The following is a 54,865-nucleotide window of genomic DNA, read 5'->3' on the forward strand; positions in this document are numbered from 1 at the left end:
GATTCTCCCTGAAATTTCAATGTTCAGAGTAGCATTATATTTCGTGCTTGACAACGCGCATGCCAGCGCCTACGTTGTTCGGAGTAGGCGCACTTATTATTCACCATTCAGATTGGGCTTCAATACATGGCTGCAAAACACCGACCACCGGAGGCTCACAATTTTGTGGTGATCCCTAGCTCAGCGCGCGCGCGGCAATTGCGACACCGAACGGTATGCAATCGACCGGGGTTGGCGCTCAACCGCAAGCAAGGACGGAGTTGCGAATCTCTAACTGCGAAAGTCAGATCGCGCGACTGTGCGACCAACGCGATAGCGGTCTCCTGCGCTGGGGATGACGCCGCGCCAGGGGCAGTTTTTCAAACCGGAAACCGCTAGGGGAAGAGATAAATATGAAACCGACTGCGTTTGCCGATGAACTGCCTAAAGGAATCCAGCGGAGCCGATCTTTGCCCGATCCCGCGCTAGGTGCGCTCTGGGATTCGATCGTGCTTGACGAGCGTATTAAAAAGCAACTGCTGTCGCAGGCTGTACTAAATTTTACAATGCGACCGAAGGTCGATCGCAGCGTTATTCCCCTCCATGGCGTCATTTTGCTGGTCGGTCCGCCGGGTACCGGTAAAACCTCACTCGCGCGGGGCCTCGCCCACCGAACGGCTCAAGCTTTTCCTAGAAGTGGCTTCCGGCTACTGGAAGTGGAGCCGCATACGCTGACAAGCTCCGCGATGGGCAAAACGCAGCGCGCTGTTTCGGAGCTGTTTTCGCAGTCAATAGCGGAGGCGGCAGCGCTGGGTCCAACCGTCGTTTTGCTCGACGAGGTCGAAACGTTGGCCGCTGACCGCTCCAAGATGAGCTTAGAGGCTAACCCTGTAGATATACACCGCGCTACTGACGCTGTGCTCGTCCAGCTCGACCTTCTGGCAGAGCGTTTTTCCAACCTTCTCTTCCTGGCAACGAGCAATTTTCCGGAAGCTGTCGATAGTGCATTTACGTCGCGCTGTGACTTAGTCCTTCAAGTGCCACTTCCGGATCGCGAAGCGTGTCGCCGTATCCTGAGCGATTGCCTGACCGGTCTTGCGAAAACTTATCCCGCTATCGGGCGGTTGGTAGATGGGTCGACGATCGCTCGCGCCGCAGAAGAATGCGTTGGCCTTGATGGCCGCGCTATCAGAAAAACAGTCGCCAATGCCCTGGCTGTAGACCCAGAAACGGCGATGGACCCATCTCGACTGTCGCTCGAAGCCATCGTCTTTTCGGCGCGCGCCGCAAAGACGAGCCGAGTTGGAGGGCTGAGCCGCAAATGACAACCGTCGTTCGCCGTACCGTAATCAGCACCCCTCAACGCGACGCTCTGGCGACGTGGCGCTTCATCGTCAACTTGTTGACCAGCGGAAAGCAGAGCGACAATCGGACGACGCTGTTGTCCATCGAAGGGATCGCGGCCAGCGTCATCGCTGATCAGGTACCGCAGTCAGCAGCGATCGTAGTGACCTGCGACGGTCCGCGCACTCGGATTTATTGCCTTTATGATGACGACGCGATTGATGGTGCTGACGCAAATGAAAGCTTGCTCGGCTTCGACCCGTTGAACGGCGACTGGCATATTTCGTTGCCCTGTTCTTCTGACGACCTGACATGGGTTCAGTCCGCGCTGAAGAGCAAGACCAGCCGCGTTAGTGCCCGCGACCTTGCCGAGGCTATCACGCCTGAAGGTGATGCTAAGGCCGGAGCAGCGCCTGTTCTCATTCTCGATACCAAGGGGTTTCTCGGCTCATGACCAGTGTAGCGGTAAATACCTACACCCATTCGGTAACCTACGTGGCCGATAACATCCTCAAGAGCATCAAGGATATTATCCGGCTAAGTGGGCTCGATCCCTCCAATCTGGTGAGCAGTTGGGACAGCAAAATGCGCGCTCTGAAGGCGTGGCTAGGGAGCGGTGACCTTGAGACGGTTGTGCTAGAAATATTCAACCCCAACACTGGCGCGCTTATCACGCGTTGGGATGTCGATATAGTTTATAACTGGTCTTCCGGTGACGGTAGCTTTTGGACCGATACCGAACAGCTCAAGTACCATATCCGAAAGGCGGGCATCACACCGGCTGACGCCCGCTACGAAATCCTGCTTCAAACAAAGCCCAATAGGCCTGACGTCGCTGGATGGTCAAAAGGGAAATGCCGCTCGACCGACGGCATGGTTCGACAGACCTTAGGGTCCACAATCGAGCACAGCGGTCTTGGTGGCAGCGCGGCCTATTGGAGGAAAAGTTGATGCTCACGATCGATGAGGCTTTCCGCAAGTTCAAGAGCCGTTTGGAGTTGAATGACAAGGAGCAAAAAAACGCGTCCGCCCGGCAGACGGAAGTCCGCGAATTCATCAATACGAAATTTGGAGTGCAGGACAGCTTTCTGACTGGGTCGTATAAGCGGCACACAAAAACGAAGCCTCTGAGGGACATCGATATTTTTTTCGTGTTGAAGGATATTGAACGGCCTTATCGTGATAAGGCGCCTTCGGTGATGATAGACGATTTATATACAGCGTTAGCAAGCAATTACGGCGATAAAGCAGTTCGCAAGCAAAGCCGGTCTGTTAACGTCGATTTTGGTGTTGTCGTAGATGCTGACGATAATACTGACTATCGCATATTGAGTGTCGATGTCGTTCCAGCCTTCGCAACCGGTGACGACTACGAAATCCCCGATACTGACACCGGCAAGTGGATAAAGACCAATCCTAAGATACATGCAGAGAAGGCGACAGCGGCCCACCAAGCCTTTTCCAACGAATGGAAAGGATTGGTCCGAATGGTGAAGTATTGGAACAACAAATCTAGTCATGGCGAAAAGCCGGTTAAACCCTCTTTTCTGATCGAAGTCATGGCCTTGGAGTGTCTCTACGGCGGCTGGCAAGGTCGCTTCGACTATGAACTCCAGAGTTTTTTCACAACTCTTGCTGATCGCATTTTTGATGAGTGGCCCGATCCAGCAGGTTTGGGCCCTGCAATAAGCGACGGCATGGATGATGCGCGCAAACAGCGGGCGCGGCAGATGCTCATAGATGCAGGTCGCCAAGCGTCGCTGGCGATCAATCACGCTCGCAGCGGTAGAAACGGCGAGGCTTTGAAAGCTTGGCGGGCTCTATTCGGGCCCAAGTTCCCATTGTCCTAACGCCTTCGGGCAGAAAGCCAATGCAAATGTCCGACTTCTCTCTTTCTCAACTTCTCGCATCCCTGCACGAAGATATTCAGGAGCGTTTGGGGCGCGTACGTAAGACTATCGGTCATCCTGGCTCTAAGGGGACTGCCAGCGAAAACGTCTGGATAGACCTGCTGAACCGATACCTTCCTAAGCGGTACCAAGTTGCCAATGCTCATGTTGTGGATAGTCTAGGGAATTTCAGCGACCAGATTGATATTGTTGTGTTTGACCGTCAGTATTCGCCATTCATTTTCACTTACGAGAGCCAAACGATTATACCAGCAGAAAGCGTTTATGCGGTGTTCGAGGCCAAGCAAACCGCAGATGCATCTCTTATCGCTTACGCGCAGGACAAGATTCAAAGCGTCCGGAAGTTACATCGAACGAGCCTGCCAATCCCCCATGCAGGCGGTGTATATCCGGCAAAGCCGCTCATCCCGATCCTCGGCGGCATCCTAACCTTTGAAAGTGAATGGAAACCTGCCATGGGTGCCCCACTTGCTTCGGCTCTCGCCAGAGGGAACGACGACCGCCGACTTGATCTTGGCTGTATCGCCTCCCACGGACATTTTTTCCTCGACGCGGCAGCTCACGACTACAGCTTTGTGAGCGAAAGCAAGCCCGCTACCGCGTTCTTGTTCCAGCTAATTGCCCGACTGCAGTTCAGCGGAACTGTGCCGATGATCGATATCGATGCCTATGCCGAGTGGTTGACGAAATAGCGAACGGCTCTCTTCAAGTTCAAATTCTGTAGCAGGTCAGAAACGACGATTTGTGGGCGTTGCTGTCAAAAGTAGCGTTGCGCCGCCCTTGCATACTTCTAACACATCAGCTTTGCTGTTCTGCGCTGGCCATCTCCCGTCAGCGGTATGAGCAAGGTTCGCTATGAGGGCCTTTACTCTAGGGCAGTGGAGGCTGATCCGTGTCCGACGATGATGCCGCCGCAGAGCCGCGCCGGAGCACATCTGAGTCTCGCTTCCTGCGTGGACACCTGGAGGCGCAAGAACGTGCGGCGCAAGCCGCCCGTGAACAGTTGGAGGCTGACGAGCGCCGCCGCACCGAAATCGAACAGGCTAACCGTGAGTTTGAGATACAGCGGCTGGCGGGAGAGCTTGAGCCTGTCTCTCGGGAAAAGGCCGATGAAGGGCTCAAGCAGCAATATGAGCGCAGGCGCGAGGACATTCGAAATGAGATGGCGGACGGCTACCACAAGGAAGTCGAATTGACGCTTGGCGATATCAAGGCCGACCGTGCGGCGACTGCGGTGTATATGGACCAGATCAAGCTAGAGATCGCTGAGAAATGGGCGCGAGAGGAAGCAAGGCGGCTTGAGGAACTTGAGCGTCAGGAAATCGAGCGCAGAGCAAAAGAGCGGCGGATATACGATCAGGATCGCTGACCGGCTCACGGTGGGGTGGGGGTGGCATTTAGAGGGCGTTAAGCTGTCCGTGAAAGGGTCTAGAGGTAGGCTGATAACCGGGGAAACCCCGCTAAATCTCTTACACAAAAATATACACATAAATTCTAACAACGCAAAATATGCTAATAAAAACAATATATTGTCTGTTAGTGCGTTAGACTCAAAATCCGCCGGCCGCAAGGCCTTGCCGGTTCGATTCCGGCCGCCCGTACCACTCTTGGTTTCCGCAGCCCATCCGGGCTGCGATATTCCGCGAAAAGTCGCGGGCGCGCGGTTGCGCTCTTCGGACGGCGGAACGCCGTCCGCAAGCCCGAACGGGCGTCCGAGCTCATGCTAGGAGCGACGCACGGATGTGCGGAGCATCACTAAAAATCCTATGCGCGTTCGCGCTTTGCGGCCTGCAAGGCCAAAGGCCGCCCGCGACTTTTCGCGGAACATCGCAACGCGGAGGCGTTGCGCATCAAGAAAAGCTGGGTCTCCCGTCGGTGCGGGAGACCCCGGTTGTGTAGCCGGTTGCGCCATTTCTCCAGCTTCACCACTGACCTCTCCTCCGGGGTCCCCCGCCCCGACGGGGGAACCAGATTGCTTTTTCACTGCCTTCCGTCGTCATTCCGGCCGGAGCGAAGCGCAGAGCCGGAACCCAGCCTTTCCAAATACTGGGTTCCAGATAAGCGCTGACGCGCTTTCTGGAATGACGAAGAGAGGGATGTGAACAGCGAGCGCCGGGACCTCTTCGACGCCTCGCGCCTTGCCCCTGCCCGGCGCAGCCCTGTATGGGTGAGCGCGATGGCAATGGAGTAGCACCCGCTCATGATTGAACTGGTCACAGAGGCCCTTGATGGCGTGAAGCTGGTGCGCAGCCGCCGGTTCGAGGATGAGCGCGGCTATTTCACAGAGAGCTGGAATGCGCGCGCCTTCGCCGCCATCGGCATTGATACGCGCTTCGTACAGGACAATCATTCCCGCTCGGTGAAGGCCGGGACGGTGAGGGGGCTGCACTATCAGGCCCCGCCCTTTGCGCAGGCCAAGCTGGTGCGGGTCTCTCAGGGGCGGGTGGTGGATGTGGCGGTGGATGCGCGCCGTGGCTCGCCCACTTTCGGCCAGCATTTCAAGGCGGAGCTGAGCGCGGAAAATGGCCTCCAGCTCTTTGTGCCCGCTGGCTTCCTGCACGGCTTCATGACGCTGGAGGACGACTGCCACGTCCAGTACAAGGTCGATGCCCATTACGACAAGGCCAGCGATGGCACGGTGCGTTTTGACGATCCTGATCTCGCTATCGACTGGGGCATGCTGGCGGCGCGTGCGGTCCTGTCGGAAAAGGACGCCGCCGCCCCGCTCTGGCGCGATTTCACCTCGCCCTTCGTGTGGCAGGGCGGGTAAAGGCGGTGGCCCGCCTTCTCATCCTTGGCCGTACGGGCCAGCTTGCCACAGAGCTCATCGCCCAGGCGCCCGCTGAGGGCTGGGAGGTGACTGCGCTGGGCCGCGACCTGGCGGATTTTGCTGACCCTCTGGCCTGCGCCGCAGCGCTGGGCGAGCACCTGCCTGCTCATGCGGTCATCAATGCCGCGGCCTACACTGGCGTTGACCGCGCTGAGAGCGAGGAGGCGCTCGCTCATACCATCAATGCTGAAACGCCGGGCAGGCTGGCCGCCTTGTGCGCCGGGCGAGGCGTGCCTTTCATCCATGTCTCCACCGACTATGTGTTCGATGGGCGTAAATCCGGCCCTTACGTGGAAAGCGACCCTGCCGCTCCGCAAACTGCCTATGGCCGCTCCAAGCTGGCAGGCGAGCATGCCGTACTTGATGGCGGTGGCCGCAGCCTGATCGCGCGTACCGCATGGGTATATTCCGCGTACGGCCAGAACTTCGTGAAGACCATGCTGCGCCTCGGTGCCGAGCGCGGCGAGCTGCGCGTGGTGGACGATCAGCACGGATGCCCGACCGCCGCGCCTGAGCTGGCCCGCTGCCTGCTGGTGGCGGCGCGGGTGATGGCAGAGGGGCGCAGCGCTGGCGGTGTCTATCACCTCGCGGGGGCGGGGGAGACCAGCTGGGCCGGGTTTGCTGATGCAATCTTTGACCATGCCGCTCAGCACTGGGGCCATCGTCCAGCAGTGATACCGATCACCAGTGCCGAATATCCCACGCCTGCGCTGCGCCCGGCCAATTCCCGGCTGGATTCCAGACGGTTCGAGACCGGGTTCGGCACGCGCCCCGCTGGCTGGGAGGCGTGTCTCGGTGAAATAGTGCAAAAAATTCTCATATCAGAGAAATAGCGCGAATACGCGCGAATACCCTTGTGCCACCAGCGTGCTTCGCGTTTGCAGCATGCCCTTCGCACCTGCGGTGCATGTAGACAAACCCGCCGCGTGCCGCTAACCCGCCCCCCGACGCATGCAAATGCGCGAAAACCCTTATGGTACAAGGCGAAAAGGTACGGACAAAGTTCATGTCAAACGGCCAGTCACGCTTCCATGTGCCCGCCCCGCCCTTCCGGCCCGGCGACGCGCCCGACTTCTCCCATCTCGACCTGCAAAAGGCGGGCGAGGCCAAACGCCCCGACCCGTTGACGGCTCCGGCGAAGATGACCGATCTGGCTTTCGGCCTGATCGGTGTGCTCGATCACAACCATCAGGCGGTGGGCGAGTGGGATCCGCGCCTCTCTCCCGAAATCCTGCGCGAGGGCCTGTCCCACATGGTGCTGACGCGCATCTATGACGCGCGCATGCTGAAACTCCAGCGCCAGGGCAAGATGAGCTTCTACATGAAGTCGCTGGGCGAAGAGGCGGTGGCGGTGGCCGGCGCGATGGCGCTGAACTTCTCCGACATGGTGTTCCCGTCATACCGCCAGCAGGGCATTCTGTTCGCGCGCGGCCGCAATATCGTGGACATGATGTGCCATTGCATCTCCAACAGCCGCGATAATCTCAAAGGCCGCCAGCTGCCCGTTCACTACACCTGGGCGGAAGGAAATTTCTTCTCCATCTCGGGCAATCTCGGCACGCAATTCCCGCAGGCCGTCGGCTATGCGATGGCGTGCGCCTACAAGGGCGAGGACTCGATTGCCGCCAGCTGGATCGGTGATGGTACGACCGCCGCGCCGGATTTCCACGCGGCGATGACGCTGGCCTCCACCTATCGCGCGCCAGTGATCCTGAACGTGGTCAATAATCAGTGGGCCATCTCCACCTATGAGGGCATCGCCAAGGGCGATGCGGCTACCTTTGCCTCCAAGGGGCTGGGCTATGGCCTGGCTTCGCTGCGTGTGGATGGCAATGATTTCCTGGCCGTCTATGCCGCCACGAAATGGGCTGCTGACCGAGCGCGCAAGGGCGGCGGGGCGACCTTCATCGAGCTTTTCACCTACCGCGCCGACGCACACTCCACCTCGGACGATCCGGCCCGCTACCGGCCGAAGAACGAATTCGAGAAATGGCCGCTGGGCGATCCGATTGAACGGCTGAAAAACCATCTCATCGGCCTTGGCGAGTGGGATGAGGACCGTCACGCGAAGCTGGAAGAGCAGATGACGGCTCTGGTGGTGAAATCCTACAAGGAAGCGGAAAGCCACGGCACGCTGCATGACGGCCCGCTCTCTCCGACCCACACCATCTTTGAAGATGTCTACGCGACCGAAGACTGGCGCCTGCGCCGTCAACGCCAGGATCTGGGGGTCTAACGATGCCAGCGATGAACATGCTGCAGGCCCTCAATTCGGCCATGGACGTGCTGCTCGACAAGCACCCGGAGACGGTGATTTTCGGCGAGGATTCCGGTTATTTCGGCGGCGTTTTCGGCGCCACGCAAGGGCTGCAGAAGAAGTATGGCCTCGACCGCGTTTTTGACGCGCCGATCAATGAGGCGGCGATTGCGGCCATGGCCATCGGTATGGCCGCCAAGGGCCTTAAACCCATCGCGGAGATACAGTTCGCGGACTACATCTTCCCGGCCTTTGACCAGATCGTCTCGGAGATGAGCCGCCTGCGTTATCGCTCTGCCGGCCAGTTCGTGTCGCCGGTCGTGGTGCGCTCGCCCTGGGGCGGCGGTATCCGGGGCGGCCAGACCCACTCGATGAGCCCTGAAGCCTTCTTCACCCACGTGCCGGGTGTGAAAGTGGTGGTGCCGTCCAATCCCTATGATGCCAAGGGCATGCTGATCGCGGCCAGCGAAGGCGATGACCCGGTCATCTTCTTTGAGCCCAAGCGCATTTATAACGGCCCGTTTGATGGCGTGCCGGACGCCCCGCTTTCCAGCTGGGCCAGACACCCCAAGGGCGAAGTGCCCGAAGGCCATTACCGTGTGGAGCTCGGCAAGGCTGAAGTGGTGCGAGAAGGCGAGGCCTGCACCGTCCTCACCTATGGCACGCTGGTCCATGTCGCGGTCAATGCGGCTGAAAAGGCGGGCATTGACGCGGAAATCATCGATCTGAAAACCCTCGCCCCCTATGATATCGAGACGATTGTCGCCTCGGTGAACAAGACGGGCCGGGTGGTGGTCGCCCATGAAGCGCCGCGCACATCGGGCTTCGGGGCGGAGCTGGCAGCGCAGATTCAGGAAGAATGCTTCTATGCGCTCGAAGCGCCGATCTTCCGCCTGACGGGCTGGGACACGCCCTATCCCCACGCCCATGAATGGGCCTATTTCCCCGGTCAGGCGCGCTTCATCCGCGCGCTGCAGACGGTCACGGAGGCACGCTGAGCATGAGCGAATACAAGTACAAGCTCCCCGATGTCGGCGAAGGCGTGGTCGAGGCCGAGATCGTCGAATGGCACATCAAGGAAGGTGACAGCGTCACGGAAGACCAGCACATCCTCGATGTGATGACCGACAAGGCGACGGTGGAAATTCCCTGCGCGGTCAATGGCGTGGTGAAGAAGATTGTCGGGAGCCCTGGCGACGTTATTCCCGTCGGAACCGAAATCCTCGTCATCGAGATCGATGGCTCGCCTCCCACCGAGGAAGAAGCGCCCGCGCCGGAAGTGAAGGAAGAGGGCAGGCCTGCTGCCGACCCGGAAAAGGGCAAGGCGCTGGCCGAAGGGCCGGACCGCACCGCGCAAAAGAGCGAAGACCCAGCAGGCGGCAAGCAGGCGGTGCCTCCGGCAAAGCCCGCTGCTCCGGCACCCAAAAGCTCTGCCCCCGCCCGCGCGTCCGGCGAGCGGCCCATGGCCAGCCCCGCCGTGCGTCAGCGCGCTCTGGAGGCTGATATTGATCTTTCTGCCGTGCCGGGCACCGGCCCGGCCGGGCGCATCACCCATGCCGATCTCGATGACTTCATCGCCTCTGGCGGGCGTCTGGCGTCGAAGGCTGGCGGTTCGGCCTCTGGCCCGTCACGCGCGCCCCGCACGGGCGTAAAGGAAGAGAAAGTCATCGGCCTGCGCCGGAAAATCGCGCAGAACATGGCCGCCGCCAAACGCACCATCCCCCACATCACCTATGTGGACGAGATTGATCTGACGGCGCTGGAAGACTTGCGCGCGCACCTCAATGCGAACCGCAAGGACGGCCAGCCCAAGCTGACCCTCATCCCCTTCCTCGTCGCCGCGATGACGCGCGCCCTGCCGCAATTCCCGCAGGCGAACGCCCATTTCGACACCGAAGAATCCGTGCTGACCAAGTATGAGGGCGTCCATTGCGGCATCGCGACGGCCACGCCCAATGGCCTGATGGTGCCGGTGATCCGCCATGCCGAAGCGCTCGATCTCTGGCAGATTGCCGACGAGGTGAAGCGCCTGGCCGATGCCTGCCGCGATGGCAAGGCCACCAAGGAGGAGCTTTCCGGCTCCACCATCACCATCACCTCGCTGGGCGCGATTGGCGGGCTGGTCTCCACGCCGGTCATCAATCTGCCGGAGACGGCGATTATCGGCGTCAACAAGATGCAGGTCCTGCCGCGCTATGACGAGGCGGGCCGCGTGGTGCCGCGCAAGATCATGAACCTCTCCTCCAGCTTCGATCACCGCATCGTTGATGGCTATGAGGCAGCATTGCTGGTGCAGGCGATCAAGGGCTATCTGGAAAACCCGGCAACGCTGTTCATGTGAGGTGAACTTTCCGGGGCCCCGTTCGGGGGCGGGGACCCCGGTGATTTCTGCCCAGACCTATCAACCGGGTTCCCCGGCTTGACCGGGGATCCAGAAAAAGACCGGGCACCGGCTAATGCCGGTGAAACGCGATATTGGGTTTACTTGAAGTTCGAAAGCCCTCCTCTCGACCTGTCATCCTCCGGCCGAGCGGCAGCGAGGTCCGGGGGACCCACGCCTCTTGGCCAGACATGGCGGAAAAGTCTCAGGCATGGGTGGCCCGGATAAACCGGGCCATGACAATGGAGAGGGAACGGGTTGCCAGCCGCCCAAGGAACCACCCCTTACGCCCGCCCGTTACCTCTCCTGATTTAACAAGGGAGCTGGCATCATGCGGGCATTCTGGATTTTCGTTGTGGGTACGGTCTTCGCGCTCGGCGCGCTGGGATACGCTGCGCATCTGCTAGGCGTGCAGACCCAGTGGATCGTCATCGGCCTGGTGCTGATCGGCGGCATCGCCATTGCCAGCGGGGCGGGCCTCGCCCGCCGCCGCCGGCAGACCAATGTCGCCGTCAGCGCGGACAGCGCGAGGGGTGGCGAGTAAGGCTTACAGCCCCAATTCCCCCCACATCGCGTCTACCTTGTCGATAATCTCCTGCTCCATGAAGAGCTTCTCGCCCCATTCGCGGTTGGTTTCGCCTTCCCATTTATTGGTGGCGTCGAGCCCGATCTTGGAGCCGAGGCCGGAGACGGGCGAGGCGAAGTCGAGATAATCAATCGGCGTATGCTCGATGATGGTGCAATCGCGCGCCGGGTCCATGCGCGTGGACATGGCCCACATCACATCCTTCCAGTCGCGCGCATTGATGTCGTCATCCACCACGATCACCCATTTGGTGTACATGAACTGGCGAAGATATGACCACGCGCCCAGCATCACGCGCTTGGCGTGGCCGGGATAGGCCTTCTTCATCGAGATGACGGCGATGCGGTAGCTGCACCCTTCCGGCGGCAGCCAGAAATCGATGATCTCTGGGAATTGCTGGCGGATGAGGGGGATGAACACCTCATTGAGCGCCTCGCCCAGCACGCTCGGCTCGTCGGGCGGACGGCCCGTGAAGGTGGTGAGGTAGATGGGGTCCGAGCGCATGGTGATGGCGCTGACCTGAAAGACCGGGAAACGCTCCACCGAGTTGTAATAGCCGGTGTGGTCGCCATAGGGGCCTTCCGGCCCGTCCTCATCCAGCAGGACATGGCCCTCGATGACGATCTCGGCCTCGGCAGGCACTTTCAGCGGCACGGTCTTGCACTCCACCAGCTCCGCCTTGCGGCCGCGTAGCAGCCCTGCGAACTGGTATTCGGAGAGCGTGTCGGGTACCGGCGTGACGGCGGCCAGGATGGTCCCCGGATCAGCGCCGATCACGGCAGCAGCAGGCAGGGGATCGGGCCGTGCACCCTTCCAGCGCTGATAATGCTGCGCGCCGCCGCGATGTTTCAGCCAGCGCATCAGCGTGCGGTTCTTGGAGAGCTTCTGCATCCGGTAGATGCCGAGATTATAATCGTCCTGCTTGTCCTCTGACGGGCCCTTGGTGACGACGAGAGGCCAGGTGATCAGCGGCGCCGGCTCACCCGGCCAGCAGCCCTGAATGGGCAGGCGATCAAGATCGATATCATCGCCGGTCAGCACCACTTCCTGACAGGGCGCCTTCTTCACCGTGCCGGGGCGCATCGCCATCACGGTCTTGGCGAGCGGCAGAAGGTCGAGCGCGTCTTTCAGGCCGCGCGGCGGTTCGGGCTGGCGCAGGAAGGCGAGTAGCTCGCCGACCTCGCGCAAATCGGCCGCCGTACGGCGCGGCTCTCCGCCCATGGTCACGGCGCGCGCGACGCGCTCCACCGTGCCGAAGAGATTGACGAGGGCGGGCATCTCGGCGGCCCGGCCATCTTCGTGAACCGGGTTTTCAAAGAGAACCGCAGGACCGCCCTTGGCCAGCAGGCGGGTCTGGATCTCGGTCATCTCCAGATGGGTGGAAACGGGACGCGCGACGCGTTTGAGATCGCCCTCAGCCTCCAGCAGAGCCATGAATTCGCGAAGGGATTTGTACGCCATGTCTGCCGTCCTGCTGATAGCCGATAACGGGTTATAGCGCCGTCATGCGCGGCGGCCAGTGCGGCCATGTGCGCAAGATGTGTAACGGGGCGTAAAGGGGCTGCGCGTTTCACTGTTTCTCGTACCGATACCCCCTTTCGGTGCGACTCCTTGACGGAACGGGCCGGCCCCCCCCACCGCCGGCCCGTTTTCGTTTCGGGCCGGGGATTGGCGCTATTTCGCCTTGCCGCCCAGCACGTCCTGCCATTCGGGATGGCGTTCGATCTGCGCTTTCGCAAACGGGCAGAGCGGCACGATGCGCACGCCCTCTGCGCGGGCATCCAGCACACCACGCTCCACCAGCGCCTTGCCGACGCCCTTGCCGCGCCATTCATCGGGTACGCCGGTATGGTCGATGATGATGAGTTGCGGGTTGAGGATGGAGAAGGTCATCTCCGCATCGGGCAGGCCGGGCGCGCTGGCCACATAGCGGCCCTTTGAGCCGGAAACTTCTCTGGTGATCGTGTAGTCCGGCTTGTCGGTCATGGGGCGCTCCAGTGCGTGGTGAACGGCTTCAGGCGGCGGACAGCTTGTGCGCCCTGAGCGCCTGGTAGGCGGGCAGGCAGGCCTCTATAACGTCCCGGAGCGTGGCAGGGCGGGGATGGCCCGAAGGCGCGGGCGCTTCAAACCCTGTTGATGCCTCCACCCGGTTGTACCAGTGCGGCGCCCACGGCCCATCACTGGCGCGCCGCCCTTCCGGCCAGGTCAGCATGGCTTCATCAAACGGGATATCCAGCGCGGCGCACAGCGCGGTCAGCATGCCGCGCGGATCGGCCAGCACGTCTGCCCCTTCTATGACAGGCCATTGTTTGCCCGTGTTGGCGGCAATCACCTCATAGAGCGCATGCTGGCGTACCGCGCCCAGATCTTCGGGGCGCACTTCGCCCAAGGTGGCGTTGAAGCTGGCCGCCACATCGGCCGGATCGCGGATCAGGAAGATATGCCGGCAGCGCGCCGTCCAGGTGAGGTCCACCTCGTCCAGCATGTGCTGGCACATATGCTTCTGGAAGAAGAGCGGCGAGCCGTCCGGTGCTGATCCGCCACACCGGGCGGCGATCTTTTTCGGATCGGTCGGCCACAATTCCAGCACTGCCTCCCGGCCGGGATGGTTCAGCCCGGTGCGGTCGAGATAATACCCGTAAAAGGGCTCGTCCCAGACCTCGCAATCTGCCCGGTTTTCAAAGCTGCGCATCATCGCGGTGGAGATGTTGCGCGGACCTGACCACAGGCAGATGCGGACTGTTTTCATGGGCAGCGGCCTTATGTGCTCTCGCGTTCGATCCGGGCAAGATACAGTTTTTGCAAGCGTTCCACCATCGGTCCGCGCCCGCTGGTTAAAATTCTTCCATCCACGCTCGAAACTGGGGCAATGCCGGCAAATGTGCCGGTCACGAACGCCTCCTGCGCGCCATAGACATCGGTCAGCGAGAAGCGCTTTTCAAAGACGGGTATGCCTGCCTCGCGGCACAGCTCGATCACCACGCCGCGCGTAATCCCGCCAATGCAATACTCGCCGGTGGATGTCCACACCTCGCCCTTCCTCACGATGAAGAAATGGGTGGAATTACAGGTGGCCACAAAGCCGTGCGGGTCCAGCATCAGGGCCTCGTCCGCGCCCGCCTTGGCGGCCTGTATGCAGGCCGTGATGCAGTTGAGCTTGGAGTGGGAGTTGAGCTTCTGGTCCTGCACGTCCGGGTATCCGCGGCGCACATGCACGGTGAAGAGCTTCATCCCCCGCGTCGCCGCTTCCGGTTTCGGGTTCTTGTATTCGGGGATGATGACGATGGTGGCCGGGCCGATATTCACCCTCGGGTCCTGATAGGGCGTGCGCTTCAGCCCGCGCGTCACCATCAGGCGGATATGCACGCCGTCATGCATGGCGTTGGCTTCCAGCGTCTCGTAGAGCCGCTTTTCCAGCGCCTCAGGCGTCAGGCCGATATCCATGTCGATGGCCTTGGCGCCCTCGTAGAGCCGCTCCAGATGCCGGTCCAGGAAGACGATGCGGCCATGATGGACGCGCAGGCCCTCCCACACACCATCACCCAGTATGAAACCGGAATCGAAGACCGAAACGACGGCCTTCTCGCGTGGGAAAAGCTCGCCATTGACCGAGATGAGGATGCCCGCATTGCGCGGATCATCGACATATTCGTGAGTGCCCTTGCTGGTATTGGTCATGTCTCATCCAAAATCGCTAAAACTCAGCGCCGCGCCGCGATCACCGCGTTGACGAAGCCCGGCGTGTCTTCATTGATACCGTTTGTGGCACCCAGCCGCACTATCACCAGCTCATCTGACGGGATGATGACGGTCCGCTGTGACTGGAAGCCGTCCATCATGAAGGCGTCCTGAGGCAGGCCGGGATTGTTCAGCCAGAAGCCGGCCCCGTATCGCCCGGCCGAACGGGGCGTCGGAGTGGTGACATAACCGATCCAGTCAGCCGGAATGATCTGCACGCCGCCCGCGCGCCCGCCATCGAGATAGAGTTGGCCGAGCCGCGCCCAGTCGCGGGCGCTGGCATACATATAGCTGGACATTTGCAGCGTCCCGGCTTCATCGATCTCCACCACCGAATGGTGCATGCCCAGCGGATCAAGCAGCCAGTCCCTGAGCGTGGCCTGCCGTTCAGGCACCGTGTCGCCCAGATGTCCCGCCAGCGCGGACCCGGCGAGGATGGTGTTGCCGCTCTGATAGTTCCAGTGATCGCCGGGCGCATGGATCACGTTCCGGTTCGCGGCGTAGTGCGCCATGTTCGCCTGTGTGAACAGCATTTGCGAGTTGGGATCAAACCCGTCTCCGGTTTCAAACCCGTCCAGTCCGGCCGTCATCCGCAGGAGCTGGTCCACGGTGATGGCCCCGCGGCCGTTTGCGGCCAGGTCCGGCACCAGCCCTTCGGCATGCACATCCAGCAGGCCGCGCTGGACCAGCACGCCGGCGAGTGTCGCCGCAAACGATTTGCTCATCGACCAGCCCGGCAGCGGCGTTTCGGCTGTGACGCCTTCGGCATAGCGTTCCGCGACCAGCCGCCCGTCATGCAGCACCAGAGCTGCCAGCGTGTTGCGCCCGTCATCGGTGAAGGCGAGGTCAAGCGCCGCGTCCAGGCCCCCGGCGTCAAAATGGGCGTCGCGCCAGCCTGCATCCAGCGTCATAAGGTCAGCTTGCCCGCTCAGCGGCAGGGACAGTCCGGGGTCAAACGTGGCCGGATCGTGAACCAGCGTGCAGCCCAGCCCCTCGCGGTGGATGGCGGTCTGCCGGAAGAGTACGCCCAGCGCGGAGGCCGTGACAGTTTCCTTCTCATGGTCGATGCGAACTTGGAGCAGTGAACTGGCATCGCCGAGTATCGGGTCGGTATAGAGCGCTCTGGCGCGCTCAGGCTCGAGGCCCGACACGAAGGTCAGCGAGCATATCTGCTTGGCGGTGATGCCGGTGCCTGACGGCACATAAATCTGACCGATCGGCGAGCCGGATATGTAGAGCCAACCGCCAATGCCGGCAGCGATGATTACACCGGCAATAACGGCAAGTAAGCGCTTCATCCAATCCCCCAGTGCCCTCACTCGCCACCGCCCCGGCCCGCCGGGCCGGGGGAACGCATGCTTCAGCCGAAGCGGGAGAAGTCTGGCGCGCGGCGTTCGAGGAAGGCCGTGACCGCTTCCTTGAACTCCTCTGAGGCCAGCTGAGCGGCGAACTCTGCGCCTTCCTCGGCCATCAGCGTGTAGACGCTCTCCACGCCCTTGGTCATCAGCGCCTTGGACTTCTTCACCGCGTTGGGGGCTTTTGCCGCCAGCGCGTCAGCACGCTTCATCACTTCTGCTTCAAGATCGGCTGCCGGGAAGACGCCATTGACGAGGTTTTTCGCCTCGGCCCGGCGCGCGTCCCAGGTCTCGCCGAGCAGGAGAAGTTCTGACGCGACCACCCGGCCCACAATGCCGGGCAGGACCGCGCTGGAGCCAAACTCTGGCACCAGTGCCAGATCCACAAACGGTGTCTTGAACGTCGCCCTGTCGGACGCATAAGCGAGGTCACAATGCAGGAGCAGGGTAACGCCAATGCCGATGGCCAGCCCGTCCACGCAAGCAATGACCGGCTTTGTGGCGCCGAGCAGAGCGCGCATGAAGCGCTCCACGGGCGGCATGTCGCCCCCGCCAATCGTGGGAGGGGCCTCCATGAAGTCCATCAGATCATTGCCGGCGGTGAAGACGCCATCGGTTCCGGCGATGACCACCACGCGGATGGCCTTGTCCGTCTCCGCCGTCTCCAGCCCTTGCGCCATGGCGGTGTACATGGCGCGCGTGATGGCGTTCTTCTTGCCCGCCCGGTTGAAGCGGATGACCCGGACCGCACCGCGATCCTCAATCAGAATGTCGGCAAAACCTGCTGGAGCATTCATGGAGCGATCCTCACCCTACGCTTCGTTGAGCCAGCGCTTCATTTCGAGGCGGGCGATGGTGCGCTCGTGCACCTCATCCGGCCCGTCCGCGATGCGCAGCGTGCGGATGCCGGCATAGGAGGAGGCGAGCGGGAAATCATCGCTGACCCCGCCGCCGCCATGGGCCTGAATGGCATCATCGATGACTTTGAGTGCCATGATGGGCGCGGCCACCTTGATCATGGCGATCTCGCCGCGCGCGGCCTTGTTGCCGACGGTGTCCATCATCCACGCGGCCTTCAGCGTCAGGAGGCGCGAGGTCTCGATATCGATGCGCGCGCGGGCAATGCGGTGCTCCCAGATGGAGTGCTTGATGACCGGCTTGCCAAAGGCGGTGCGGCTCATCGCGCGTTTCACCATCAGCTCCAGGGCGCGCTCTGCCGCGCCGATCGTGCGCATGCAGTGGTGGATGCGGCCCGGCCCGAGACGGCCTTGCGCGATTTCAAAGCCTCTGCCTTCGCCCAGCAGGATATTGCTGGCAGGCACGCGCACGTCTTTCAGCTCGACTTCCATATGGCCGTGCGGGGCATCGTCATAGCCAAACACCGGCAAATGGCGCAGCACCTTGACGCCCTTGGCGTCGGCAGGAACCAGGATCATGGATTGCTGCTGGTGCAGCTCGGCATCCGGGTCGGTCTTGCCCATGACGATATAGACCGCGCAACGCGGATCACCGGCGCCAGAGCTCCACCATTTGCGGCCATTGATGACGTATTCATCGCCATCGCGCTTGATCGAGCATTCGATATTGGTCGCGTCGGAGGAGGCGACGGCAGGCTCGGTCATCAGGAAGGCGGAGCGGATCTCGCCAGCCAGAAGCGGCTTCAGCCATTTCTCCTGATGCTCTTTCGTGCCGTAGCGCGAAAGCACTTCCATATTGCCGGTATCGGGCGCGGAGCAGTTGAACACCTCGCTCGCCCAGACCACCCGGCCCATTTCCTCCGCCAGCGGCGCATAGTCCGCATTGGAAAGCCCGGCGCCGTGCTTTTCGTCCGGGTGGAAGAGATTCCACAAGCCTTGCGCCTTCGCCTTGGCTTTCAGCTCCTCGATGATGGGCAGGACCTGCCAGCGATTGGTGCCAAACCCGGCCAGCTGGTCATGATAGGTCTTCTCGTTCGGATAGACGTGCTCATCCATGAAGGCGCGCACGCGAGCCAGATAGTCCTTGCAGCGGGCCGAGTATTCAAAATTCATCTTGGGTGTCCTCCCTCGCGGTTTTCGCGTGCGCCCGGTCCGGGCCAGTTTCGTTTGTCCGGACTATCATGGCACTTCCTGCCGGTGATTCCATCTGTGACATGACATCCATCATCATACTTTTTGCGGTGCTGGCGACGGCCTTCCTGTCGGCCGTGTTTGGTATGGCGGGCGGATTGATCCTGATGGGCGTCCTGGCAGCCCTCCTGCCCGTGCCGGCGGCGATGGTAATGCATGGTGCGGTGCAGAGCGTGTCCAATGGCTGGCGGGCCGTGCTCCTGCGCCGCTACATATTGTGGAAGTCGATAGGCTGGTATCTGATCGGGTCGGCTGGCGTCGCGCTCATCCTCCTCAGTTTCACGTTCATCCTGCCGCGCCCCTGGCTTTTCATCGTGCTGGGTCTCGTGCCGCTGATTGTCTGGGTGCCGAGATCGGTGTTTGCGCTGGATGCAACAAAGCCGGGGCAGGGCATTGCCTGCGGGGTCAGCGTGACCGGCCTTAACGTGATCGCGGGCGTATCCGGGCCGCTGCTCGATACTTTCTACCAGAATGTGGAGGCCGACCGGCGCTCAATCGTCGCCACCAAGGCCGCCACGCAAGTTGCCGCGCACGGGGTGAAGATCGCCTACTATATCGCTCCGGCGCTGGCCGCGGGCGAAGGCGGGTCGTTCTGGCTCATCGCCGCCGCCATACCGCTCTCGGTGATCGGGACGACGCTGGGTGCAAAGATGCTCGACCGGATGAGCGAGGACGTGTTCCGGCGCTGGACCAAACGTCTCGTGACGGGGATAGGCGCGTACTACTTGGTGCAAGGGCTGTGGCTGCTCAATGGAGGGACGGGATGAGGCTGGAACCCATGGTGCTGGATAACGCCTTCGTGCGCCTTGAGCCGCTGGATGATTCACACCGGGAGGAGATGCGCCTCCTCGCCCGCGAGCCGGAGCTGTGGGAATGGACCAGCGTGCGCGGTGATGGTCCGGGCTTTGATGCCTGGTTTGACCCGTTGCGCGCAGGTCAGCCCGGCAACCGCCAGTTCGGCCATGCGGTGAGGATACGCCAGACTGGCGAGCTGGCCGGGCACACCTCGTTCGTTGCTATCGAGCCCGACCATGCCCGCGTGGAGGTCGGCTGGACCTGGTATGGCGCGCCCTGGCGGGGCGGGTTTGTGAACCCGGCCTGCAAGCGTCTCATGCTGGGCCGGGCGTTTGAGGCCGGCGCGCAGCGCGTGGAGCTGAAAACCCATCACCTGAACCAGCGCAGTCAGCGCGCCATGCTGCGTATGGGCGCCGTGCAGGAAGGCACGCTGCGCAGCCATATGGTGACCTGGCGCGGTGACCGGCGCGATACCGTGTACTTCTCTGTCTTGCCCCATGAATGGCCTGCCGTGCGCGAGGGGCTGGAGCGCCGCCTGCAGGCATTTGCCCCGGCGGCTTGACCGGCCCGCCCCCAGACCCGACTTTCCCGCCCATGGCCATTATCCGCCGACTCACCCCTGAAACCGTCAATCGCATCGCCGCTGGCGAGGTGGTCGAGCGCCCCGCCTCGGCCCTGAAAGAGCTGGTGGAAAATGCGCTGGATGCTGGTGCCACGCGCATTGATGTGCGCGCAGAGCAGGGCGGGCTGACCCGGCTGATCGTGGAAGATGATGGTCACGGCATGGACCGTGACAGCCTCGCCCTGTCGGTGGAGCGTCATGCCACCTCCAAACTGCCCGTGGGCGCCGATGGGGCGGATGATCTTCTCAACATCGCCTCCATGGGCTTCCGGGGCGAGGCCTTGCCCTCCATCGGGTCGGTCGCGCGGTTGTCGATCACCACGCAAGGCCCCTCTGGCGATTGCTGGGCGCTGGAGGTGGAAGGCGGCAAGACCGGCGAGCCACGTCCCGCCCCGCCGCTGGGGCGCACCGGCACGCGCATTGAAGTGCGCGATCTTTTCTACGCTACCCCTGCGCGCCTGAAATTTCTCAAATCCGAGCGCGCCGAGAGCATGGCCATCACTGACGTGATGAAGCGTCTGGCGCTCGCCAGAGCCGATGTCGGCTTCTTCCTCACCCTTGATGGCCGCTCGCGCCTCGCCCTGCAGGCACCGGGCATGGTGGACACGCCCGAAGCGCGCCGTACCCGCCTCACCGCCCTGCTGGATAGAGACTTTGCCGAGAATGCGCTGGCCATTGATACGGTGCGCGAGGGCGTGAGCGTGACCGGCTGGGCCAGCCTTCCCACCTATAACCGGGGCACGAACCAGCACCAGTTCCTGTTCGTGAACGGCCGGCCGGTGCGCGACAAGCTGCTGGTAGGGGCGGTGCGAGGTGCCTATCAGGACTTCCTCGCCCGCGACCGGCATCCGGTGGTGGCGCTCTATGTCGATCTGCCGACCGATGAGGTGGATGTGAACGTCCACCCCGCCAAGGCGGAGGTGCGCTTTCGCGATTCCGGCCTCGTGCGCGGGCTGATTGTCGGCGCGCTGCGCCATGCGCTGGCAGGGGCAGGCCACCGTGCCTCGACCAGTGTCGCCTCCGCCACGCTTGGAAGACTGCAGCCACAGAGCGCGCCCACAGGCTCGCTCTGGGCGCCGTCGCGAGCCGAATACGGCGCGCGGGTATCACCCGCCTATGAGGCGTCTCTGGCCGAGCGTGCTGCCCACGATTTCGATGCCGGATTGCCGCGCGCCGAACCCTCCGGCCTTGCCTACGCTGCGAGGGTAGAGGCGGAGCCTGCCCGTGAGCTGGAAGACTTTCCGCTGGGTGCGGCGCGCGCGCAGCTGCACGAGACCTATGTGATCGCGCAGACGGCGGACGGGCTGGTCATCGTCGATCAGCACGCCGCCCATGAGCGCCTCGTCTATGAGCGGATGAAGGCGGCTCTCAGCACCACCGGCGTCGCCCGGCAGGCGCTTCTGGTGCCGGAGATCGTCGAGATGGACGAGGGCGAGGCGCGCCGCGTGCTCGACCGGGCAGAGGAACTCGCCGAGCTTGGCCTTGTCATCGAACCCTTCGGCCCCGGCGCGATTGCGGTGAGGGAGACGCCCGCGCTTCTCAAACGCCTCAATGTGCAGGGCCTGATCCGCGATCTCGCCGACGAGATCGCCGAATATGACGAGGCGCTGTCACTCAAAGAGAAGCTGGAGGAAGTGGTCGGCACCATGGCCTGTCATGGCTCGGTGCGAGCGGGCCGCCGCCTGACGGGCGAGGAGATGAACGCGCTCCTGCGCGAGATGGAAGCCACGCCCCATTCCGGCCAGTGCAATCATGGCCGGCCCACCTATGTGGAGCTGAAGCTGTCTGATATTGAGCGGCTATTCGGGCGGAAGTGAGGGTCAGGCCACCGCTCTCACGTCCAGCTTTACGCTGAGCCCCGCCGCGCTGGCGGCATTGACCAGTGCGTCCAGCGCGAAAACCTGCACCTTGCCACGCATCAGATCAGACACGCGGGGCTGTGTGACGCCCATGCGCTTGGCCGCTTCGGTCTGCGTCCAGCCCATTGCCTCGATATGGGATTTGAGCGCGATCATCAGCTCGGAGCGCAGCTTCATGTTCTCCGCTTCGCCGGGTGTGCTCTCGATGGCGTCCCAGATGCTGTCAAAACGATGTTCGCTCATGGTCTCTGCTCGTTGATGAGGGCTTTGTAGCGGCGGGCTGCAAGTTCGATATCGGTTTTCGCGGTGCGTTGGGTCTTCTTCTGGAAGCAGTGAAGGATGTGAACCGCGTCAGCGAGCCTGGCCAGATAGATCACCCGGAATGCGCCGGTTTCATCGCGGACCCGTATCTCCCTGACGCCTTGTCCGATGGCTACCATCGGTTTCCAGTCATCCGGGTCCAGTCCGCGTTGAACCCTGTCGATCTGGTGGCCCGCCTCCCGGCGCGCACCTTCCGGGAAGTCCCGAAGGTCGTTCAGCGCGCTGCCATGGAACGCGACCTGTTTCATGCTATCCAAACCCGATTATACATAATTTTGTATAACTCACAAGCTGCCCCTCTTCAAATACACCACCCTTGCTGCGCCATATTCGCCTTCGTCTAGACGTTCCCAGCCGGGTGTTTCGGGCGTCTCGTCGATGCCCACTTCCAGAACGGCGATTGCTCCAGGGCTGAGCCAGCCGCCATCCAGAAGGCGGGAGAGAGCGAGCTCGCCAAGGCCCTTGCCATAGGGCGGATCGAGGAAAACGAGATCAAACGGCGCGCCGAGATTGGCCGGTTTCGGCCCCATGGCGGTGGCATCGCGCCGGTGCAGGCGGGTCGTCGCCCATAGCTGCAGCGCCTCGACATTGTCGCGGATCGCGCCTCTGGCGCCGGCATCGGTCTCGACAAAGAGGCAGAAGGCCGCGCCCCGGCTCATGGCTTCAAAGCCCAGCGCGCCGGAGCCCGCAAACAGGTCGATCACGCGCTTTTCCGCCAGCCCGTCTGACCAGCTGGCATGGGCCAGCTTGTTGAAAATGCTTTCGCGGGTGCGGTCGGCGGTAGGGCGGGTATTGCGGCCCTTGGGCGCGCTGAGCGCGCGGCCCTTATGGCTTCCGGCGATGATGCGCATCGGGCTTTCGGGCCTTGTTGTCGGGGCGCTTGCCGGGGCCGGGTTTGCCGCGTGGTGCGCCGGGCGAGGGGCGTGACGGTCCCTTGCCTGCCGGCGCAGGCGGGCGTGGGCGTTCGGGCTTGGAGACCGCCCTGCCGGTCATGTCGGCCTCGCGTGCGCCCTCCTTCATCGGATAGCCGTCGCCATCGAGGGGGTAGAGCTTGCCGAGCTGTTCGCGCAGGACCGAACGGCGGATTTCTTCGGTCTTGCCTTTTTCCAGCGCGCCAAGCTGGAACGGGCCGTAAGCGGTGCGCAGCAGCCGGTTCACGGTCAGACCGACCGCAGAGAGGACCTTCCTCACTTCGCGGTTCTTGCCCTCTTTCAGGCCCACGGTCAGCCAGGTGTTGGAGCCGGTGCGCCGGTCCACCACCACCTCGATGGGGCCGTATTTCACGCCCTCGACACTGATGCCCTTTTTCAGCTTCTCGATGGCCTCTTCGGTGATGTCGCCATAGGCGCGCACGCGATAACGCCGGGTCCAGCCCGTTGAGGGCAGTTCCAGCACGCGCGCCAGCTCGCCATCATTGGTCAGCAACAAAAGGCCTTCCGAGGTGAGGTCCAGCCGGCCAATGGAAATGACGCGGCCGATTTCCTTCGGCAGGGACTGAAAGACGGTCTCGCGCCCCTGCGGGTCGGCATGGGTGGTGACCAAGCCATCGGGCTTGTGGTGACGCCACAGCCGGGTCGGCGGGCGCTCGGCGATGGGCTTGCCGTCCACGCGCACATCATCGCCGGGGCCAACCTTCACCGCAGGCGTGCGCAGAATCTTGCCGTTCAGGCTCACCCGGCCGTCCTCGATCATGCGTTCGGCTTCACGGCGCGAGGCAACGCCGGCATGGGCGAGCACCTTGGCGATGCGTTCGCCGTCTTCAGCATTTTTGGGGGCAGGGGGCTTGGCCAAGGCTTGCGGGGTCTCCGGTGAAGGCTTAAGCGGCTCCCATGAGCGATAGCCGCGACATACGCTTTATGGAACTAGCCTTGGGTCAGGCGCAAGCCGCTGCCTCTGCGGGCGAGGCACCAATTGGCGCGGCGATCGTCGATCCTTCGACGGATGAAGTGGTTGCGCTCGCCCATAATGCGCCGATTGCTGGTCATGATCCGAGCGCGCATGCCGAAATTCTCAGCCTGCGCCTGGCCGGCCAGAAGCTTGGCAATTACCGGCTGACGGGGCTGGAGATGTTCGTGACGCTGGAGCCGTGTGCCATGTGCGCAGGCGCGATCAGCCACGCACGCATTGGCCGCCTCGTCTATGGCGCGTCAGACCCCAAGGGCGGGGCGATTGAGCACGGCCCGCGCTTCTTTGAGCAACCCACCTGCCACTGGCGGCCAGATGTGACCGGCGGAGTGCTGGCAGATCAGAGCGCGGCGCTTCTGAAAGGGTTTTTCAGGGCGAGGCGGGGGTAGGACTCTTTCCTTGTGCTCCGCACATCCGTGCGTCGCTCCTCGCATAGGCTCGGGCGCGCGTTCGCGCTTGCGGGCCGCTTTGCAGCCCGAGAGTCCAAAGGCCGCCTGCGACTTTTCGCGGAACATCGCAACGCGGATGCGTTGCGCAACCAAAACCTAATAAGGCTCCGGATAATCGCCGTCCGGGTCGTCGCCGCGCGCAAGGCGTTCAAAGGATTCGATCAGCGAGGTATAGGGCGGCACCGGCGTCAGGCGTATCTGATCGCCGATGAGCACGCTCTGGCGGATCTCGAAATGCAAATGGAAGGTCGTCGGTGTGGCACCGAAATGGTTCCAGATCACGCCGATGCGCTCGCCGCGCGCGACAAGGTCGCCCGTGCTGACATCAAGGCGCGCCGGGTCGAGATGCAGGTAGAGATAGCTGGTGCCATCTTCGGCCAGCAGGGTGACGGTGTGACTGGAGATGCCGCTGATCACGCCATTGTCTGCCGCCACCGCCCAGAACCGGTCTTCATCGCCATAGGGGCTGCGCGGGCAGCGGGGCGGGCGAATATCCTGGCCCTGATGGCCGGTGCCGCCGGGACACATCGGCGTCGACCAGCCGCGCGTCTCGCAGAAATTGTCAAACCACGGATAGTCGTAATTCTCGGCCGCGCACTGGTTCCAGGGCGGGCTGGCATGAATGCCCCCCGGCCGCCAGAGCTGGGTATTGGCAAAGGCGCGCGGCACCTCCACCGGAAAGCGCATATGGGCCGAATAGACGGTTGCGGTCTCAACGCCGCTGCCCGACCCGGCAGGAAGCTCGCCGGCGGGCGTAAACAGCGGCTCATCGCCCAGCCAGTCCTGCAGGGCCGCCGGTTCCGGTTCGGGTTCCGGCTCAGGTTCCGGCTCTGGCTCTGGCTCAGGTTCGGGAATTTCTGGTTCTTCCGGCTCCAGCGTTTCGGTTTCCTCGGGCGGATCAACCGGGTCCGGCGCATCCTCCGGCGCAGACGGCCAGAAAATGGCGGTGATCAGCGCGCCCCCGCCGATAATGGCGGCCAGCGTATAATCGCGCGCGACGCTCATGGTTGCCTCCGCCCGTTATTGCGCGGCGGCAGGCCTGCAGGCGATCCGCCCGCGACCACCAGCCGCCCGGCAAAGGCGCGGATCGTGTTCTCATCGCGGCACTCGGCGTTCTCGTCCGGGTTGGAGCACGCGAGCAGCAGGGTATAGGCCGCGCCATAGCGGTTGAAGCTCAGCTCCTGGCCGAACTCGGTGCGCGTGACCAGCTGGCCCTGAGCGTCGGTCATGGCCATGTATTGGCCCGCTATGGCAGCGCTGGTTTCCACCGCATGGATCACCCGGCTGCCGGTGATCTGGTACATGATCCCGCGCCGGTGAAAGCTGGCGCTATAGAAATAATCCGAGGCGAAGAACATCATCCCGCTCTCGCCGCCGCCTTCCTCGTCACCGCGTGTACTTGTGGGTTCGACCTCCAGCGGCAGCAGGACCGGCAGGCGCGGGCGTGCGAGTTCTTCGGGCTGTGTATTGGTAAAAGGCGGCACGCGCGGTGGCGGCTGGGTGGGTACAAAACTTGCTGGCGTATCCTGGTTCATCTGCGCCATGTCGCGGCGCATGTCGGTAGCGGCACTGTTCCAGTCGATAGGCGCGATGGGCCGCCCCTGCGCATCACGCTCAGGCTCCTGCGTCTGTGTGCCCGGTGTGGTGGTTTCAGGTGTGGCGGTATCCGGCGTCTGCTGGCCTCCCTGAGCGCGCTGGGCGAGGGCTTCGCGCAGGGCGTCGGTATTGAGCTGCCTGACGGGTTCGCGCTGCGGCTGGGCCTCCATGGCCTGAAGGATGCGTTCGCGTGTCAGCGCCTGTTCACGCACCGTGGCTGGCGGCGCGGATTCCTGTTGCTGTGGGGATTGTTGATGCGCGGCAAGAGCAATGGCTGGCGTGGCCAGCATGAGGCCTGTGCCAATCGCAACTACGGTATGCCAGCCTGATCGTTGCTGTCCCATGCCCCCTCCCGCCGCAGGGTATGAGCGGCCAGCCTACCACATCGCGCGGACTTGCGGCAGCGAAAACAGGAAAGCCGGTGAGCGCAGGCCTGTTCGTGCGCTCTCCGATGCATTATATGCAGCGCAACATCAGCCAGCAGGGAAAGCCCCATGCAGCTCACCATGATGAAGGCCAAGCTTCACCGCGCTAGCGTGACGCGCGCTGACTTGCACTATGAAGGTTCGATCTCGATCGATTCCGATCTGCTCGATGCGTCGGGCATCCTGCCGAACGAGCAGGTGGATGTGCTCAATATCAACACGGGCGCGCGCTTCACCACTTATGCGATCCCCGCACCACGCGGCTCGAAGACTTTCGGGATCAATGGCGCCGCTGCCCGTCTGGCCCAGGTCGGCGACCGCATCATTGTGGTTGCCTACGCGCAGATGGACGCGGAAATCGCGCGTCAGTTCGTTCCTAACGTTATTCTGCTCGATGAAGACAATCAGGTCGTGAGCGCCCCGAAGGCGGCGTGAGTGATACGGCCCGTTCCACAATAAAAATCCCGCCGGCGCAAACCGGCGGGATTTTTATTGTGCGTATCAGCGCTGCCTAGTCGAACAGCGAGTCGATCGCATCCTGGTCGAGATCGGATGCAATCATCTCGTCAATGGCGTCCTGCTTCACTTCAGGTCCGCCTAGTGCGGGGCCGTTCAGGTGTAGCTTCTTCTTGCGCTCGGCCTCGGCGACTTCATCCTCGTCGGCCTCAGCGTCGTGGACTCCCATGGTGGCAGCAAAGCGGCTGACCCGCTTTTCCACATGGCGCAGCGATTCCACCACCTTGGACACGCGCTGGCCGGAGAGATCCTGGAACGAGCACGCCTCAATGATGCGCATCATCGCCTCATCGACCTGAGCCTTGTAGGCGGCGATGTCATCAGGCTTTTCGCCAAGCAGGGTCTCGGCCTCCAGCATGATGGTCTCGGTTGCCCGCTCTGTGTCGGTAACAACGGCTTCCAGTTCCGCGCCTGCGGTCGGGATGCGCTGTTCCTTGATGTCATTCGGGCGCAGTTTGGAAATTTCGCTGCGCGTCCGGGCGATATAGTCGGCGATATAGACAAACTCACTATGGATCGACTTGTCGAGCGATCCGAAGAAGAGCTGCATGGTGTCGGTCAGTTGCTGCGCGAGCGACAGCACCTCCATCACCTGACCGTCTTTCAGGTCCTTGGTCTTCAGATTGGCAAGCGACTCGCGCACGCGCGCGGCAACTTCAGCGGCGGGCATTGGATCCCTCCTTCATCAAAGCAGAACGATACTGGCGCTCAGGGCCGATCAGAAATCGCCCAGCACGGCAGCCATTTTCGCTTTCAGCGTACCGGCATTGAACGGCTTCACGATGTAGTTGTTCACGCCGGCTTTCTTGGCCGCGATCACGTTCTCGGTCTTGGACTCGGCCGTGACCATGATGAACGGGACCGACTTGGTCGTGTCATCGGCGCGCACGCGCTGCAGGAGCTCGTAGCCGGTCATCGGTTCCATGTTCCAGTCGGAAATCACGAGACCGTATTTCTGCTTTTTCATCTTCTCGAAGGCTTCTGTGCCATCCGAGGCTTCATCGACGTTCTCAAACCCGATCTGGGTAAGAAGATTCCGTATAATACGGATCATCGTCTTGTAATCATCTACTACCAGAATCGGCATCGACATTTCGACAGCCATACCCACACCTCCATCCAGACCTTGTTTGTCATCCCGGTTTCCGGCAGGAGAGGGCGGCTTTTCCCCGCTCTTTTCTCCTCCCGCTGTGGCAAAGCTAGACAAGTGCAGTCAAAATTCGGTTAAACACCCGGCAGAAAAGCGCGACAAAGCGGATGGACCTTATGCAGGGCTTTGGAATCAACGAGTTGGAAGTCGGTCAGACGGCCTTTATCACGCGCCTCGTGGACGATGAGGCGGTACGCCGGTTTGCCGAGGTGTCGGGGGATTTCAACCCGCTGCACCTGGACGATGAGTACGCGGCGCGCACGCCGTTCCGCGGACGCATCGCCCATGGCGCGCTGATCGCCTCCTATATTTCGTGTGTGCTGGGCAACCATCTGCCGGGGCCTGGCGCCGTGTTCGCCGGCATGACGATGCGGTTTGAACGCCCGGTGCGCATTGGCGACACCGTGATCGCTCGTGCGACGGTAACCGCCATCGATATCAAGCAGCGCCGCGTCATGCTCGATTGCACCTGCGAGGTCGAAGGCGAGCTGTGCATGAAGGCGGAAGCCGAAGTGATGGTCCGCAAGCGCCGGGCATCATCCGAATGAGCGGCGTTGCCGCTCTGGGAAATTTCGATGGCGTCCACGCTGGCCACCGAGCGGTGCTGGACCATGCGCGTGATCTCGCCGCGCGTATCGGCTCTGTGCCGGTAGCAGCCGTGTTCAGCCCGCATCCGCGCCGTCTGTTTCGCCCCGACGAACCGCCTTTTCGCCTGATGAATGATGCCCAGCGCGAGCGGGCGCTGCTGGCCGCCGGCGCGCAGCGCGTCGACACGATCCGCTTTGACGCGGCGCTGTCAGCGATGACGCCCGAAGCTTTCGTGCGCGATATACTGTTGGGTCAGCTGGCGCTGGACGGGGTGGTGACCGGCGCTGATTTCTGCTTTGGCAAGGGCCGGGCGGGCAATGCGGAAACACTCAAGACCCTCGGTGCGCAATACGGAATTGCCGTGGGCATCGCACCAACGCTGGTGGCCGAGCGCCTGAGCGACCGGGCGAAGTTCTCCTCCAGCGCGGTACGCAACGCCCTGCGTGAGGGCGATGTGGAGACGGCTGCAGAACTGCTGGGCCGCCCGTGGGCGATAGAAGGCGAGGTGGCTCATGGCGACAAGCGCGGGCGCACGCTGGGCTTTCCCACGGCCAATATCGCGCTTGGCGACTATCTGCGCCCCAAAGCCGGCGTCTATGCGGTGCGGGCAAAGATGCCGGACCACGTAGCGCCGGTGGGCGGGGTGGCCAATATCGGCAAGCGCCCGACCGTGGACGGCACCGAGGAGCGCCTGGAGGTGTTCTTCTTCGACTTTTCCGGTGATCTTTATGGAAAGACGCTGGAGGTGGAACTGATCGGTTTCATCCGCGAGGAACGCCGCTTTGACGGGCTGGACGCGCTGAAAAACCAGATCGCGTTGGACAGCGATGAGGCGCGCGGCGTTCTGGACCGCCAGCGCGCGTCCTGATAGACCGGCAGCCATGAGCACACAGCGCTTTCACATCATCGCGCGTATCCCGCGAATTACCGGCCCGGCCCGCGCCTGATCCCGTTTTCCAACGGGCCGCGCGTCAGCCGGGATTTGTCCAAGCCACGATGATCTGAAACGACCGATACCAGAAACGGGATACGCCGCCATGAGCGACGCGACTGCCACCGACACCCGCGACTACAAGGACACGCTTTTTCTGCCCGCGACCGATTTTCCGATGCGCGCAGGCCTGCCCCAGAGCGAGCCGAAATGGCTGGAGCGCTGGGAAGGAGAGAACCTCTACCAGCAGATGCGCGAGACGGCGAAAGGCCGGGAGCGCTTCGTGCTGCATGACGGCCCGCCTTATGCGAACGGGCACATCCACCTTGGCACCGGCATGAACAAGATCCTGAAGGATTTCGTGGTGCGCACACGGCGCATGGCCGGGTTCGATGCGCCCTACCGTCCGGGTTGGGACTGCCATGGCCTGCCCATCGAATGGAAGGTGGAGCAGAATTATCGCGCCAAGGGCAAGAAGAAGGACGACGTGCCGGTTGCCGAATTCCGCAAGGCCTGCCGTGATTATGCCGCCGAGTGGATCGACGTGCAGCGCGCCGAGTTCAAGCGTCTGGGCGTGGCCGGTGAGTGGAACGATCCCTACACCACCATGGCGTTCGATGCCGAAGCATCCATCGTCAGCGAGTTCCTGAAATTCGTCGACAAGGGCCTCGTATATCGCGGTTCTTCGCCGGTGATGTGGTCACCTGTGGAGCAGACGGCTCTGGCCGAAGCCGAGGTCGAGTATCACGACAAGGTTTCCACCACGATCTGGGTGAAATTCCCGGTGCGCGGCGTGAAGATGGATGGCTCAGGCATCCCCCATGCCATGGCGGGCGCCAGCGTGGTCATCTGGACGACGACCCCTTGGACGATCCCGGCCAACCGGGCGATCTGCTACTCGAAGAAAATTGCCTACGGCCTTTATGAGGTCGAAGGCGCGGATACCGGCTCGGACTTCCTCCCCTGGGCGCGTCCCGGCGACAAGCTGATCGTGGCCGATGCGCTGTGGGAAGACGTGGCGAAAGCCGGCTTCATCGTGAAGGCTAAACGTCTGGGTGACGCCAACGTGGAGGGGCTGATCTGTTCGCACCCCTTCGCCAAGACCGACAAGTACTGGGACTACCGTGTGCCGCTGCTCGATGGTGACCACGTCACCGACGAGCAGGGTACGGGCTTTGTCCACACCGCGCCGGGCCACGGCGCGGAAGACTATGTGGCCTGGATGGCCAACAAGGTCTGGCACGATCCCAAGGAGCCGATCCCGCACACGGTCGGCCCTGACGGGGCCTATCTGCCCCACATCCCGCTCTTTGCGGGCATGGAGATCGTGCGCACGGACGGCAAGAAGGCAGGGCAGGACGGCCCGGCCAACAAGGCTGTGGTCGATACGCTGATCGAGGCGGGCAATCTTCTGGCGCGTGGGCGGCTGGAGCACTCCTACCCGCACTCATGGCGCTCGAAGGCGCCGGTCATCTTCCGCAATACCAATCAATGGTTCATCGCCATCGACAAGGATATGGGCGATGGCGCCACCCTGCGCCAGCGTGCGCTGGAAGCCATCGACGCCACTGAATGGACGCCCAAAACCGCGCGCAACCGCATCCATGCGATGGTTTCCGACCGGCCGGACTGGCTGATCTCGCGCCAGCGCGCCTGGGGCGTGCCGCTGACGATCTTCGTGAACAAGGCGACAGGCGACATCCTCAATGATAAGGCCGTCAATGCCCGCATCGTGAAGGCGGTGGAAGCGTCGGGCGCCGATGCGTGGTTCGACACCGATCCGCAGGTCTTCCTCGGCGATGCGTATAGCGCGTCCGAGTACGAGCAGGTCACCGACATTCTCGATGTCTGGTTCGATTCCGGTTCCACCCACGCTTTTGCCCTGCGCGAAGGCGAATGGCCGGCAGACGTGTATCTGGAAGGCTCAGACCAGCATCGCGGCTGGTTCCAGTCCAGCCTTCTTGAAAGCTGCGGCACGCGCGGGCGCGCGCCCTACAAGGCGGTCGTGACCCACGGCTTCATCGTCGACGAGAAGGGCATGAAGATGTCCAAATCGCTCGGCAATGTGCTCGCGCCGAGCGCTGTCGCGGAGAAGTATGGCGCGGACATTCTGCGCCTGTGGGCGGCCAGCGCGGACTATTCGGGCGATTTGCGCATCGGCGAGGCTATCCTGCAATCGGCCGTCGATTCCTACCGCAAGCTGCGCAATACGCTGAAATATCTGCTGGGCGCGCTCGACGGGTTCTCGGACGATGAGCGCGTGGCGCCCGCAGACATGCCCGCGCTGGAGCGCTTCATGCTGCATCGCATGGCGGAGCTGGATGAAACCGTGCGCGCAGCCTATGCAGCCTATGACTTCAAGCGGGCCTGGTCGGCGCTGTTCAATTTCTGCGTCAATGACCTTTCGGCCTTCTATCTCGATATCCGCAAGGACAGCCTTTACTGCGACCGGCCGGATGCGATCCGCCGCCGCGCGGCGCGCACGGTGATGGCCGAATTGCTGGACCGTCTCGCACTCTGGATGGCGCCCCTGCTACCCTTCACGATGGAGGAGGTCTGGGCCTCCCGCTATGGCGAGGATGCGCCTTCCGTCCATCTGGAGACCTTCAAGGACACGCCAGCGGAATGGCGCGATAGAGAACTGAGACTGAATTGGGACCTTGTGCGGCGCGTCCGTAGGGTTGTGACTGCTGCGGTTGAAGTGGAGCGACGCAACAAGACGCTCGGCTCTAGCCTTGAAGCCCACCCGGTAATCTATCTCGATTGGTTCGATGAATTGGTTCGCTTCGACCAGATTCTGGAAGGCACTGAATTTGAACGTGAAACCGAGGAAGAGCAACGAGCAGCGCTCGCCGAGTTTTTCGCGGAAGTTTGCATCACCAGTCAGGCCACCGTCGTGGTGTCGGACGGAAATAAAACGGCACCAGAAGACGCGTTCCGCTTGGAAGGCGAGGACATCGCTGCCGTCGTTGTTGGCCGTGCTGAGGGCCGCAAATGCGCCCGCTCATGGCGGATCACGACCGATGTCGGCTCAGATTCGCGCTATCCGGACCTCTCGGCGCGTGATGCGGACGCCGTGGCCTGGTATGATGCGCGCAAGGGCAATGCCGCATGAGCGCGCTCGCCCGCTACATTCCCTCGGCCCGGCTCGCCGCCATCGGGGCGGGCCTGGCCGTACTGGTGATCGTGCTCGATCAGGCCTCCAAACTCTGGGTGCTGCACGGGCTTGGCTTCATGGAGGGCGGTCCGGGCACGCGGATCGAGGTGCTCGATCCGTGGTTCAACCTCACCATGGTGTGGAACAGAGGCGTCAGCTTTGGCCTGTTCGCGGCGGAAAGCATGTGGACGCGGCTTCTGCTTATCGGGTTCTCGCTGGCTATTGCTGGCGTGATCGCCTTCTGGCTGACGCGCGCCGAGCGCAAGCTGCAGGCGCTGGCCTTCGGCCTGATCATTGGCGGGGCGGTTGGAAACGTGATTGACCGCATCGCCTATGGCGCCGTGGCGGACTTTCTGGACTTCTCCGGGCTGTGGTTTCCTTACGTGTTCAACGTGGCCGATGCCGCCATCTCGGTGGGCGTGGCCGGACTGGTGCTGGACGTGATCGTGAACGGCAGTGAGCGCAAGGGCGCGGACGCGCCGGGCAAAGTGTCAGATTAAACTCTCCTCATCCCTGCCGCTAAGGGTGGCGTTCCCCGCCAAGCCTCTGTTAGAAGTAAACAAGAGTTTTTCAGTTTCAGGAGCGTCTTCACCCATGCGCATCCAAAATATCCTTGCTGTGGCTGCGATGGCCCTTGTCGGCGCCAGCGCGTGCACATCGGGCGTGCGTCAGGCACTGGGCACGGAACGCACCGCGCCGGACGAGTTCCGCGTCGTGACCATTGCGCCGCTGACCGTGCCGCCGGAATACTCGCTGCGCCCGCCGGCCCCCGGCCAGCTGCGCCCTGAAGACATCTTCCCGGACCAGCAGGCGCGCCGCGCCCTGTTTGGCGATTTCACCTCGGAGAATGCCAGCCGCGGCGAGGTTCTCCTTGCTGCCCGTGCTGGTGGTGCAGACGCCAACCCGAACGTGCGTGCGCTTATTGATGGCGAGACGGCAGCAGTCGTCCGCAAGAATGAGAGCTTCGCTGATCGCCTGATCTTCTGGCGCTCCGGGACGGTGACGCCTGCTGCTGACAGCGCCACGCCGATCGATGTCGATGAGGAGCGCCGCCGCATTCAGGAAATCACGGGTGGCGGCGATGTGACCATCGTGCGTCCGCGCCGGTCAGGCCGGAAGCTGCCGGGGCTTTAGGGCTCACGTCTTCCAGCTAGTGAAGTGAAAACCCCGGATGGCAACATCCGGGGTTTTTTGTTGCAAGACAGTGAAACCCCGGAAGCCCGAAGGGCTATCCGGGGCCTTGTCCCCCTTCCCCTGCTGAAGGTCCCGGCTCTGCGCTGCGCTTGGCCGGGATTTCATGCGGCAACCTACTCCGCCTCGTCCGTATTCAGGCGGCTGAGAAGATCGTGCAGCCGGTCTGTGTCGTCTTCGCCCAGGCGTTCGGCCAGTTCCGCATTAATCTCACGCAAGGTCTGATCCGCCTTGATGGCAAGCTCGCGGCCCGCCTCGGTCAGGTTTACGATCGCCCCGCGCCTGTCGGCCGAGTCTTGGCTGCGCGTGACGAGACCGGCAGCCTCCATGCGGGCGACAAGGCCGGTAACAGCAGGCGCGCCTAGCGCCAGCGTCTCGGAGATCGCGCCCATGCGCCGTTCGCCGCGCCGCATGAGCAGGAACAGGACGGCAGACTGCGCAGCCGTGACCCCAGCCTCACCGCGCAGGCGCGCATCCGCCTGCCGGTGCAGCCGCCGGGCGGTGATTTCCAGCAAGAGATATAGCCGCCGGTCGACGGCGCGCGCGCGTGCCATGACCCCTGATGGCTTGATTCAAGCGCGTCTGGAAAGAGTTATCCGGTAAACCGCCATACGCGGGCCAGCCGCACATCGCGGTCTTCGAGGTCCCGGCTCACCGGCGTGTCATAGCGCGCCAGCGGCTCCAGCTTCTCCTTTGGCAGGAAATGACGGCCCGGATCACCTATCAGCACCATACAGCCGCGCTGGTGCAGGCCTTGCAGCCAGCCCGCAATGCGCTCGGCGCCCGGTCCCTCATAGAACACGTCCCCGGCCAGCACGACATCCCAGCCCTTATCGATGCCGACCAGATCGGCTTTCTGCGCCTGAATCGTCACGCTGTTCAGCGTGGCATTGGCCAGAATCGCCTCGACGGCAAACGCGTCAATCTCGCTGGCATCCACGCGTGCGGCCCCAGCCTTGGCAGCGCCAATGCCCGCAATGCCGCAGCCGCTGGCAAAGTCCAGCACGTGCCTGCCGGCTACAAGGGCAGGATTGTCCATCAGATAGCGCGCCAGCGCCTGTCCGCCCGCCCAGGCGAACGCCCAGAAGGGCGGTGGCAGGCCGGCTTCACCTAGCGCTTCTTCGGTCTGCTGCCAGATGGCTATGGTCTCATCGGCCAGATGAAAGCGCAGCTCCGGCGTCAGCGGCGCGGAGGCGATGCGGGTGTGGGCGGCGATGAAGGATTGCGGATCGGCGATCATCCCTGCCGTCTAGACCGGCAATGTGCGCGGCGCCAGCGGGCTAAGCTTCACCGGCAGGAATGAAGCGCAGCGCAATGCCGTTATTGCACCAGCGCTGGCCGGTAGGCTGGGGGCCGTCCTCGAACACATGGCCCTGATGTCCGCCGCAGCGCGCGCAATGATATTCGGTGCGCGGCGTCCAGATGCGATAGTCTGGCTTTGTGTTCACCGCGCCGTCCAGCGGCTGCCAGAAGCTGGGCCAGCCCGTGCCGGATTCGTATTTGGTTTCCGACGAGAAGAGCGGCAGGCCGCACCCGGCGCAGGCATAGATGCCCTCACGGGTCTCGTCATTGAGCGGGGAGGAGCCGGGCCGCTCTGTGCCTTCGCGGCGCAGCACATTGAATTCGGCAGGTGTCAGGCGTTCGCGCCATTGCGCTTCGGTCAGATTGGCCCAGTCAATGCCGTCATCGCTGGCAGGTTGCGTGCTGGCAGAGCCGGTATTGGCCGGCCCGCAGGCGGCCAGCGATATGCCGGAGAGAAGGGCAAGGCGGCGCGTCAGCATGGCAGGCTCCGTTACATCACCTGACCTAATGTAGGGTGCCGTGGCGGTCCGGCCAGCGGCATCCCGTCACATCGGCGCGAGTGCGCCCAGCAGCAGGGCCGCCAGCAGGATCAGGCCCGCCTCGCGGTTGGACTTGAAATGAGCAAGGCAGGCCGGGCCGTCATCGGGCCGGAAGCGCGAGGCCTGCCAGACCAGATGTACCGCGTAGGCGGCAAAGACCGGCGCAAACACCAGCCCGGCACCTGCCTTGATGGCTGCCAGAGCGGTCAGCACCAGCGATGCGCCATAGATGGCGCCGACAGCGGGGCCGATGGCATGGCCCAGCGCGCGTGCGGAGGATTTCACGCCTACGAGCGCGTCATCCTCCATGTCCTGGCAGGCGTAGATCGTGTCATAGCCCAGCGTCCACAGCGCGGCGGCGGCATAGAGCAGGCCGGCGGCTACCCAGTCCGTCCCGCCGAGCGCCGCATAGCCCACAAGCACGCCCCAGTTGAAGGTGAGGCCCAGCCACACCTGCGGCCACCAGGTGATGCGCTTCATGAACGGATAGGCGGCCACCAGCAGCAATGCCGCGACAGCTATGGCGATTGCAGTGAGCGGCAGGAACAGGAGCACCAGAGCGCCTACTGCGCACTGCGCGCCGAGGAAGATGAGCGCTTGCTTGACGGTGATGGTGCCTGCGGCCAGCGGGCGGTCTGCCGTGCGCGCCACCTTGGCGTCGAGATCGCGGTCGGCGATGTCATTCCAGGTGCAGCCTGCTCCGCGCATCGCAATCGCGCCGATGGCAAAGAGGGCCGCATATCCGGCCATGGGCCAGTTTACGCCCGTGTCCATGGCTGCCAGCGCCAGCCCCCAGAAGCACGGTATGGCCAGCAACCAGAAGCCTATTGGCCGGTCATAGCGGGCAAGGCGCAAATATGGCCGCCAGCCTTCCGGCGCGCGGTCCACAAAGGTGCGCGGGATGGAATCGGCGACGCGGCGGTCGCGTGCCTTGCTGTGGGGGCTTTTTGCATTCATGCCCGACTAGTTATCGCGCCGGATGCCCGCCGCATAGCCCTTCGCGCTTGGCGTATGGACGCACCGGCGCTAGACGGGTGGCCATGGTCACCACACCCCGCCTTTTTGTCGATGCGCCCCTGGGCGAAGGTGCTGAGCTGATCCTGCCGCGTGAGCAGGCGCATTATCTCGTGAATGTCATGCGCCGCGAGGCCGGTTCGCCGGTACGTGTCTTCAACGGGCGTGACGGCGAATGGCAGACAAAAGTCGCCGACGCCTCGCGCAAGGGCGCGTCTTTGCAGGTGGAGACGCGCCTACGCGAGCAGATCGGCGTGCCGCCTTTGCGCCTGTGCTTTGCGCCGGTGAAGAAGGCGCGCACCGATTTCATCGTCGAGAAAGCGACGGAGCTGGGCGCCGCCATCATCCAGCCTGTCATCACCCGCCGTACACAGTCCGAGCGCGTGCGGACGGACCGTCTGCTCGCTCTTGCGACCGAAGCGTCTGAGCAGACCGAGCGGCTCTGCCTGCCGGAAATGCCAGAGCCGGTTTCGCTGGAGCGCCTTCTGGCCGGCTGGCCGCAAGGAGAGCGCCTGATCTTCTGCGATGAGGCAGGAGACGGGGAGGGGGCCTGGGGCGGCTCGCAGGGCCGTGCGCGGTCCTTGGCGGACATGCTGCAGGGCGAGACGGACCCGTCAGGCCCGTGGACCATCCTCATCGGCCCCGAAGGCGGGTTTGATGATGCGGAGAGGACGCATTTGCGTTCGCTGCCCTTTGTGCGCGCCGTCACGCTCGGCCCGCGCATCTTGCGCGCCGATACGGCTGCGGTGGCCGCGCTCACGCTCTGGCAGGCCGCGCTGGGAGATTGGCGCTAGTTTGCCACACCCTGAAATCCCGGAAGCTAGAAGGGCTGTCCGGGACCTGTTGCAGGATAATCCTGAGAGAGGCCCCGGATACCGCTTCGCGGTTCCGGGGTTTCAGTGATCCAGCTGAGCGTTGGTCCACAGCGCTTCGAGATGCGCCGTGAAGAAGGCGTCCATACGGGCAAACTCGATACCATCGACGCCATCATCTGCCGCCGTTCCGGCGCGCAGGACAATGCCTTCGATCAGCCCGCCGGAAGCCTGCCGGAAGAGGTTCAGCCCCTCTTGCGGTTCGCCGAGATGATCGATCAATGTCCGCGCCAGAAAGGCGCGTCCGCTGGCCAGCGCCGGATTGTCGTTTGACAGGCGCCCCTCGCGCAAGGCCAGCCCCTCGCGATAGGCTGCGGCGGCCTGTCTGTACTGGCCGAGGCGTTCATTGAGATAGCCCCAGCTATTGAGCATGATGCCCAGATGAATGTCAGACCGCCCGGGGGCCTGGCGCATATCCTCGATAGCATCACGCATGAAGGGTTCGGCGCCGCGATAGTCGTGCTGGAGCAGCGCGACATGCCCGCGATTATAGTCCGCAATAGCGCGGCGGTGTGTGCCGCGCGGCCAGACATCAGCGAGGAGGGCGTGGCTCCGGCTTGCCGCTTCGCGCGCTTCGTCCTCACGGCCAAGCAGGTTGAGTATGGTTGCCAGTTCCAGCCAGGCCGCGCCCACATCGCTGCCTGTCGTGACAGCATAGGCCGCGTGCGTTTCCAGAACCCGGCGCACGACCGGCTCTGCCTCGGCGGCCTGTCCCTGCACGCGCAGGGTGGCGGCGATACTCAGCAGCGGAAATACCGTGGAGCGCCCTTGCGGCCCGTCCTGCGCCACGCGCATGGCAAGAGATTCCCGGTAGTGACCCAGCGCCTCGCTCAGGCGCCCCTGACTGCGCAGGATACGCCCTGACAGCTCGTGCCAGTCGCGTCTCTGGTCAGGCCGCCCGGCGGGGATAACCGCCTCCGCCGATGCCAGAAGGGCCTCTGCGCCGGCAAGATCGCCTGCTTCCAGCATCAGTTCGGCGCGCTGGTAGAGGACGGTAAACAGCCCCGCCGCTTCGTTCGGCCCTGCGGCCTCGTAGATGGCTTGCGCAGCTGCTAGCGAACCCAAGGCCGCGTCATTCATCGACAGGCGCCGCTGGACAACCGCCAGCGTGTACAGCCCGCGCGCGTAGGAGGGCGTGTCTGACCCATACACTTCGCCCCGGAGGTCCATATTGCGCCGGGCAATCGCCAGCGCCTCGTCCCGGTCGCCGTTGAACACGAGATGGATGGCATAGGCATCCAGCAGGCTCGCCCGGATGTGCTCTCCTCTATCCGTCTGCTCCAGCACTTCCAGCGCGCGGGCGAACACCGGCCCGGCCTCGGTGGGGCGGTATTGCTCGTGAATGGAGAGGGCCAGATTCTCATACGCCCGGGCGATCTCGGTGGCGGGATTGTCCGCGCGGGCTTCGAGCGCCTCCAGCCGCTCGCGGGCATTGGCTTCTGCATCGGCAAAGCGCGAGAGGCGGAAGAGCGCCGTCCATACGCGCTCAGACGCTGCCGCCGTCCGCAGCCCCGGCTCGCCATCGTGCACACGGACCATCTGGTAATGCTGTTCCAGAAGCGGCAGGGCGGCGGCATAGCCCGATACGTCCTGCACGCCCGTTGCGTGGTTGAGCAGATAGATGGCGAGGAATTCCGGCGGTGTTTGCGGGTCTGCCGCCGCCGCCTCATGGGCGCGAGTGTTCAGGTCCGCGGCTATGCCGGTCAGTCCCGCGACGCGTGCGTGGTTGGCGATTTCGGAGAGTATCCGCGCGCGGTGGCGGTCATTGCGGGTATGCGCCTCGACCAGATCAGCCATGCGGCCAAGGCCATCGGTATCTTCCTGTGCGGCCAACTGACTGGCCAGCGTGCCGGCAAGCGTGACGATGGTCAGATCACCGGTTTCGCGCGTGGACAGCGCAATGCGCAGCGCCTCGCGGCGGGCATCAATAGCCTGCGCTTCATTGCCGTCGGCCAGCACATCTTCGCCAAGCCCTTCCAGCACAACCCCCACATAAGCGTGATTTGGTCCGTAAACTTGCGTATACGCCGCGAGCGAAGCCCGCCGGCTGTCGCTCGCCTCGCCATAGCGTTCTGCGGCATGGAGGCTGTTGGCGAGCTGGTTGAGCGTACTGGCTCGCCATTCGAGCGTATCTTCCCCATGCGGTCCTTGCTCCACCGCACGGCGGAAATACGCGATAGCCAGGTCAGGCTCGCCGGATTCCGCACTGACCATCCCGGCATAGGCAACATATTGCGCGTAGGTCTCTGGCGCCGTGCCCGCCACCTCGTGCAGGGCAAGGCCCCGCTCAAGCCATTCCAGCGCCCTGGCGTGATCCTCCAGCTGATGGGCGAGGATGCCGAGCGAAAAGGCCGTTGCCGCACGCTCCGCCGGATCGGCATCGGGAATCTGCGCGAACACCCCTTCGAACAGGGTGTAAGCACGTTGCGTCTCACCCGCCTCGTAGGCGGCCATGGCCGGCGCGCGCAGTTCGGCATAAGCGTCGCTTCCGGCATCCTGACCGGACGCGCTGCCAATGCCTGCCGCCAGCAGAACCCCAACTGAAAGCCAGCTGCGCATACCCGCCTCCCACGATTTGGCGTACTCTAGCGCAGCTATCTGCGCGGCCATCTGACAAATATAGACAGGCCGCGCCCTTGCCGGTTGGCATCCGTCCGCATAAGTGACGGGGACCTTGAACGGCTGGGAGACCGGGACACGATGAGCGGTACGTACACGCCCGGCGGCGAAGGCCCCCCCATTGAAAGCAAGGACCAGCTCATCGCCCACCTCGCCTCGGGCGAGAAACCGCGCGAAAGCTGGCGCATCGGTACCGAGCACGAGAAGTTCGGTTTCACGCTCGATGGTCACCGCCCGCTCCCCTATGAGGGCGATGGGCCGACGGTCCGCAAGATGCTCGAAGGCCTGACCCGCTTTGGCTGGGAGGCTATTGAGGAGAACGGCAAGCCGGTAGCGCTCAAACGCAAGGGCGCATCGGTCACGCTGGAGCCGGGCGGGCAGTTCGAGCTGTCGGGTGCGCCGCTGGAAACGCTCCACCAGACCTGCGCTGAGGTAAATGCGCACCTGAAGGAAGTGCGCGAGGTGGCCGACGAGATCGGCGCCGGGTTCTTAGGGCTAGGCTTCTCGCCGAAATGGTCTCTGGAAGAGACCCCGATGATGCCTAAAGACCGCTACAACATCATGAAGGCCTATATGCCCAAAGTGGGCGGGCTGGGCCACCAGATGATGTTCCGCTCCTGTACGGTGCAGACCAATCTCGATTTCGCCTCAGAGGCCGACATGCGCGCGAAGTTTCGCGCCTCCATGGCCCTGCAGCCCATTGCCACCGCGCTCTTTGCCAACTCCCCCTTCGCCGATGGCCGCCCGAACGGATTTGTCTCCTACCGTGCCCATGTCTGGACCGATGTGGACCCGGACCGTACCGGCATCCTCCAGTTCGTGTTCGATGAAGGCTTTTCCTACGAGCACTACGCGGACTGGGCGCTCGATGCGCCGATGTATTTCGTCAAGCGTGAGGGGCGTTTCCTCGATGCGTCGGGGCAGAGTTTCCGCGACTTCCTGAAAGGCAAGCTGCCTGCCCTGCCGGGCGAGCTGCCCGTCATGGGCGACTGGGAGGATCACCTCTCCACGCTTTTCCCGGAAGTGCGCCTGAAGACCTTCCTGGAACAGCGCGGCGCCGATGGCGGGCCGTGGAATAATCTGTGTGCGCTGCCTGCGCTGTGGGTGGGGCTGCTTTATGATGACACAGCGCTCGCCGCAGCGCTGGACCTCGTGAAGGACTGGACGGCGGAGGAGCGCGTCGCGCTGCGCCTCGGCGCGGCCCATTGCGGGCTGAAAGCGCCCTTCCGTAACGGCACGATGCAGGACCTTGCCAAGGAGGTGCTGGCCATCGCCCGCTCCGGCCTGAAAGCCCGCGCCCGGCTCAATCATCATGGCGAGCACGAGGCGGTCTTCCTCGATGATCTCGATGAGATCGCAGCGAGTGGCATGACCCCCGCTGAACGCCTGCTCGAGCTCTATAACGGGCCGTGGGGCGGCTCTGTGGAGCCGATCTTCAAGGAAGCGGCTTACTAGGCGAGGAGTACCCCATGGCCAGTGACGGCGAAGACTATGTCTATGACGAGGCCACCGGCGAATGGCTGAGCCCTGAAGAGGCGGCAGCGAGGGCGCCAGCTTCCGGCGCTGTAGAAGTGCGCGATTCGGTGGGCAATCTGCTGGCCGATGGTGACAGCGTGACCCTCATCAAGGATCTGGCCGTCAAGGGCGCGGGCCAGACGCTGAAGCGTGGCACGGTAATCAAGACCATCCGCCTGACCGGCGACCCGCAGGAGATCGATTGCCGCCATCCCGGCATCAAGGGCCTGGTGCTACGCGCGGAGTTCGTGAAGAAGAGCTAGCCCGATCTGCGCCCGCGGCCCCTGGCACGGCTCTGTGGAGCTATTAGACCCGTTTTCTTCGTCATTCCGGGCGGAGCGCGACAGCGCGTAGACCCGGAACCCAGTGTTCTTGTGGCTCCTGGGTTCCGGCTTTCGCCGGAATGACGAGAGAGGGGAATAAAAAAACCCCCGGATGTTGCCATCCGGGGTTTTCGTAAAACCAGCTGAAATCCCGGAAGCCCGAAGGGCTGTCCGGGACCTCGTGCAGGATAAAGCGGCGAAAGGCCCCGGGTCTCGCTCATGCTCGCCCGGGGTTTCAGCTCTTAGTCCTCGAACATGTCCGCAAAGCGCCGGCGCGGACGGTTCTTCCACGCGCCGCGATGGAAGACGTCAGAGACGATGACCGGGGCCACGGTGGTGGCTTCGGCAAACACCATCTGCTCCAGCGTGACATCGACCTTGCCCCAGCTGCACGCCTCTTTCAGCGTGGAGGAGGAGCAGGCACCATCGCGCACGTCGGCAACCGTGATCTGCACGGCGTATTCGTGCATGGGCACTTCGTGGCCGAGGATTTCGGCGCAGACGACCGTATCCTGCGCGAAGTTCTTCGGCACACCGCCGCCGACCATGAACAGGCCGGTTTTGCCAGCCTTGATCTTGATGTCGGTCAGCTCGCGGAAATCGGCCACGGCGTCGATGGAGAGGTAGGGCTTCTTCGCCTTCATGCGTTCGACCTGGTGCTTCACCAGGCCAAAGCCCGCCGAGCAGTCGGCAAAGGCCGGCACGAAGATCGGCACGCCGTGCTTGTAGCATTCCTCGATGAGGGAGCCTTCCTTCTTGGCGTTGCCATCGGCGAGCCATTTGCCCATCGCCTTGATGAAGGCGCGGGACGAAATCGGCTTGGCGTCGAGGCTGTCAGCGATGTCACCGATCGTGTGGTCGGTGGTCTGCAGCTCTTCCTCATCGATATAAGTGTCGTAGATCCGGTCGATATAGAGATCGCGCAGCACGCGGTCGTCCGGGATTTCCTTCGCCTGATAGTGCTTGAAGCCCAGAGCCTCGAAGAAATCCATGTCCACGATGGATGCGCCGGTGGCCACGATGGCGTCGACCATGTTGTTGCGCACCATGTCGCGCCATACGTGCATGCAGCCGCCAGCGCTCGTCGAACCGGCGAGGGTGAGGATCACTGAGCAATCCGGGTCTGCCACAGCCGCCTGCAGGATGCGGGCAGCGCGCGCGGCGTCGCGGCTGGAGAAGCTCATCTTCTCCCACGCATCGATGATCACGCGGCCATCAAAGCTGGCAATATCGATATGCTCGACCGGGCTGGCCAGCAGCTCGGCCTTACGATTGGTATTGTCTGTCATTTACTAGCGTCTCTTGATCAGGCGTTGCCGGCGGCGTCGCAGCCGGGTGAAGGGGACGACCGAGCCTTCGCTCTGCGGCTCGCTTTGGGGCGAGGCCAGCACGGGCTGATCGTACAGCGAAAGCCAAGGGTAGTCGGAAACCGTGACAGTCTCCACATCCCCGAAGCCATTAAAGCGCGTGGCCATCGCAGTGCCATAGGCACCCAGCATGCCGAACTCGATGACATCGCCTTCCTTCAGGTCGGCGGGCAGCTCGTACGGGCCGGGCATGGAATCGATGGAATCGCACGTCGGGCCATAAAGTTTGAACGGCGCGGTCTGCGGGCTCAGCTCGCCATTGGCGCGGTGCACCCGCATCGGATAGCTCCAGCGCGCATGCACGATGTCAAAGAGGCAGCCATAGGAGCCGTCATTCATGTAGACGGCATCGCCCTTGATCAGCTCCACGCGCGTCAGCACGGACACCGCCTCGGCCACGAGCGCGCGGCCCGGCTCGCACCACAGATCGGCGTTCTCCAGGACCATCATGTCCTCGAAGGCGTGCTCGATCGCTTTGACATAGTCTTCCAGCGGCGGCGGGGTAAGGCTGGGATAGATGGACGGAAAACCACCACCCACATCCACAATGTCCACCGTGACGCCGGCGCGCGCGATCAGCCGCGAGGCTTCCATCATGGCCGCGCGGTAGGCGCTGGGCGCCATGCACTGGCTGCCGACATGGAAGCTCACGCCCAGCTCGTGCGCATGGGCACGGGCGAGCCGGATCAGATCGGGCGCTTCGGCTTCGGTCGCGCCGAACTTGCCTGCCAGCGGCAGCGTGGCCCCGTCATTGGACACAGCCAGGCGCACGACCAGCGTCAGGTCGCGGGCATAGCCGGTTTCCTGCAGGATTTTCTGCAGCTCGGCTTCACAATCGAGGACGAAGATCTTCACGCCATGGTCGTGATAGGCAGACGCAATGGCCCGCCGGCTCTTCACCGGATGCATGAATGCCATTGTGGCGCCGGGACACCGGCTGGCAATCAGTTCAACCTCCGGCAGGGAGGCAACGTCGAACCAGCGATGACCGGCCGCGTACAGCGCGTCAATCACCCACGGCGAAGGGTTTGCCTTCACGGCATAGAGAACTTCACCCGGAAAATGTTCCTGGAACCAGCGGGACGCTACGGCCAGACGGTCAGGCCGCGCGCACGCGACCGGGCCATCGACGGGCCGAAGGCGGACCAGGTCCAGGGGCGTATTGTGCTCGGACAACTCACGAGACCCCCTGTTAGCAGTTAACCCAATCCGGCATCGTCACCTCCGCCGGGACTGCGCATTTAGGGCCTCGCTGCCGCGCTGTAAAGAGAAATTACACAGCAGCACAACGACATGCGGCAACCGGTGCCGGAAAGGGTGGCACACACAGTTTCGTATGGCATAACACGAACGCGCCAACGGCCAAAAAGTGCCGGGTGGAGGGGTGAAAAAAAGATGGCTCCAGTGAACCTTGCCCTGTCAGTGGACCGGGTGACGAAGACGTACGGCACGGCGGTAGCCCTGTCGCAGGCCAGTCTGAGCGTGGAACCGGGCGAGATGGTTGCGCTGATCGGCGCATCCGGATCGGGCAAGTCCACCCTGCTGCGTCTGGCCTCGGGCCTCGTGCTGGCCGATTCCGGTTCGGGTGCCATCCGCCTGTTCGGCGAAAAGGTGCAGGAGAACGGCAAGCTGTCGGCGCGAGTGCGCCGGGCGCGGGCCAAGGTCGGTTTCATCTTCCAGCAGTTCAACCTCGTTACCCGCGCCAGTCTTTATGCCAATGCGATGCTAGGCTCGCTGGGGCAGATTTCGCCCTGGCGCGGCATCACAGGCTCTTTCCCCGACGATGTCCGCAAACGCGCCATGGAAGCGCTGGAACGGGTGGGCGTTGCGGGCCATGCCGGCAAGCGCGCCGCGAATCTGTCCGGCGGCCAGCAGCAGCGCGGCGCCATTGCCCGCGCGCTGGTGCAGCGCGCCGAGGCCATTTTCGCCGACGAGCCCATCGCCTCGCTGGACCCGGTTTCCGCGCGCCGTGTGATGCGGCTGCTGGCCGAGTTGAACGAACAGGACGGCATGACCGTGGTGGTGACGCTGCACCAGGTCGACTATGCATTGAAATACTGCCGCCGCGCCGTGGCGCTAAAGGCTGGCCAGATCATTTATGACGGCCCCATCTCCGGGCTCACCCGTGAACGCCTGATTGAGATTTATGGCGATGAATACCGCGATGTGATGGACGAGGAGCCTGTGCGCGCATGATGAGCTTCGTCCGCATTCTGGCCGCCCTCGCGCTTGTTTGTGCCAGCGGTACTGCCCTCGCGCAGGAGCGTGAGCGCATCGTCTTCTCCGTTATCTCCACCGAACAGACCGAGGCCGTTGAGGCCCTCTGGCAACCCTTCGTGGAAGACATGGAGGAGACGACCGGGCTCGATATCGAGCTGGTCTCGGCCATCGACTATGCCGGCGTCATCGAGGCGATGCGTTTTGGCCAGGTAGATGTGGGCTGGTTCTCCAACCTTTCCGGCCTGCAGGCGATACGGCTGGCCGATGCCGAAGTGTTCGCCAAGACGCTCTATCCGGGCGGGCAGGAGGGGTATCGCTCCGTGATCCTCGTGCGCGAGGACAGTCCCATCCGCACGCTGGAAGACCTGCTGGTCTGCGACGGCTCCATGTCCTTCGCCCTGGGGGATCCCAACTCCACATCCGGCACGCTGGTGCCGCTGGCTTACATATTCGCGCCGCGCGGGATCGATCCGCAGTCCTGCTTTGCACAGGTGACCAACGCCAACCACGAACAGACCGCGCTCGCGGTCGTGAACGGGTTCGTGGATGCAGGCACGAACAACACCACCAATCTTGACCGGCTGCGCCAGACACGGCCTGAAGCGCTGGCGGGTCTGCGCATTCTGTGGTCGTCCCCGCTGATCCAGACCGACCCCATCGTCTGGCGGCGTGATCTGTCCGAAGACGTCAAATCGGAGCTGCTTTCCTTTTTCCTGACCTATGGGTTTCGCGGCGATGCAGCCCAGCGCGAATATGAGCAGGGTGTTCTTGACCGCCTGTTCCTGGGCGGTTTCCTGCCAGCGACCGATGAGCATCTCCTGCCCATTCGCCGTCTGGAGCTGATGCGCGATCTGGCAGAAACACAGGCCAGCGAAGCTCTGGAAGAGGGCGAGCGCACGGCGCGTCTGGAGCAGGTCGAGCTCGCCATGCGTGAGCTGGCCGTTGAAGAGCGCCGGGTTGCCGTGCGTGATCTTGCTGATGATCTCATTGCTGCACGATCACGCATGGATGCCGAACCGGATGCCGCCAGCGCCGACATCAATTCCCTGGTTTCCGCCTTTCTGGCCGCCCAGCCCCGTATCGAGGTGGAGCGCCGGATACGCCGGGTGACGGCTGGTGAGCTGACGCGTGGCCTGATCGGCCTGGGGGCCGGGCTGGCGCTGTTTGCGGTCCTGATGATCCGCTCGCGCCCGCCACGTTTCGGCCCGTCACGCCTGATGAGTGACCGGCTGATCGATGCGGCCATCTGGTCGGGCCTGTTTGGCCTGCTGATCTGGAGCTTCTGGCCGGCGGAGATGTTCAAGCTTCCGCTTCTGGGGTCCAATGCTCCGCGCATGGGCGAGTACATAGCCGGCTTCTTCCAGCTCGATCTGGATGGCTGGGAGACCTATGCCCGCCAGACCCTCATCACCGTGCAGATCGCGCTGTGGGGTACGGTTGTGGCCGTGATCGCCGCCATTCCGTTCGGCCTCCTGGCCTCGCGCAATATCGCGCCGGTCTGGATCGTGCAGCCGGTACGCCGCCTGATGGACGCCTTCCGCGCCATCAACGAGCTGGTCGTGGCCGCGATCTTCGTGGCCGCCGTCGGCCTTGGCCCGTTTGCCGGGGTAATGGCGCTGGCCCTGCACACGACCGGCGTGCTCGCCAAGCTCTTCTCCGAAGCCGTCGAAGCCATTGATGACGGCCCTGTGGAGGGGGTGCGGGCAACCGGCGCCGGGCCGATGAACGAGGTGGTGTGGGGCGTCATCCCGCAGGTCATTCCGCTCTGGGCCTCCTATGCGCTCTACCGTTTTGAGTCCAACACGCGCGCCGCAACCATTCTCGGTCTGATCGGGGCAGGCGGCATCGGTCAGGTGCTGATCCAGAACATCCGCTCGTTCGAGTACGGCAAGACGGCGACCATCCTCCTGATCATCATCGCTGCCGTGACGGCGGTGGACCTGATCTCGCAGATGCTGCGCCGGCGGCTGGTCTAAAGGGAGCACCAGGAGCGGCCTTGCAGATGACGCAGACGTGACACGATGTGCCGGCAAGATGTCACACAGCTGACATCTTGCCGTGCGAAGTGCGGTTTAAGTTTGTTCAACCCCGAAGGGTCAAAACATGAAATTTGCTGTTCTGTCTTGTGTCTCCGCCATCGCCATATCGCTGGCCATGGGGGCGCAAAGCGCCGAAGCGCAATCACGCGATTCGATCCGCATTGTCGGCTCGTCCACCGTGTTTCCGTTCACCACGGCAACATCGGAAAATTTCGGCTCCACCTCCGGGTTTCGCACGCCGGTCGTGGAATCAACCGGCACAGGCGGCGGCATGAATCTGTTCTGCGCTGGTGTAGGCCTGCGCCACCCGGACATCACAGGCGCATCGCGCCGCATGCTGCCCGGTGAGTTCGAGCTTTGCCGGCGCAATGGCGTGACGGCCATCACCGAAGTGCCGATTGGCTATGACGGTATCGTGGTCACGCGCGCAGCCGGTACGCCGTCTGTCGATTTCCAGCGCCGCGATCTGTTCCTCGCGCTCGCCTTCACAATCCCCATGCCCGTAGACGACGCTGGTGAGGCGGTGTTCAGCACCAGCGGTCAGATGCTCGCGGGCCGCGACTTCAACGATGTCGCCGGGTATTCGTGCGAAGCCTTCATTCCCAATCCGCACCGGCGCTGGTCGGATGTGTCCAATGATCTCCCGTCTGACCGGATCGAAGTGATCGGCCCGCCCCCGACCTCCGGCACGCGTGACAGCTGGATCGAACTTGGCATCCAGCCTGGCGCCCGCCAGATCGAGTGCCTCGACGCGCTGCGCGCCAGCGACCGTGCGCGTTTTGACGAGGTTTCCAGCCGTCTTCGCGAAGACGGGCCCTGGATTGATGGCGGTGAGAACGACAATGTGATCGTCCAGACGATCGCCAATTCAGCTACCGCTTTTGGTGTGTTCGGCTACTCCTATCTGGAACAGAATGCCGACCGTCTGACCGCGGCCACGATCGAGGGCGTCGAGCCGGAATATGACGACATCTCCGAAGGCGTTTATCCGATTGCCCGCTCCATGTTTGTCTACGTGAAGAACCAGCATGTCGCGGCCGTTCCGGGCATTGCCGAATGGGTCGAGGAACTCACCAGCGAGGATGCTTTCGGGCCGTTCGGCTATCTGGCTGATCGCGGTCTGGTCGCCCTGCCGGAGGCAGAACGCGACAGGGTTCGCGCGCAGTCGCGCGCACTTACGCCTCTGACCGGCATTGAAGCGCACTAGACATTTGCCGTCATCAACGCGCCGTTAAGCCCGCCGGGGCTATCCTCATACGCGTAGCCGGGCCCTTTCGGGGTCCGGCAAGGCGGCAAGGGCTGGACGCGCGCAATGATTGGACGCCCCGTAACCTATCACCGGCTCTCGCAGGACGAGGTCGATAACATCTGCCAGCGTCACGCCAATCTACTGCAGGGGCGGATGAATGGCGCGCGCGCGAGTTTCGCCTACAAGGTGATCGAGGGGCTGGACCTGTCTGGCCGCAATCTTACCGACGCTGATTTTTCCGGCGCCGTGCTGGCCGGGGCCAATTTGGCCGGGGCCAACTTTACCAGCGCAAATCTGTTTGCCGCGGACATGCGCCGGGCCAATCTGGCCGGTGCCACGTTGCGGCGGGCGGATATGCGCGGGGCAATTCTGCGCGGCGCGAACCTCACCGGAGCCGATCTCAGCCAGGCCGATCTGCGTGAAGGGGCCATCGCCCAGGTAGACCGCGAAAAAGGCCTTGCCATCATCACCCACGAGCAGCGCCCCAACGAGGCCGTGGAAGCCAATTTCACCGGCGCCAACCTCACCAACTCGAAGATGACCGGCGCCATCGCGCAGCGTGCAGACTTCTCCGACGCGGTGCTGATTGGTGCCCGGATGCAGCGGGCAAACTTGCGTGGTTCGCGCTTCCCCGGTGCAAATCTGGAAGGCGCAGACCTGTCCGGTGCGGACCTCACCGAAGCGGATCTGTCGCACACCGTGCTCATCGGGACGAAACTTGATGCGGCGCGCACACGCGGCATGTGTACCGATGGCGCCCTGACGGACGCGCCCACCGGCCCCGAACTGGCTGCCGATGCCGATGAGACGGCAAAAGCTCTCGAGGCGCATGCCTTGTGGTGTGAGACCGGCGGCCAGCAGGGTGCGCCATCCACGTTTGATGGCGCGGACATGCGCGGCCTGAAGACCCTTTCAGGGCGCAATCTGACGGCGCTGCAGGCGCGCGGCGCAACGCTTTACGGGCTTGATCTGGGCGGTGCACAGCTGCAGGGCGCGCGCCTCGAAAAGGCTGATCTGCGCATGGCGTCCTTGCGCGGTGCAGACCTTCGCGGCGCTGACCTGACCGGCGCGCGGCTGAACAATGCTGATTTGCGTGGCGCCAAGATCGGCGCGCTGCTTCTGCCCAATGACCGCAAGCTGGCGGCGAGCCTTGCCGCCGCCGTTCTGCGCTATGCCGATCTCGATGGCGCGGACCTGCGCGATATCAGCGCGACTGGCGCTGATTTCTCCTATGCCAGCCTGAAAAATTGCGATGTACGCCGGGCCCGTTTTACAGGCTCATGCTTTACAGGGACAGCTCTGCCGGCTGATTTCCGTGAGCACGCTGACGACATTGCCGGCGCGGTTGATCTCAACGCCGCGTGAGGCGGCTACACCCCTGAAAGCTGCATAACAGCTCCCCTTGGGACGCTCTCAGCGTATTCAGCCGACGGCCCGGACACCCAAATTGGCTTCCGGGCATTCAGATTCAGGACATCTCAGCGCCGATCGCGCCGTGGCAATGCTTGTACTTCTTGCCGGATCCGCACGGGCAGGGGGCGTTGCGCTGAACCCGGCCCCAGGTGGACGGATCGTTCGGATTGATGGCCGGAGCCGCAGCGCGGCTGACTGCAGGCCCGCGCGCTGCGGTGCGCGGTGCGCCGTCGCCGGAGACCGGCTCTCCGGTGGCCGGATCCACCCGTGAAGCCTGAATGTTCTGCGGCGCGCGCGGCATTTGCGGCGGCGGCGCGGCAGGTTCGACGCGGATCGAGGACAGGATGCGTGTGGTTTCAAAGCGCAGATTGTCCAGCAAGTGCTCGAACAGGGCGAAGGCCTCGCTCTTGTACTCGTTGAGCGGGTCGCGCTGGGCATAACCGCGAAGACCGATCACCGAACGCAGGGCATCCAGCTGTTGCAGGTGCTCGCGCCAGTTCTGGTCGATAGTCTGCAGCAGCATCTGCTTCTCGATCCGGCGCATCAGCTCCGGCCCGGTATTGGCGGCCTTTTCGGCGTATGCTTCATCGGCGGCTTTAAGCACGCGCTCAAGGATTTCCTCGTTCGCGATACCGTCCTCGGCGGCCCATTCCTTGATGGGCAGTTGCAGGTTGAAGTGCTTTTCGACCTCTTCCTGCAGGCCTTCGGTATCCCACTGGTCGGCATAGGCGCGCGGCGGAATATGACGCTCCACAAGATCTTCGGCGCACTGGTGGCGCATGTCCTTCACCACGTCGGAGACGTTTTCCGCCTCCATGAACTCGATGCGCTGCTCGAAGATCGCCTTGCGCTGATCGTTCATCACGTCGTCGTATTTCAGGATGTTCTTGCGGATGTCGAAATTGCGCTGCTCGACCTTTTTCTGCGAGGTCTCCACGGCCTTGGACATCCACGGGTGCTGGATGGCTTCGCCTTCCTTCATGCCCATGGTGCGCATGATGGTGTCGAGGCGTTCCGGCGCAAAAATGCGCAAGAGATCGTCTTCCACGGAGATGAAGAATTTGGAACGCCCCGGATCGCCCTGGCGGCCGGTACGGCCACGCAGCTGATTATCGATCCGGCGTGATTCATGGCGCTCGGTGCCGATCACGTAGAGCCCGCCGGCGTCCAGCGCGATCTTCCGGCGTTCGGCGACCTCTGCCTCGACGGATTTGCGCTTTTCCGAAATCGCCGTGTCGTCCGGCTCGCGCCCGGCCTTGCGTTCCTCGCTCAGCCAGTCATTGACCAGAAAGTCGACATTGCCGCCGAGCTGGATGTCGGTGCCGCGTCCCGCCATGTTGGTGGCGATGGTCACGGCGCCCGGAACCCCGGCCTGCGCAATGATCGATGCTTCCTGCTCGTGATAGCGCGCATTGAGCACCTGGTGCTTGATCTTGCGTTTCTTCAGCAGCTCCGACAGCACCTCGGATTTCTCGATGGAGACGGTGCCAACCAGAATCGGCTGGCCGCGCCCATGGGCTTCCTCAATGCTCTCGATGATGGCATTGTATTTCTCTTTGGCCGTGCGGTAGAGCTCGTCTTCCTCGTCAATACGCTGGACGGGGCGGTTTGTCGGGATTTCAGAGACGCCAAGGCTGTAAATGCCGGCAAATTCCTCGGCTTCGGTCGAGGCCGTGCCGGTCATGCCCGAGAGCTTCTTGTAGAGGCGGAAATAGTTCTGGAAGGTGATCGAGGCCAGCGTCTGGTTTTCAGGCTGGATATCGACGTTTTCCTTCGCCTCGATAGCCTGGTGCAGGCCGTCCGACAGGCGCCGGCCCGTCATCATCCGCCCGGTGAACTCGTCGATGAGCATCACCTTGTCGTCGCGGACGATATAGTCCTTGTCCTTCTGGAACAGCTTGTGGGCTTTCAGGCCCTGATTGACGTGGTGAACGGTGGCGATGTTCTCGATGTCGTAGAGATCGCCTTCGTCCAGCAGGCCGTGCTCGCGCAGCAGTTTCTCGATATGCTCATTGCCTTCTTCGGTGAAGGTGACGGAGCGGTTCTTCTCGTCGAGTGCAAAATCCTCGTCCTTCAGGAAGGGGATCAGCTTGTCGATCGTCTTGTAGAAATCCGAACGGTCATCGGTGCGCCCGGAAATGATGAGCGGCGTGCGCGCCTCGTCGATCAGGATGGAATCCACCTCGTCGACAATGGCGTAGGCGTGGCCGCGCTGCACCATTTCGCGCAAGCTGTATTTCATGTTGTCGCGCAGATAGTCGAAGCCCAGCTCGTTATTCGTGCCGTAGGTGATGTCGCAGGCATAGGCGCGGCGGCGCTCTTCATCCAGCATCTGGTTGAGGATGACGCCGGTGGTCATGCCAAGGCGCTCAAACACCTTGCCCATCCATTCGGAGTCGCGCTGGGCCAGATAATCGTTGACCGTCACGACATGAACGCCCTTGCCGGGCAGGGCGTTCAGATAGGCCGCAAGCGTGGAAACCAGCGTCTTGCCTTCGCCGGTCTTCATCTCGGCAATGCCGCCCTCATGCAGCACCATCCCGCCAAGCAGCTGCACATCATAGTGGCGCTGGCCCAGCGAGCGCTTGGCCGCTTCGCGCACCGCTGCAAAGGCTTCTGGCAGCAGGCTGTCCAGTGCCTCGCCCTGCTCCAGGCGTGCCCTGAATTCGCCGGTTTTACCCTGCAGGCCTGCATCGTCGAGCAATTCAAATTCCGGCTCCAGCGCGTTGATCTGATGCACTTTCGGCATCATGCGCTTTACGGTGCGGTCATTTGAGGAGCCAAAGAGCTTGCGGGTAAAAGAAAGCATGTTTTATCAGCCGTCGCGGGGCGAAATGGGTGATCAGGCACGCCGGGCCAGTGTACAAGGCAAATCCGTACATGGCCTGGGCGCCTGTGTGGCGCTGGCCCTGAAGCAGCGCGCTCAAGATCAGGGACTTAAGGAGGCAGGCATAGTGTGTCAATCGAACCGGACCGCCAGACGCTGCAGTATCGGGCTTGTGGCCCTTGCCGGACTGTCGCTGGCAGTGGCCTGCGACACGCAGCAGGACAGGGCGGCTGCGCCCGCAGAGCCCGCCGTACAGGCTGAGGGGCGGGTAGACGTGCTGGCCCGCTTTCTGGCGCTGGAGCCTGCAGGACCGGAGGATTCCGTGGTGGCAGAAGTCGGGACGACCGTGATTTACGCCTCGGACGTCCGCCGCGAGATCGCCGCGCGCAGCCTGCATGACCACCCAGCAAACGTGGCGCCGTCAGACCCTGTTTTCCAGCAGGTTTTGTCAGAACTGACCGAGCAGCGCCTGCTGGCGCTGGAGGCGCTGCGGCGCGGCATGGACCGCGACATCGAGGCGCGCCGGCGCCTCGCCGCTGCCGAGGAGCGCATTCTGGGCAATATCCTCGTCGAGACTGTCGTGGCCAATTCCATCACGGATGAAGCCATCGAGCGGATTTACCAGGAGCAGAACCGGCTCGCGCCCCGCGTGGAGGAAGTACGCGCCAGCCACATCCTCGTCACCACGCGCGAGGAGGCAGAGGAAGTCGCCCGCCTGCTGGCCGAGGGCGAGGACTTTGCCCAGCTGGCCCGTCAGGTCAGTCAGGATCCGGGCACCCGCCTTGATGGGGGGGATCTAGGCTATTTCACGCGGGACGGCATGGTGCAGGCCTTCTCCCGGCAGGCCTTTGCCACGGAGACGGGCGAGACTTCCGAGCCCTTCCAGACCGATTATGGCTGGCATGTGCTGCGGGTCACTGACCGGCGCGTGCAGCCCCGGCCCGGCCTTGAATCGCTGCGCGGCAATATCGTGCGCTTCCTGACGCTGGAGGGGATACAGACCCTGCTGGACACGGTGCGCCAGACCTATCCGGTCACCCGCAGCGGCGTGCCCGCCCCCTCCCAGATCCGCGCGCCCGGCCCCGTGCCCCCCGGTGACCCGGAAGAGTCCGGCGAGGAAGAGCCCGATGACATGGATGCGGACGAGGCGGATGCGCCCGAAGAGATGCCACAGCGTTAGGCTCGCGCTAACCGTGTCCACACACTCCGATTTAACGAAGGATCAGGCATGATGCCGGCTGAGAAAGCCCACCTCTTGCTGGTGGCGGCGTGCGCGCTCATTGACCCCGATGGCCGGGTGCTCATCGCGCAGCGCCCCGAAGGCAAGGCATTTGCCGGGCAATGGGAGTTTCCCGGCGGCAAGGTGGAACCGGGCGAGTACCCCGAGGCAGCCGTCGTACGCGAGCTGCGCGAGGAACTGGGAGTGGAGCCATGCGAGCGTTGCCTTCAGCCCTTCGCCTTTGCGTCCCATCCGCTGGAGGACGGGCGTCATCTGCTGATGCCGCTCTATGTGTGCCGCAAATGGGACGGGTTCCCGGATCCGAAAGAGGGCCAGCAAATCGCCTGGGTGAAAC

54 protein-coding genes (1 of these 54 cut by a window edge) are annotated in these 54,865 nt (G+C 63.1%); 31 read left to right on the plus strand and 23 right to left on the minus strand.

Going from position 1 to position 54,865, the window contains the following annotated elements; all coding sequences use genetic code 11:
* Positions 1 to 392: 392 nt before the first annotated feature.
* The 12 genes from ACTIGC_RS04900 to ACTIGC_RS04955 all read left to right on the plus strand — a co-directional run bounded on the left by ACTIGC_RS04900 (position 393) and on the right by ACTIGC_RS04955 (position 11,244).
* Positions 393 to 1,304, plus strand: a complete 912-nt coding sequence (locus ACTIGC_RS04900; RefSeq protein ID WP_439633351.1) for an AAA family ATPase — start codon at positions 393 to 395, stop codon at positions 1,302 to 1,304.
* Complete coding sequence (locus ACTIGC_RS04905; protein WP_439633352.1) at positions 1,301 to 1,777, plus strand: hypothetical protein; 477 nt, start codon at positions 1,301 to 1,303, stop codon at positions 1,775 to 1,777. The genes ACTIGC_RS04900 and ACTIGC_RS04905 overlap by 4 nt, the downstream gene beginning before the upstream one ends.
* Positions 1,774 to 2,274: an HORMA domain containing protein gene (locus ACTIGC_RS04910; RefSeq protein WP_439633353.1), complete on the plus strand. Its 501-nt coding sequence runs from the start codon at positions 1,774 to 1,776 to the stop codon at positions 2,272 to 2,274. The genes ACTIGC_RS04905 and ACTIGC_RS04910 overlap by 4 nt, the downstream gene beginning before the upstream one ends.
* Entirely contained in the window at positions 2,274 to 3,173 is a 900-nt protein-coding gene (locus ACTIGC_RS04915) for a CBASS oligonucleotide cyclase (RefSeq protein WP_439633354.1), read from the plus strand. Before ACTIGC_RS04910 ends, ACTIGC_RS04915 begins: the two co-directional genes overlap by 1 nt.
* A gap of 26 nt (positions 3,174 to 3,199) precedes the next feature.
* Positions 3,200 to 3,925, plus strand: a complete 726-nt coding sequence (locus tag ACTIGC_RS04920; protein WP_439633355.1) for a DUF6602 domain-containing protein — start codon at positions 3,200 to 3,202, stop codon at positions 3,923 to 3,925.
* Positions 3,926 to 4,125: 200 nt separating this feature from the next.
* Positions 4,126 to 4,602, plus strand: a complete 477-nt coding sequence (locus ACTIGC_RS04925) for a hypothetical protein (protein ID WP_439633356.1) — start codon at positions 4,126 to 4,128, stop codon at positions 4,600 to 4,602.
* 831 nt (positions 4,603 to 5,433) lie between these two features.
* Entirely contained in the window at positions 5,434 to 6,003 is a 570-nt protein-coding gene (rfbC, locus tag ACTIGC_RS04930) for a dTDP-4-dehydrorhamnose 3,5-epimerase (protein ID WP_439633357.1), read from the plus strand.
* Positions 5,988 to 6,896: a dTDP-4-dehydrorhamnose reductase gene (gene rfbD / locus ACTIGC_RS04935; RefSeq protein ID WP_439633358.1), complete on the plus strand. Its 909-nt coding sequence runs from the start codon at positions 5,988 to 5,990 to the stop codon at positions 6,894 to 6,896. The genes rfbC and rfbD overlap by 16 nt, the downstream gene beginning before the upstream one ends.
* Positions 6,897 to 7,069: 173 nt before the next feature.
* Complete coding sequence (locus ACTIGC_RS04940) at positions 7,070 to 8,299, plus strand: thiamine pyrophosphate-dependent enzyme (protein ID WP_439633359.1); 1,230 nt, start codon at positions 7,070 to 7,072, stop codon at positions 8,297 to 8,299.
* A gap of 2 nt (positions 8,300 to 8,301) precedes the next feature.
* The gene (locus ACTIGC_RS04945) at positions 8,302 to 9,318 is read left to right on the plus strand and encodes an alpha-ketoacid dehydrogenase subunit beta (RefSeq protein WP_439633360.1); all 1,017 of its coding nucleotides are present in this window, start codon (positions 8,302 to 8,304) and stop codon (positions 9,316 to 9,318) included.
* A gap of 2 nt (positions 9,319 to 9,320) precedes the next feature.
* Positions 9,321 to 10,661 (plus strand): dihydrolipoamide acetyltransferase family protein, encoded by a 1,341-nt coding sequence (locus ACTIGC_RS04950; RefSeq protein ID WP_439633361.1) that lies wholly within the window; start codon positions 9,321 to 9,323, stop codon positions 10,659 to 10,661.
* A gap of 370 nt (positions 10,662 to 11,031) precedes the next feature.
* Positions 11,032 to 11,244, plus strand: coding sequence for a hypothetical protein (locus ACTIGC_RS04955; RefSeq protein ID WP_439633362.1), 213 nt, complete (start codon positions 11,032 to 11,034; stop codon positions 11,242 to 11,244).
* Between the two features lie 3 nt (positions 11,245 to 11,247).
* Here the strand turns inward: ACTIGC_RS04955 and ACTIGC_RS04960 are convergent, their stop codons facing one another.
* The 7 genes from ACTIGC_RS04960 to ACTIGC_RS04990 all read right to left on the minus strand — a co-directional run bounded on the left by ACTIGC_RS04960 (position 11,248) and on the right by ACTIGC_RS04990 (position 18,409).
* Complete coding sequence (locus ACTIGC_RS04960) at positions 11,248 to 12,747, minus strand: UbiD family decarboxylase (RefSeq protein WP_439633363.1); 1,500 nt, start codon at positions 12,745 to 12,747, stop codon at positions 11,248 to 11,250.
* Positions 12,748 to 12,960: 213 nt separating this feature from the next.
* Positions 12,961 to 13,272, minus strand: a complete 312-nt coding sequence (locus tag ACTIGC_RS04965) for a GNAT family N-acetyltransferase (RefSeq protein WP_439633364.1) — start codon at positions 13,270 to 13,272, stop codon at positions 12,961 to 12,963.
* Positions 13,273 to 13,300: 28 nt separating this feature from the next.
* The gene (locus tag ACTIGC_RS04970) at positions 13,301 to 14,035 is read right to left on the minus strand and encodes an HAD family hydrolase (protein WP_439633365.1); all 735 of its coding nucleotides are present in this window, start codon (positions 14,033 to 14,035) and stop codon (positions 13,301 to 13,303) included.
* Between the two features lie 11 nt (positions 14,036 to 14,046).
* Complete coding sequence (locus ACTIGC_RS04975) at positions 14,047 to 14,964, minus strand: aminotransferase class IV (RefSeq protein WP_439633366.1); 918 nt, start codon at positions 14,962 to 14,964, stop codon at positions 14,047 to 14,049.
* A gap of 23 nt (positions 14,965 to 14,987) precedes the next feature.
* Positions 14,988 to 16,322: a serine hydrolase domain-containing protein gene (locus ACTIGC_RS04980; protein ID WP_439633367.1), complete on the minus strand. Its 1,335-nt coding sequence runs from the start codon at positions 16,320 to 16,322 to the stop codon at positions 14,988 to 14,990.
* Positions 16,323 to 16,384: 62 nt separating this feature from the next.
* Positions 16,385 to 17,176 carry an enoyl-CoA hydratase gene (locus ACTIGC_RS04985; protein ID WP_439633368.1) on the minus strand — a complete coding sequence of 264 codons (792 nt, stop codon included), beginning with the start codon at positions 17,174 to 17,176 and terminating at the stop codon, positions 16,385 to 16,387.
* 15 nt (positions 17,177 to 17,191) lie between these two features.
* The gene (locus ACTIGC_RS04990) at positions 17,192 to 18,409 is read right to left on the minus strand and encodes an acyl-CoA dehydrogenase family protein (protein WP_439633369.1); all 1,218 of its coding nucleotides are present in this window, start codon (positions 18,407 to 18,409) and stop codon (positions 17,192 to 17,194) included.
* Positions 18,410 to 18,477: 68 nt separating this feature from the next.
* Here ACTIGC_RS04990 and ACTIGC_RS04995 point away from each other — a divergent pair, with 68 nt between their 5' ends.
* Genes ACTIGC_RS04995 through mutL form a run of 3 tightly spaced genes read left to right on the plus strand, consistent with a single transcriptional unit; the run spans position 18,478 to position 21,721 of the window.
* Positions 18,478 to 19,254, plus strand: coding sequence for a TSUP family transporter (locus ACTIGC_RS04995; RefSeq protein ID WP_439633370.1), 777 nt, complete (start codon positions 18,478 to 18,480; stop codon positions 19,252 to 19,254).
* The gene (locus tag ACTIGC_RS05000; RefSeq protein WP_439633371.1) at positions 19,251 to 19,844 is read left to right on the plus strand and encodes a GNAT family N-acetyltransferase; all 594 of its coding nucleotides are present in this window, start codon (positions 19,251 to 19,253) and stop codon (positions 19,842 to 19,844) included. Before ACTIGC_RS04995 ends, ACTIGC_RS05000 begins: the two co-directional genes overlap by 4 nt.
* 32 nt (positions 19,845 to 19,876) lie before the next feature.
* Entirely contained in the window at positions 19,877 to 21,721 is a 1,845-nt protein-coding gene (gene mutL / locus ACTIGC_RS05005) for a DNA mismatch repair endonuclease MutL (protein ID WP_439633372.1), read from the plus strand.
* A gap of 3 nt (positions 21,722 to 21,724) precedes the next feature.
* On the opposite strand, the gene ACTIGC_RS05010 is transcribed toward mutL, so the two are convergent.
* The 4 genes from ACTIGC_RS05010 to ACTIGC_RS05025 are packed head-to-tail and all read right to left on the minus strand — an operon-like array spanning position 21,725 to position 23,875.
* Positions 21,725 to 22,006 carry a helix-turn-helix domain-containing protein gene (locus tag ACTIGC_RS05010; RefSeq protein ID WP_439633373.1) on the minus strand — a complete coding sequence of 94 codons (282 nt, stop codon included), beginning with the start codon at positions 22,004 to 22,006 and terminating at the stop codon, positions 21,725 to 21,727.
* Complete coding sequence (locus tag ACTIGC_RS05015) at positions 22,003 to 22,332, minus strand: type II toxin-antitoxin system RelE/ParE family toxin (protein WP_439633374.1); 330 nt, start codon at positions 22,330 to 22,332, stop codon at positions 22,003 to 22,005. Before ACTIGC_RS05015 ends, ACTIGC_RS05010 begins: the two co-directional genes overlap by 4 nt.
* Positions 22,333 to 22,368: 36 nt before the next feature.
* Positions 22,369 to 22,935, minus strand: coding sequence for a 16S rRNA (guanine(966)-N(2))-methyltransferase RsmD (rsmD, locus tag ACTIGC_RS05020; protein WP_439633375.1), 567 nt, complete (start codon positions 22,933 to 22,935; stop codon positions 22,369 to 22,371).
* On the minus strand, positions 22,910 to 23,875 hold the full coding sequence (locus ACTIGC_RS05025; protein WP_127565863.1) for a pseudouridine synthase: 966 nt from the start codon (positions 23,873 to 23,875) through the stop codon (positions 22,910 to 22,912). Before ACTIGC_RS05025 ends, rsmD begins: the two co-directional genes overlap by 26 nt.
* A 38-nt stretch (positions 23,876 to 23,913) precedes the next feature.
* Here ACTIGC_RS05025 and ACTIGC_RS05030 point away from each other — a divergent pair, with 38 nt between their 5' ends.
* On the plus strand, positions 23,914 to 24,378 hold the full coding sequence (locus ACTIGC_RS05030) for a nucleoside deaminase (protein WP_439633376.1): 465 nt from the start codon (positions 23,914 to 23,916) through the stop codon (positions 24,376 to 24,378).
* A gap of 156 nt (positions 24,379 to 24,534) precedes the next feature.
* Here ACTIGC_RS05030 and ACTIGC_RS05035 read toward each other — a convergent pair whose 3' ends face one another.
* On the minus strand, positions 24,535 to 25,443 hold the full coding sequence (locus tag ACTIGC_RS05035; protein ID WP_439633377.1) for a M23 family metallopeptidase: 909 nt from the start codon (positions 25,441 to 25,443) through the stop codon (positions 24,535 to 24,537).
* Positions 25,440 to 26,378: a hypothetical protein gene (locus ACTIGC_RS05040; RefSeq protein WP_439633378.1), complete on the minus strand. Its 939-nt coding sequence runs from the start codon at positions 26,376 to 26,378 to the stop codon at positions 25,440 to 25,442. The genes ACTIGC_RS05035 and ACTIGC_RS05040 overlap by 4 nt, the downstream gene beginning before the upstream one ends.
* A gap of 150 nt (positions 26,379 to 26,528) precedes the next feature.
* Between ACTIGC_RS05040 and panD the strand changes: the two genes are divergently transcribed.
* Entirely contained in the window at positions 26,529 to 26,894 is a 366-nt protein-coding gene (gene panD / locus ACTIGC_RS05045) for an aspartate 1-decarboxylase (RefSeq protein ID WP_439633379.1), read from the plus strand.
* Positions 26,895 to 26,970: 76 nt separating this feature from the next.
* On the opposite strand, the gene ACTIGC_RS05050 is transcribed toward panD, so the two are convergent.
* Positions 26,971 to 27,645 carry a protein phosphatase CheZ gene (locus tag ACTIGC_RS05050; RefSeq protein ID WP_439633380.1) on the minus strand — a complete coding sequence of 225 codons (675 nt, stop codon included), beginning with the start codon at positions 27,643 to 27,645 and terminating at the stop codon, positions 26,971 to 26,973.
* A 48-nt stretch (positions 27,646 to 27,693) separates the two neighbouring features.
* On the minus strand, positions 27,694 to 28,080 hold the full coding sequence (locus ACTIGC_RS05055) for a response regulator (protein ID WP_439633381.1): 387 nt from the start codon (positions 28,078 to 28,080) through the stop codon (positions 27,694 to 27,696).
* Positions 28,081 to 28,241: 161 nt separating this feature from the next.
* On the opposite strand from ACTIGC_RS05055, the gene ACTIGC_RS05060 reads away from it, so the two are divergent.
* The 5 genes from ACTIGC_RS05060 to ACTIGC_RS05080 all read left to right on the plus strand — a co-directional run bounded on the left by ACTIGC_RS05060 (position 28,242) and on the right by ACTIGC_RS05080 (position 33,935).
* A complete protein-coding gene (locus ACTIGC_RS05060; protein ID WP_439633382.1) occupies positions 28,242 to 28,673 on the plus strand; it encodes a MaoC family dehydratase in 432 nt (143 codons plus the stop codon).
* Positions 28,670 to 29,581 (plus strand): bifunctional riboflavin kinase/FAD synthetase, encoded by a 912-nt coding sequence (locus ACTIGC_RS05065; protein WP_439633383.1) that lies wholly within the window; start codon positions 28,670 to 28,672, stop codon positions 29,579 to 29,581. Before ACTIGC_RS05060 ends, ACTIGC_RS05065 begins: the two co-directional genes overlap by 4 nt.
* Positions 29,582 to 29,750: 169 nt before the next feature.
* Positions 29,751 to 32,759 (plus strand): isoleucine--tRNA ligase, encoded by a 3,009-nt coding sequence (gene ileS, locus ACTIGC_RS05070; protein ID WP_439633384.1) that lies wholly within the window; start codon positions 29,751 to 29,753, stop codon positions 32,757 to 32,759.
* Complete coding sequence (lspA, locus tag ACTIGC_RS05075) at positions 32,756 to 33,301, plus strand: signal peptidase II (protein WP_439633385.1); 546 nt, start codon at positions 32,756 to 32,758, stop codon at positions 33,299 to 33,301. Before ileS ends, lspA begins: the two co-directional genes overlap by 4 nt.
* A 94-nt stretch (positions 33,302 to 33,395) precedes the next feature.
* A complete protein-coding gene (locus ACTIGC_RS05080; RefSeq protein WP_439633386.1) occupies positions 33,396 to 33,935 on the plus strand; it encodes a DUF3035 domain-containing protein in 540 nt (179 codons plus the stop codon).
* A gap of 173 nt (positions 33,936 to 34,108) precedes the next feature.
* On the opposite strand, the gene ACTIGC_RS05085 is transcribed toward ACTIGC_RS05080, so the two are convergent.
* From ACTIGC_RS05085 to ubiA, 4 genes are all read right to left on the minus strand, one after another.
* Complete coding sequence (locus tag ACTIGC_RS05085) at positions 34,109 to 34,546, minus strand: MarR family winged helix-turn-helix transcriptional regulator (RefSeq protein WP_439633387.1); 438 nt, start codon at positions 34,544 to 34,546, stop codon at positions 34,109 to 34,111.
* Positions 34,547 to 34,584: 38 nt separating this feature from the next.
* The gene (locus ACTIGC_RS05090; protein WP_439633388.1) at positions 34,585 to 35,232 is read right to left on the minus strand and encodes a class I SAM-dependent methyltransferase; all 648 of its coding nucleotides are present in this window, start codon (positions 35,230 to 35,232) and stop codon (positions 34,585 to 34,587) included.
* Between the two features lie 40 nt (positions 35,233 to 35,272).
* Positions 35,273 to 35,773, minus strand: coding sequence for a peptide-methionine (R)-S-oxide reductase MsrB (gene msrB, locus ACTIGC_RS05095; protein WP_439633389.1), 501 nt, complete (start codon positions 35,771 to 35,773; stop codon positions 35,273 to 35,275).
* Between the two features lie 66 nt (positions 35,774 to 35,839).
* The gene (gene ubiA / locus ACTIGC_RS05100; RefSeq protein WP_439633390.1) at positions 35,840 to 36,790 is read right to left on the minus strand and encodes a 4-hydroxybenzoate octaprenyltransferase; all 951 of its coding nucleotides are present in this window, start codon (positions 36,788 to 36,790) and stop codon (positions 35,840 to 35,842) included.
* 83 nt (positions 36,791 to 36,873) lie between these two features.
* Between ubiA and ACTIGC_RS05105 the strand changes: the two genes are divergently transcribed.
* The gene (locus ACTIGC_RS05105) at positions 36,874 to 37,641 is read left to right on the plus strand and encodes a 16S rRNA (uracil(1498)-N(3))-methyltransferase (RefSeq protein ID WP_439633391.1); all 768 of its coding nucleotides are present in this window, start codon (positions 36,874 to 36,876) and stop codon (positions 37,639 to 37,641) included.
* 102 nt (positions 37,642 to 37,743) lie between these two features.
* On the opposite strand, the gene ACTIGC_RS05110 is transcribed toward ACTIGC_RS05105, so the two are convergent.
* Entirely contained in the window at positions 37,744 to 40,278 is a 2,535-nt protein-coding gene (locus ACTIGC_RS05110) for a tetratricopeptide repeat protein (RefSeq protein WP_439633392.1), read from the minus strand.
* A 141-nt stretch (positions 40,279 to 40,419) separates the two neighbouring features.
* Here ACTIGC_RS05110 and ACTIGC_RS05115 point away from each other — a divergent pair, with 141 nt between their 5' ends.
* Together ACTIGC_RS05115 and ACTIGC_RS05120 are read left to right on the plus strand one after the other, a co-directional pair.
* On the plus strand, positions 40,420 to 41,793 hold the full coding sequence (locus ACTIGC_RS05115) for a glutamate--cysteine ligase (RefSeq protein ID WP_439633393.1): 1,374 nt from the start codon (positions 40,420 to 40,422) through the stop codon (positions 41,791 to 41,793).
* A 14-nt stretch (positions 41,794 to 41,807) separates the two neighbouring features.
* The gene (locus ACTIGC_RS05120; RefSeq protein WP_439633394.1) at positions 41,808 to 42,116 is read left to right on the plus strand and encodes an alkylphosphonate utilization protein; all 309 of its coding nucleotides are present in this window, start codon (positions 41,808 to 41,810) and stop codon (positions 42,114 to 42,116) included.
* A gap of 302 nt (positions 42,117 to 42,418) precedes the next feature.
* Here ACTIGC_RS05120 and ACTIGC_RS05125 read toward each other — a convergent pair whose 3' ends face one another.
* Both ACTIGC_RS05125 and ACTIGC_RS05130 read right to left on the minus strand, forming a co-directional pair.
* Positions 42,419 to 43,465, minus strand: coding sequence for a 1,9-bis(guanidino)-5-aza-nonane synthase (locus tag ACTIGC_RS05125; RefSeq protein ID WP_439633395.1), 1,047 nt, complete (start codon positions 43,463 to 43,465; stop codon positions 42,419 to 42,421).
* A gap of 3 nt (positions 43,466 to 43,468) precedes the next feature.
* A complete protein-coding gene (locus ACTIGC_RS05130; RefSeq protein WP_439633396.1) occupies positions 43,469 to 44,719 on the minus strand; it encodes a type III PLP-dependent enzyme in 1,251 nt (416 codons plus the stop codon).
* A 219-nt stretch (positions 44,720 to 44,938) separates the two neighbouring features.
* Between ACTIGC_RS05130 and ACTIGC_RS05135 the strand changes: the two genes are divergently transcribed.
* From ACTIGC_RS05135 to ACTIGC_RS05150, 4 genes are all read left to right on the plus strand, one after another.
* Positions 44,939 to 45,739 (plus strand): phosphonate ABC transporter ATP-binding protein, encoded by an 801-nt coding sequence (locus ACTIGC_RS05135; RefSeq protein WP_439633397.1) that lies wholly within the window; start codon positions 44,939 to 44,941, stop codon positions 45,737 to 45,739.
* Positions 45,736 to 47,739 carry a phosphonate ABC transporter, permease protein PhnE gene (gene phnE, locus ACTIGC_RS05140; RefSeq protein WP_439633398.1) on the plus strand — a complete coding sequence of 668 codons (2,004 nt, stop codon included), beginning with the start codon at positions 45,736 to 45,738 and terminating at the stop codon, positions 47,737 to 47,739. Before ACTIGC_RS05135 ends, phnE begins: the two co-directional genes overlap by 4 nt.
* Before the next feature lie 127 nt (positions 47,740 to 47,866).
* Complete coding sequence (locus ACTIGC_RS05145) at positions 47,867 to 49,009, plus strand: substrate-binding domain-containing protein (protein WP_439633399.1); 1,143 nt, start codon at positions 47,867 to 47,869, stop codon at positions 49,007 to 49,009.
* 105 nt (positions 49,010 to 49,114) lie between these two features.
* Entirely contained in the window at positions 49,115 to 50,416 is a 1,302-nt protein-coding gene (locus ACTIGC_RS05150) for a pentapeptide repeat-containing protein (RefSeq protein WP_439633400.1), read from the plus strand.
* Between the two features lie 103 nt (positions 50,417 to 50,519).
* Here ACTIGC_RS05150 and secA read toward each other — a convergent pair whose 3' ends face one another.
* Entirely contained in the window at positions 50,520 to 53,273 is a 2,754-nt protein-coding gene (gene secA / locus ACTIGC_RS05155) for a preprotein translocase subunit SecA (protein ID WP_439633401.1), read from the minus strand.
* Between secA and ACTIGC_RS05160 the strand changes: the two genes are divergently transcribed.
* The gene (locus ACTIGC_RS05160) at positions 53,272 to 54,471 is read left to right on the plus strand and encodes a peptidylprolyl isomerase (protein WP_439633402.1); all 1,200 of its coding nucleotides are present in this window, start codon (positions 53,272 to 53,274) and stop codon (positions 54,469 to 54,471) included. The two genes, secA and ACTIGC_RS05160, sit on opposite strands and share 2 nt — an antisense overlap.
* Positions 54,472 to 54,519: 48 nt before the next feature.
* Positions 54,520 to 54,865 carry the 5' portion of a (deoxy)nucleoside triphosphate pyrophosphohydrolase gene (locus ACTIGC_RS05165; protein WP_127565890.1) on the plus strand. Its footprint extends 74 nt past the window's final position, so only the first 346 of its 420 coding nucleotides appear in the window; its start codon is at positions 54,520 to 54,522; its stop codon lies off the right edge, out of view.

Source organism: Glycocaulis sp., from assembly GCF_051859565.1.
In the GTDB taxonomy this organism is placed as follows: Bacteria; Pseudomonadota; Alphaproteobacteria; order Caulobacterales; family Maricaulaceae; genus Glycocaulis.

What these genes read in the sequence shown, in the direction of transcription:
- ACTIGC_RS04900 (WP_439633351.1), top strand. Translation starts at nt 393, where the DNA reads ATGAAACCGACTGCGTTTGCCGATGAACTGCCTAAAGGAATCCAGCGG.
- ACTIGC_RS04905 (WP_439633352.1), top strand. Translation starts at nt 1,301, where the DNA reads ATGACAACCGTCGTTCGCCGTACCGTAATCAGCACCCCTCAACGCGAC.
- ACTIGC_RS04910 (WP_439633353.1), top strand. Translation starts at nt 1,774, where the DNA reads ATGACCAGTGTAGCGGTAAATACCTACACCCATTCGGTAACCTACGTG.
- ACTIGC_RS04915 (WP_439633354.1), top strand. Translation starts at nt 2,274, where the DNA reads ATGCTCACGATCGATGAGGCTTTCCGCAAGTTCAAGAGCCGTTTGGAG.
- ACTIGC_RS04920 (WP_439633355.1), top strand. Translation starts at nt 3,200, where the DNA reads ATGTCCGACTTCTCTCTTTCTCAACTTCTCGCATCCCTGCACGAAGAT.
- rfbC (WP_439633357.1), top strand. Translation starts at nt 5,434, where the DNA reads ATGATTGAACTGGTCACAGAGGCCCTTGATGGCGTGAAGCTGGTGCGC.
- ACTIGC_RS04940 (WP_439633359.1), top strand. Translation starts at nt 7,070, where the DNA reads ATGTCAAACGGCCAGTCACGCTTCCATGTGCCCGCCCCGCCCTTCCGG.
- ACTIGC_RS04945 (WP_439633360.1), top strand. Translation starts at nt 8,302, where the DNA reads ATGCCAGCGATGAACATGCTGCAGGCCCTCAATTCGGCCATGGACGTG.
- ACTIGC_RS04950 (WP_439633361.1), top strand. Translation starts at nt 9,321, where the DNA reads ATGAGCGAATACAAGTACAAGCTCCCCGATGTCGGCGAAGGCGTGGTC.
- ACTIGC_RS04955 (WP_439633362.1), top strand. Translation starts at nt 11,032, where the DNA reads ATGCGGGCATTCTGGATTTTCGTTGTGGGTACGGTCTTCGCGCTCGGC.
- ACTIGC_RS04960 (WP_439633363.1), bottom strand. Translation starts at nt 12,747, where the DNA reads ATGGCGTACAAATCCCTTCGCGAATTCATGGCTCTGCTGGAGGCTGAG.
- ACTIGC_RS04965 (WP_439633364.1), bottom strand. Translation starts at nt 13,272, where the DNA reads ATGACCGACAAGCCGGACTACACGATCACCAGAGAAGTTTCCGGCTCA.
- ACTIGC_RS04970 (WP_439633365.1), bottom strand. Translation starts at nt 14,035, where the DNA reads ATGAAAACAGTCCGCATCTGCCTGTGGTCAGGTCCGCGCAACATCTCC.
- ACTIGC_RS04975 (WP_439633366.1), bottom strand. Translation starts at nt 14,964, where the DNA reads ATGACCAATACCAGCAAGGGCACTCACGAATATGTCGATGATCCGCGC.
- ACTIGC_RS04980 (WP_439633367.1), bottom strand. Translation starts at nt 16,322, where the DNA reads ATGAAGCGCTTACTTGCCGTTATTGCCGGTGTAATCATCGCTGCCGGC.
- ACTIGC_RS04985 (WP_439633368.1), bottom strand. Translation starts at nt 17,176, where the DNA reads ATGAATGCTCCAGCAGGTTTTGCCGACATTCTGATTGAGGATCGCGGT.
- ACTIGC_RS04990 (WP_439633369.1), bottom strand. Translation starts at nt 18,409, where the DNA reads ATGAATTTTGAATACTCGGCCCGCTGCAAGGACTATCTGGCTCGCGTG.
- ACTIGC_RS04995 (WP_439633370.1), top strand. Translation starts at nt 18,478, where the DNA reads ATGGCACTTCCTGCCGGTGATTCCATCTGTGACATGACATCCATCATC.
- ACTIGC_RS05000 (WP_439633371.1), top strand. Translation starts at nt 19,251, where the DNA reads ATGAGGCTGGAACCCATGGTGCTGGATAACGCCTTCGTGCGCCTTGAG.
- mutL (WP_439633372.1), top strand. Translation starts at nt 19,877, where the DNA reads ATGGCCATTATCCGCCGACTCACCCCTGAAACCGTCAATCGCATCGCC.
- ACTIGC_RS05010 (WP_439633373.1), bottom strand. Translation starts at nt 22,006, where the DNA reads ATGAGCGAACATCGTTTTGACAGCATCTGGGACGCCATCGAGAGCACA.
- ACTIGC_RS05015 (WP_439633374.1), bottom strand. Translation starts at nt 22,332, where the DNA reads ATGAAACAGGTCGCGTTCCATGGCAGCGCGCTGAACGACCTTCGGGAC.
- rsmD (WP_439633375.1), bottom strand. Translation starts at nt 22,935, where the DNA reads ATGCGCATCATCGCCGGAAGCCATAAGGGCCGCGCGCTCAGCGCGCCC.
- ACTIGC_RS05030 (WP_439633376.1), top strand. Translation starts at nt 23,914, where the DNA reads ATGAGCGATAGCCGCGACATACGCTTTATGGAACTAGCCTTGGGTCAG.
- ACTIGC_RS05035 (WP_439633377.1), bottom strand. Translation starts at nt 25,443, where the DNA reads ATGAGCGTCGCGCGCGATTATACGCTGGCCGCCATTATCGGCGGGGGC.
- ACTIGC_RS05040 (WP_439633378.1), bottom strand. Translation starts at nt 26,378, where the DNA reads ATGGGACAGCAACGATCAGGCTGGCATACCGTAGTTGCGATTGGCACA.
- panD (WP_439633379.1), top strand. Translation starts at nt 26,529, where the DNA reads ATGCAGCTCACCATGATGAAGGCCAAGCTTCACCGCGCTAGCGTGACG.
- ACTIGC_RS05050 (WP_439633380.1), bottom strand. Translation starts at nt 27,645, where the DNA reads ATGCCCGCCGCTGAAGTTGCCGCGCGCGTGCGCGAGTCGCTTGCCAAT.
- ACTIGC_RS05055 (WP_439633381.1), bottom strand. Translation starts at nt 28,080, where the DNA reads ATGGCTGTCGAAATGTCGATGCCGATTCTGGTAGTAGATGATTACAAG.
- ACTIGC_RS05060 (WP_439633382.1), top strand. Translation starts at nt 28,242, where the DNA reads ATGCAGGGCTTTGGAATCAACGAGTTGGAAGTCGGTCAGACGGCCTTT.
- ACTIGC_RS05065 (WP_439633383.1), top strand. Translation starts at nt 28,670, where the DNA reads ATGAGCGGCGTTGCCGCTCTGGGAAATTTCGATGGCGTCCACGCTGGC.
- ileS (WP_439633384.1), top strand. Translation starts at nt 29,751, where the DNA reads ATGAGCGACGCGACTGCCACCGACACCCGCGACTACAAGGACACGCTT.
- lspA (WP_439633385.1), top strand. Translation starts at nt 32,756, where the DNA reads ATGAGCGCGCTCGCCCGCTACATTCCCTCGGCCCGGCTCGCCGCCATC.
- ACTIGC_RS05080 (WP_439633386.1), top strand. Translation starts at nt 33,396, where the DNA reads ATGCGCATCCAAAATATCCTTGCTGTGGCTGCGATGGCCCTTGTCGGC.
- ACTIGC_RS05085 (WP_439633387.1), bottom strand. Translation starts at nt 34,546, where the DNA reads ATGGCACGCGCGCGCGCCGTCGACCGGCGGCTATATCTCTTGCTGGAA.
- ACTIGC_RS05090 (WP_439633388.1), bottom strand. Translation starts at nt 35,232, where the DNA reads ATGATCGCCGATCCGCAATCCTTCATCGCCGCCCACACCCGCATCGCC.
- msrB (WP_439633389.1), bottom strand. Translation starts at nt 35,773, where the DNA reads ATGCTGACGCGCCGCCTTGCCCTTCTCTCCGGCATATCGCTGGCCGCC.
- ubiA (WP_439633390.1), bottom strand. Translation starts at nt 36,790, where the DNA reads ATGAATGCAAAAAGCCCCCACAGCAAGGCACGCGACCGCCGCGTCGCC.
- ACTIGC_RS05105 (WP_439633391.1), top strand. Translation starts at nt 36,874, where the DNA reads ATGGTCACCACACCCCGCCTTTTTGTCGATGCGCCCCTGGGCGAAGGT.
- ACTIGC_RS05110 (WP_439633392.1), bottom strand. Translation starts at nt 40,278, where the DNA reads ATGCGCAGCTGGCTTTCAGTTGGGGTTCTGCTGGCGGCAGGCATTGGC.
- ACTIGC_RS05115 (WP_439633393.1), top strand. Translation starts at nt 40,420, where the DNA reads ATGAGCGGTACGTACACGCCCGGCGGCGAAGGCCCCCCCATTGAAAGC.
- ACTIGC_RS05120 (WP_439633394.1), top strand. Translation starts at nt 41,808, where the DNA reads ATGGCCAGTGACGGCGAAGACTATGTCTATGACGAGGCCACCGGCGAA.
- ACTIGC_RS05125 (WP_439633395.1), bottom strand. Translation starts at nt 43,465, where the DNA reads ATGACAGACAATACCAATCGTAAGGCCGAGCTGCTGGCCAGCCCGGTC.
- ACTIGC_RS05135 (WP_439633397.1), top strand. Translation starts at nt 44,939, where the DNA reads ATGGCTCCAGTGAACCTTGCCCTGTCAGTGGACCGGGTGACGAAGACG.
- phnE (WP_439633398.1), top strand. Translation starts at nt 45,736, where the DNA reads ATGATGAGCTTCGTCCGCATTCTGGCCGCCCTCGCGCTTGTTTGTGCC.
- ACTIGC_RS05145 (WP_439633399.1), top strand. Translation starts at nt 47,867, where the DNA reads ATGAAATTTGCTGTTCTGTCTTGTGTCTCCGCCATCGCCATATCGCTG.
- ACTIGC_RS05150 (WP_439633400.1), top strand. Translation starts at nt 49,115, where the DNA reads ATGATTGGACGCCCCGTAACCTATCACCGGCTCTCGCAGGACGAGGTC.
- ACTIGC_RS05160 (WP_439633402.1), top strand. Translation starts at nt 53,272, where the DNA reads ATGTTTTATCAGCCGTCGCGGGGCGAAATGGGTGATCAGGCACGCCGG.
- secA (WP_439633401.1), bottom strand. Translation starts at nt 53,273, where the DNA reads ATGCTTTCTTTTACCCGCAAGCTCTTTGGCTCCTCAAATGACCGCACC.